Raw genomic sequence first — 57,671 nt, 5'->3', positions numbered from 1 at the left:
ACGTGAGAATCCAATCGGGGTTATCGTACAATTCGGTGGTCAGACAGCGATCAACCTCGCGGCTCCGCTTGCCAAAGCAGGCGTGAAGATCCTGGGTACCGATCTGGAAAACATCGATGCGGCGGAAGACCGCAAGAAGTTCGAAGCGCTGCTGCGCGGCTTGAACATCGCACAGCCTCCAGGCGGCACCGTAACATCGGTTGACCAAGCTGTAGGTATGGCTTCCAAATTCGGATATCCGGTGCTTGTTCGTCCATCCTACGTATTGGGCGGCCGCGCGATGGAAATCGTATATTCCGACCAGGATCTCCTGAACTACATGGAATATGCTGTGAAAATCAATCCGGAGCATCCGGTGTTGATCGACCGTTATATGCTGGGTAAAGAGGTTGAGGTTGACGCGATCTGCGATAAAGAAACCGTCTTGATCCCTGGTATTATGGAACACGTTGAGAGAGCAGGCGTTCACTCCGGTGACTCCATCGCAGTGTATCCGCCGCAATCGATCTCGGAAGAAATCAAGCAGCAAATTATCGATATTACAACGAAAATTGCAAGAGGCTTGCAAGTCGTCGGTCTGGTTAACATTCAGTTCGTCATCTATCAAGACCAAGCCTACGTTATCGAAGTGAATCCGCGTTCTTCCAGAACGGTTCCATTCTTGAGCAAGGTAACGAAGATTCCGATGGCCAACCTGGCAACCCGCGTCATTATGGGCGAAAAGCTTGCCGATCTAGGCTACCAAACCGGCTTGTGGCCTGAAGATGAGTATGTATCTGTAAAAGTTCCGGTATTCTCCTTCGCTAAGCTGCGCCGGGTAGATACAACCCTCGGACCTGAGATGAAGTCTACAGGGGAAGTTATGGGACGCGATCATACTTTCGCGAAAGCTCTTTATAAAGGCTTGATTGGCTCCGGAATGAAAATCCCGCCAACCGGCGCTATCATTGCAACCGTAGCGGACAAAGATAAAGAAGAAGCCATTGAGATTTTGACCGGCTTCTACAAGCTGGGTTACAAAATCGTGGCTACAGGCGGCACCGCCAAAGCGCTTGAAGAAGCGGGTCTGCATGTAACGCGTGTGAACAAGCTGAGCGAAGGCTCTCCGAACATTCTGGATTTGATCCGCAATGGCGAAGCACACTTTGTCGTCAACACGTTGACGAAAGGCAAAACGCCTGAACGCGACGGGTTCCGTATCCGCCGTGAAGCGGTTGAGAACGGGATAGTCTGCATGACCTCTCTCGATACGGTAAGAGCGCTGTGGCATATGCTCGAAGCGATCAACTTCCAATCCAGACCGATGCCTGCGCATCACGCATAAATATAATGAAATGATTAGCACAGTGCTCCAGTCACCATGAGGGATGCTGTGCTAATCCCTTGATTAGGCGTCTATAGGCGTCAAAACCAATCGGGAGGCAATTGACGTGCAAGTACAAACGAATGTAGCGGAGAGAATAATGGTTGCGCTGGATTATCCAGGCGCGGCGGAGGCCCGGCAATTGATCGAGGCTTTGAAAGGAATCCCGTGCTATATGAAAGTAGGAATGCAGCTGTTTTATAGCGCTGGACCTGAATTCGTAGCCAGCTTGAAGGAGCAGGGCTATAAGGTGTTTCTCGATGTGAAAATGCACGACATTCCCAATACGGTCAAAGGCGGCTCTGAGAGTGTGACAAGGCTGGGAGTCGACATGTTCAACGTCCATGCAGCCGGAGGCAAGCAAATGATGGAGGCGGCTCTTGAAGGCGTAGACAAGGCATTAGGTTCAGGCCATACAACCAAGCCTATCGTGATTGGAGTCACCCAGCTGACCAGCACCAGCCTCGCGGTCATGAATGAAGAAATCGGCATTTCAGGCAGTGTGGAGGAGGCTGTGCTTCGATATGCACGGCTGGCTCAAAGCGCAGGGCTTCATGGAGTCGTTGCTTCTCCTTTAGAGGTGATTAGGATTAAAGAAGCATGCGGCAGCGGCTTTATAACCGTAACGCCGGGAATACGTCCTGCCGGCGCAGATATGGGCGACCAGACGCGTGTAATGACCCCGCCAGAGGCCTTTCAGCAAGGAACTGACTACGTTGTAATCGGTAGACCTATAACGGCTGCAAAAGACCCTAGAGCTGCATTGGAAGCAATCATTCAATCTGTCAGCCAATAAGAATGAATCCATGAATAACCGTCAAAAAGGAGACCTATCTCAATGAGCGCAAATACTATCAAAACGAATACATTACTGGCAGAGCAAATCGCCGATGCTCTTCTCCGCATTCAAGCGGTAACGCTTCGTCCGAATCAGCCGTTCACCTGGGCATCGGGTATGAAATCCCCGATTTATTGCGACAACCGTTTAACGATTTCCTATCCGGAGATTCGCGAGCTGATCGCCGAAGGCTTCATTGCCTTAATCCGTGACAACTTCCCGGATGTCGAAGTGATTGCCGGGGCAGCTACCGGAGGGATTCCGCATGCGGCATGGGTTGCGCAAAAGCTGAACCTGCCTATGGTCTACGTAAGGGATAAAGCCAAAGGCCACGGCAAAGAAAACCTGATCGAAGGCGTGATTCGTCCAGGTCAAAAGACGGTCGTTATCGAGGATCTGATTTCTACCGGCGGCAGCTCGCTGAAGGTTGCCCTTGCTGTTAACGAAGCGGGAGCACACACGCAAGGCGTACTGGGGATCTTCTCCTATCAGTTCGAGAAAGCGAAAGAAGCGTTTGAAGGCGCCGGAATTCCTTTCGAAACGTTGAGCAACTATACGACTTTGGTGGATGTGGCTTTAAGACAAGGCAGCATTCAACAGCAGGATCTTGAGCTCTTGAAGGCATGGCGCTTAAATCCGAGCGAGTATGGGAAACAGGCGTAAAATCCATACATTAAGAAAAACCAAACCTGCAATCTGCTGCCCTAAATGGCAGCGGGTTGAAGGTTTTTTTTGTCGTGTCTGGAAAATGATGAGGAGATGCAAAAAAGCGGCTCATCTCCCAAAAGGGCGAAGCCGCTTATTTTGATAGCATATTATTTTTTCAAAAGTTCCCAACGGTACACGTATTCGAATAAAAATTCGAAGGCTTCCAGGTTCCGCTTCGCCTCGAAAGCATTGGCTCCCCATGCATAAATCCCATGCTTCCGCAGCATGATGCCCGGAACACGGGGGACGATAGCATCTTGAACCAGCTCGGCGATTTTAGGAATATCGGCATAGTTAGGAAGGATCGGCACTTCGATCTTCGCGTCTTCCTCCCAGATGTTAAACGCTTTGATGAGCTCTACGCCTTCCACGGGAATGGATTTACGCTCCCAGAACAGCTCGGACACCAGGTTATTAAATACGGTATGAACGTGAAAAATAGCTCCGCAGCCGGTCGCTTTATAAATCTCGCAGTGGATCAGCGTCTCTGCGGACGGCTTAAGTCCCGTTGCATCGGTTGGCTGTCCTTTTTCATTTACAAGCAAAAAGTCCGACGGGGTATTAACAGATTTATCTTTACCGCTCGCGGTAATGGCGAAAGTAAAGTTTTCCGGAGCAAAATCGCCTACACGGATAGACAGGTTACCGCTCGTAGCCGGAAACCACCCTTTTGCCGCCAAAATTGTTTTGACTTCCTTCAGCTCGGCGAACGCCTGCTGCTTTTCTTCCAATTTCAAGATACCGCTCACTTTCCTTTCAACTCCTCAAGCTGCTTGATAATATCATGAAAATCTTGAAATGCATAATAATTCAGTCCTAAATCCCGGCATAAGTCAATGAGGATCGAGCGGGCAAATACCGTATCGACCAGCTTGGCTCCTTCAAAGTCAGTGACACTGTCCCCGATCAGAATACGGTGGTATTCGTCATGTGAATATTTGCGGATAATCGCTGTTTTGCACATTCCGCAATCATTGTGGCACTGGTCGTCGCAGGCATGAGGCCATAAAATTTCAATATGGCTTCCGCTAAAGTCGCTGCCGTTGCAGTAGATATGATCCGTAGGGATCGAGAAGGAGGACAGAACCGGATAGACGAAAAAATCAATGCCCCCGCTGGTAACATAAAACTCGATGTCCTGCTGCTTGCAGTAGTCAAGCAGCTCTTTAAATCCGGGACGAATGATGACGTTGTTGATGGCATAATCGACAACCTCCTGTTTGCGGGAGGTCGGCAGCAAGGCGAACATTTTACCGACACCTACGCGAATCGAGATCGATTTGGAGAGAACCTGCTCTACCAGCTGATCCCAGCCTGGCGGCTGAAAATGCTTCATGATGGCGACGATATTGTCGTTAACGGTGATGGTGCCGTCAAAATCGCAAAAGATGATCGTTTTCTTGCTCATTCTTTAATCCCCCAGGCGTCGATGGCGGCTTGAAGCTCAGGATGGTTCTCCGCATATTGTCTAAGCGGAATTCCGGCTTGGCAGGCGGCTATTGCTTGACGGAAGGCTCGTCCTCCGGCGATAGTTCCCATAGGATGGCCATGAATGCCTCCTCCAGCGTTCACAATCACTTGCTCGCCGAAATCTCTGAGAATGAGCGGCACCAGACCGGGATGGATTCCGGCAGAAGGGACAGGGAAGCTGGTCTTCAAGCTTAATGCACCATTCGAAGAAGAAGCTTCAGAGCTGTATACATAGTCGGATGCTTGCTGAGTGAGCAGAACTTCCTTGATAGCCATATTCTCCTCACGAGGCATGACAACCGATCCGTATGGAGAAGGGAACAGCACAAGGTCGGCTCCTGCCAAACGCATTAGCTTGCCTAAGAGCACGTTTGCAGCAATGCCATAGTGCGGTGACGGATAAAAAGCCCCTGCCATAGCGGGATGAGCCATAATCGGTACTTTAATGTCCGGATGGCGGCTCAGCTCGCTTAACACATCGAAGCCGTAAGAGAGCACATTGAACAGCAGTGCATTAGCCCCTGCGTCAATAGCTTTCCGCGCTTGATACAGCAGGCTGAACGTAGGTCCGGTCAGGTTCGTTGCGTAGAGCAGCTTTTGACCGGTTTCGCTTTCCGCTTGTTTGGCAGCTTGAATGCAGGCTTCCACACGCTTTTCAATTGGCGTTAGCGGGTTTTCGAACAAAATTTCGTCATCCTTCACCAGATCGACGCCGCTTGCCGCCTGCAAATAAAATTGCTCGCGAAGGGTAGATAAATCGTGACCGATTACGGATTTGAAAATGCTCATTAATAAAGGCCGATCATGGACACCGAGGAGATCACGAACACCCTGCAGGCCGAATTTAGGACCCGGAAAAGCGGACAGGAAAGCTTCGGAGAAGGACAGGTCGATCAGCTTGATACGGCCGTCCATCGAAAGCTTGCCGAACACGGTTACGAGCAGGGCAGGGATGTCCCGGCTGAAATTGGCATCCGGATAAGCAATGGAGATGTCCGCATAGCGCTCCGATAACGGAGCGTTCGCCCCGGGCTCATGGACCTGGACGTCGACGACTTTTCCAAGATGACGCTCCATTTCGGCTTTTTTGGCTTCGGGCAGGTCCGTCCAGCTGCCGACGGTAAGGCCGACAGCAATCCCTTGCGCTTTTTTTGCGAAATCCGCTTTTTCATCATAGCAGCGGTATGTTGCAACACAGTAAGAATTGGACATGAGGCACACCTACTTTTATTTAGATTGAACGGCTGCAGCCTGAGAGGTTATAGCTTCTCCCAGCTCACCTGCACGCTCAGCGGCGCGCAGCACGGCCTTGGCCACTCCTGCAGAAAAATCGTACTGATCGAGCATCTCAATCGCAGCTTGTGTCGTACCATTAGGGGAAGTGACCTTGCGGCGCAAATCGGCAGGCTCTTCACCGGTGAGCTTAACCATATTGGCTGCGCCCAAGACTGTTTGAACCGTAAGCTCTCTTGCCGCTTCTGGGGATAGACCTCCCCGGATGCCTCCTTCGATCATGGCTTCCATCATATAGTAAATATAAGCAGGCCCGCTTCCGGATACTCCCGTTACGATATCGAGCTTAGACTCCTCGACGACGGAGACGATACCTGTCGATGCGAACATATCGATCGCCAGCTGCTGCTGCTCTTTCGACACCTGGGAAGAGAAGCTGATTCCTGTAGCGCCCAGCCCGATCGAGCTGGAGGTATTGGGCATGGTGCGGGCAATAGGTTGACCGGCAGAGCCCAAAATGGCTTCTATCGTTGCAATGGAAAGACCCGCAATGACAGAGACAAGCAGTTGGGAGCGGTTGAGCAGAGGAGCCAGCGCCTTCAGGCCTTCAATGGCATCCTTAGGCTTGAAAGCGACCACGACAACGTCCGCTTCCGAAGTTACTCGGTCTTTGTCTGTAAGTTCAGTAACATAGCTGACTCCGTAGCTTTCGTGAAGTTTCTGAAGGCGCTCCGTATCCTGCCGGTTTAACATGGTGATGCGGGAAGCATCGGCGTCCTTCTGGGAGGTGAGACCGCGAACAATGGCTTCCGCCATAGAGCCTGCACCTACAAAGGTAATTTTAGCGTTGGATAAAGACATAGGGAAAGTCTCCTTTTATTAAGGAAGTTAGTAATGGTTAGCCGCGAATTTGTCCGCTGCCCTGGATGCAGTATTTGCTGGAGGTCAGCTCAGGAAGCCCCATAGGACCGCGTGCATGAAGCTTTTGGGTGCTGATGCCGATCTCCGCTCCGAAGCCGAACTCGAATCCGTCGGTGAATCGGGTTGAAGCATTATGGTAGACAGCGGCGGCGTCTACCTCCTGGAGGAAGCGGGACGCGTGCTCCGCGTTCTCCGTCACAATACATTCGGAATGCTTCGTTCCGTGCAATTGAATATGCTCCAGCGCTTCATCGAGATTACGAACGACACGAACATTGAGAATATAGTCGTTGTATTCGGTATCCCAATCCTCATCCGAAGCCGCCTTCATACCGGAAACGATCCGCCGTGCGGAATCGCTGCCCCGAAGCTCTACCTTGCTGTTGGCGAATTGCTCCGCAATGGAGGCCAGGTGCTTTTCCGCAAAGCTCTCATGGACAAGCAAGGTTTCCATGGAGTTGCACACGGAAGGGCGCTGTACTTTGGCATTTAGGGCAATATTTAACGCCATATCATATTGTGCGGTTTCGTCTATATAAGTATGACAAATGCCGGCTCCGGTTTCAATGACGGGCACTGTCGCGTTCTTGACGACGTTTTGAATGAGGGAAGCGCCGCCGCGAGGGATCAGTACATCAAGCAGGCCGTTCAGCTTAAGCATTTCGTCAACCGAGGAACGGTTCGGATCGAGAATGAGCTGAATAGCGTCCGCTGGGACATCCGAGCGTTGAAGCGCTTCGTGCATGATCTCAACAATCCGCTTATTGGAATGCAAAGCTGCAGAGCCGCCGCGCAGTACGACGGCATTGCCAGTCTTAAGGCAGAGGCCTGCGGCATCTACGGTAACGTTCGGGCGGGCTTCATAGATGATGCCGATGACGCCGAGAGGAACGCGGATTTTACGAATATGCAGACCATTAGGACGGGTGAATTCATCCAAGACGCTGCCGATAGGATCGTCCAGCTCGACGACCTCGCGCAAGCCTTGTGCAATCCCTTCAATTCGCTGCACGTTGAGAGCGATGCGGTCAAGCAGCGACTCGCTGGTTCCGTTAGCTCTGCCTTCACGCAAATCCACCGCATTGGCTTCGATAATGGATGGGGCTTCGGCTACAAGCGCGTCCGCCATTAAAAGCAAGGCGCGGTTTTTCTGCTCTGTCGTTAATATGCTTAGCTTTGGTGCGGCTTGTTTGGCCAGAGTCGCTTTCTGAACGACTTCACTTGTAGTTGCGGATTGAGTTGACATAGTGTTTCCTCCTTATTTATAAAAGTTCATTTTAGGGAAAGTCAGATTTGTTTATGGACGGTCAGCGTGATCCATTCGTCGCGGTGGATTACTTCCATCCGATGAACCTCGATCCGTTTTTGTACTTCATCGGTGCTAAGACCGGCTACAGCCTGCAGCTGCCAGCTGGCATAGTTGACGACTCCCCGGCCGATCGTTTGCTGCTCGAGATTCACCACCTCCACGACGTCACCCGGGTGAAAGTCCCCGGATACTTCCTTCACACCGGCGGGAAGCAAGCTTTTGCCTCCGATGACAAGCGCGGTCTCTGCTCCCTCATCCACCGTTATGCGTCCCTGCGGCATGGAATGAAACCCGAGCCACTGCTTCTTCATCGGCAGATTATGCTCGCTGGTGACGAAGTACGTTCCCTTGCCTTCCTCTTGGATGGCAGCCGCCAGATCGCCTTCCTCCGTGACGCGCCCGATAAATACCGGTACGCCACCTCGCATGGCGATTCGTGCCGCTTCGATTTTGGAGCGCATGCCGCCTGTACCGACGGAGGAGCCGGAGCCGCCGGCAATCCGATAGATGTCCTCGCCGATTTCGGTAACGCGATCGAATCTTCTGGCATTCGGGTTGCTGCGGGGATTATCGCTGTACAGACCGTCAATGTCTGTAATGATGACCAGCTGGCGGGCACGGACCAGATTCGCTACCAGGGCGGAGAGCATATCGTTGTCCCCGAATTTCAGCTCGTCGACAACTACGGTATCGTTCTCGTTAATGATAGGAATGATGCGATGACGAAGCAGTTCTTCAATGGTCATTGAAGCATTATGGATCCGCTGGCGATTGGAGAAATCAGACCGCGTGAGCAAAATTTGCGCGACTCCGATGCCGTGCGCTGCGAACGCCTCATGATAGGCTTGCATCAGCAGCGCTTGGCCTACCGACGCAGACGCCTGCTTCTCGTGCAGCACCTTCGGCCGGCTTATGTATCCCATCTCGCGAAACCCTGCGGCGACAGCGCCTGAGGTAACGAGCAGTACCTGATAGCCTTGAGCATGAAGCCGCGCCAACTCGGCGGAGAAAAATACGATTTTACTGCGGTTCAGACCTCCTTCGTCGGACGTTAGAGAGCTGCTCCCGATTTTAATGACGATGGTTTGCTGCATGGAATGAATCACTTCTTTCTACCTGAATAAATAATCAAGTGATCAACAACGCTGGAAAAGATAAGAACACAAAAAGCTCCCGTCCTCTAAGGACGGAAGCTTGTCACTTCCGCGGTACCACCTTAATTGATGATAAACATCCAGCTCTGATAGCCTTCTTAACGGCAAGGACAACAGCCGTCCAACTCATCGTTGGCCGTTCCGGGGCGGGTTCGGATAGTGTTCGCGGTAAATTCTCTCAGCCGGTGGAATTTACTCTCTGAGCGCGAAGGGACCTCTTACTATTCCCATCATCACGTTTTTTACTATTCCTTATAGCATAGCATGCTGCAGACCGATTTGTAAAGGTTCGTCCGCTTCCGCTCAGCCGAACAGATTCAGCCTCGCAATACGCTCTACCGCTTCCTGCAGCCGAGCCTCCGGAGTCAGCAAGCCCAGCCGCACGTAGCCTTCGCCGCTTTCGCCGAATCCGATTCCGGGGGCGACGACAATTTTGGCTTCCTCCAGCAGCAGATCGGCAAGAGAAGCGGACGTATGACCCTTCGGTACAGGGAGCCAGGTGAAAAAAGAGCCTTGCGAGCGAGGGGCTTTCCAGCCAATGGCATCCAGTGCCGTATAAAGAGCGTCTCTGCGTCCTTGGTACATGGCAAGAAGATCGCTGACGCAGTCCTGCGGACCCGTCAAAGCGGCAGCAGCGGCTTCTTGAATGCCGCCGAACAGGCTGCAGTAATAGTGGTCCTGAATCAGGTTGATCAGGCGGACAATTTCTTTATTTCCCAGTGCGAAGCCGACCCGCCAGCCTGCCATATTATAGGTTTTGGAGAGCGTGTAGAACTCGACTCCGACTTCTTTGGCCCCTGGCAGCTGCAGGAAGCTTACCGGCTTCTGCCCGTCGAATCCTAGCGCGCCGTAGGCGAAGTCGCTTGCTACGACGATTCCGTGTTTGGCCGCAAAGCGGATCGTTTCCTCGTAAAAGGAAGCCGGTGCGTTCACGGCCGTCGGATTATTAGGATAATTGATGAACATCAGCTTGGCCTTGTTCAAATCATCGGCCGGGATGGAGCTGTAATCTGGTAGGAAGGCATTGGATTCGCGAAGCGGCATGAAGGACATGCGCGCTCCGGAGAGAGCGACGCCCGACCAGTAATCGGGGTAGCCCGGGTCAGGCACCAGGCATACATCGCCTGGGTTCAGCAAGCATTGGCTGATTTCGACGAGTCCGGTTTTCCCGCCAAACAGAATCGCTACTTCCGTTTCCGGATCAAGCTCCACACCGTAATCCTCTTTGTACCGTTGAGCGACGGCCTGCTTTAAAAACAAGAAGCCGTTAAAAGGAGGATAGCGGTGATACAGCGGATTTTCCGCGGCTTCCTGCAGCTTTTTTACTATATGGGGCGGAGTAGGCTGATCGGGATTGCCTTGTCCGAGATTGATGACATCATGTCCTGCGGCTATTTGCAAATTAGCTTTTCCAACCAGCTTGGCGAAAAATTGTGTAGGCAGCTCCTGCATACGTAGAGCGGGCTGAATGGTAAAGCCGGAAATGTTGGATGAAGAAGCACTCATCTATGGTCACACTCCATGTATTTTTCTGTAGTATAGTCGTTCCACCGAACTAGCATTAATGTATCACGAATCCAAATGCATGTATACAACTCCGATCGGTTCCCTTTCATATTAAGGGGAACCATGGTAGAATAAGGATGACGGTTTCATTATATAGTATAAAGTTTCGTCTGACGGAATAACGGAGGAGGAATAGTGTATGCCGATGAATTTTCACGATCCAGAGCAACGTTCCATGTACACAGGGCGAAAGGCTGACATCAGCTGGGAACAGCTAATGAATGAAGAAGTCAATGTAAAGGGCGTTCAAGCCGCGGATATCGGATGCGGTGGAGGCATTTATTCCCAAGCCCTTGTAAGATTGGGTGCCGCATCGGTGATCGGCGTCGATTTTTCTATGGCTATGCTGGAAGCGGCAGCTGTTCAATGCGCAGCACATCCCGAAATTCGATTCCAGCAGGGGAAGGCGTGGGAGACTGGGCTTGGGGATGAATCGGTAGAACTGATATTGGAGCGGGCACTGATCCATCATTTATCCCCCGAGGAGCTGTCGGGTGCCTTTCAAGAAGCGTACCGAATCTTGAAGGAGGATGGTACGCTGGTGGTTCAGGACCGAACGCCCGACGATTGCTTGCTTGAAGGCAGCAGACATCATTTGCGCGGTTATTGGTTCGAGCGGTTTCCCAGGTTATCAGATAAGGAGGTTAGCCGAAGATACCGTTCGGAACAGGTTGGGCGAGCCTTGGCATCGGCGGGCTTCACGGAAATCAGGGAGCTTAAGCTATGGGAGTTAAGACGAGCCTATCTACATTTCTCCGATTATTGTGACGATATAAGGAGGCGCACGGGGCGCTCCATCCTGCATGAATTGACGGACGAGGAACTGGTAACTCTCACGCGGTATATGCAGGACATGACCGGGTATCAAGACGGCGAGCCCGTTGAAGAACGGGACCGCTGGACGGTATGGATAGCCGGGAAGCATTGAAGTTCAACCCTTCTTCGACTATGATAGAGGGTAAGAGATATGATAAAGGGTGAAGGATGCTATGACACAAAAACGCTGGAATGTTGCACTTCTGCAAATGGATGTCGCTATTGGCGAACCGGAGAAAAATTTCGCCAAGCTGGAAACGATGCTTAGTGAAGCTGTAGAAGGCGGGCCTAAGCCGGATGTAATTATTTTTCCTGAAATGTGGAATACCGGCTACGCATTGGAGCAAATTCATGAGCTTGCGGACCCTAATGGAGAGCGGACGGCAGCATTGCTGTCGGAATTCAGCCGCAAGCACAGTGTAAATATTATTGGGGGATCTATTGCCGAGAAAAAGGGCGATGACATCTTTAATACCATCTATGCCTTTGACCGCGAAGGGAAACCGGTTGCGGACTATTCCAAAATTCACTTGTTCCGTTTGATGGACGAGGAAAAATATTTGAAGGAAGGCGGACGTATCGGGCAGCTTCAGTTGGATGGGGTACCTGCCGGCATGATGATCTGCTATGATATTCGTTTTCCGGAGCTGAGCCGCAAGCTGGCGCTTGGAGGAGCACAAATCTTGTTCGTGCCTGCAGAATGGCCTAACCCGCGCCTGCATCACTGGCGTACGTTGTTAACCGCGAGAGCGATCGAGAATCAAATGTTCGTCGTTTCGTGCAATCGTGTCGGAATTAGCGGGACAACCGAATTTTTTGGCCACTCGATGGTCATAGATCCATGGGGCGAGATTCTGGTCGAAGGCGGCGAATCGGAGGCGGTTCTGCGCGCAGAAATCGATCTGGAGCTTGTCAGCCAGGTCCGCAATAAAATTCCGGTGTTCGAGGACCGTCGTCCAGCCCTATATTAATACCTTGTCATTAAGCAGCTGCAAGGCTGCTTTTTCTATTATAGTTAAAGTATCCCGTGGATTTCATTCCATCTTGCTGTAATGTAGATATGAAATGATTCTACTTGGGGTGAGGATACAATGCTGAACTTACAGCTGCTGCCTGTTTCTTATGAAGAGAAATCCGTTTTGCGGCATATTATGGAGCTCTATCAATATGATATGAGCGAATTTGAAGATAACGTGGATGTGAATTCGCATGGGCTGTACGATTACAAATACATCGATAACTACTGGACAGAGGAAGGACGCTTCGCCTTTTTCGTTAAGGTTGATGGCAAAATGGCTGGCTTTGCGCTGATTCGCGAGCACGAGCCGCTAGCGGACGGGACGCCGTGCTACTCTATGGCTGAATTCTTCATTATGCGTGCTTATCGGAAAAAGGGGATCGGATTCCGGGCCGCGCAGCAGATCTTCGCCCATTTTCAAGGAAAATGGAGCCTGTCGTATTTGCCGAGAAATACAGTGTCAGAGAAATTTTGGAGAAAAGTGATTGGCAGCTGCTCCCAGGGGGAACGGACGGAGACGATCTTCAGAGGACTTCCGACATTCGAGTTTTTCACCGGAGATTTCAGGAGGTGTCATCCGTGAGGAAAACGGTAATTCAAGAGTGGACTCCGGAATGGGCAGTACTATATTCCCAAATGGCGGAGATTCTACAGAGAATGTTTGCCGAAGAACTGGTTCGTATTCATCACATTGGCAGCACCTCCATTCCGCCTATCGGCTATGCGAAGCCGATCATTGATATTCTGATTGAAGTCAGGAATCTAGAGAACGTAAGTTTGTTGAATGAAGCTATGCTGGCTGCAGGTTTTGATCCGAAAGGGGAGAACGGGATACCCGGGCGGAGGTATTATGCAAAAGGCGGGGAGCAAAGAACGCATCACGTTCATGTGTTTGAAGCTGGTCACGCTGCCATCGCGGCCCATTTGGAGTTTAAGGCTTATATGATGAACCACCCCCAAGAGGCAGCGGAATATGGACAGCTGAAGCTGAAGCTCATGAAGCAATTTCCAGAGAGCGTTCATCTATATCAGGACGGCAAGCAAGCCATGCTGAACAGCCTTGTTCAGAAAGCCTCCATTTGGGCGGCAGAGCAGCGTAAAAACGTTAATCTCTAATCATATTCAATGGGCGGCCTATATTTTATTGCTGGTTGACAACTTCCTTGAATGTGTCCATGAAAGCTTCTACGGCTTTGGACATGTAACGGCCTTTACGGTAAGCAATAACCAGCGTTCGTGTCGGATGGTGGGACAAGGACAAATAAGCCGGTGCCATGTCGCTCCATGCGCTCCGCGTAATCATGTGAGGGACGAAGGCAATGCCCATGCCCGCGCCGACCAGCGACTGTACGGTTTCGATATTGCTGCTTTCAAACACAATGTTCGGGGTGAAGCCGGCATTAAGGCATAATTCTATGGCGATTTGCCGGAAGCCCTGCCCTTTTTTTAACGCGATAAAAGGTTCGTTTGCCAGCTCTTCGATCTGAACGGTTGGATGGGCGCCTTGGGTTGCCTGGGCAAGCCGATGATGCCGGGGCAGCGCTAGCATGATCTCCTCTTCAATCAGCGGCTCATAGGCCAGGGATTCGTCCATTAACGGGAGAGAGAGCAGGCTGATGTCGATTTGACCGCTGGCAGTGAGATGCTCCAGATTGGCAGTCGTTTCCTCGACCAGCATAATTTCGATTTCCGGGTATCGTGCCTGGAACACGGGAAGAACGAGGGGCAGGACATGAGCGCCCGTTATCGGAAGGCTGCCGACGACCAGCTTGCCCTTGCGCATCTGCGAGATATCCTCCATCTCCCGTTTCAGCTGCTCGACCATGTCGAGGATGGCTTGAGCCTTTTCAACGAATAAGGATCCGGCATAGGTTACCTCGACGGAGTTCGTGGTCCGCTGAAACAACAGGACACCTATTTCTTTTTCCAGTTTCGATAGCTGCTGGCTCAGGGATGGCTGGGCGATATGCAGTTTTTCTGCGGCGCGGGAGAAGTTTTTGTCTATAGCGATCTGCAGCGCATATTGAAGCTGTCTTAATTCCATAGGGAAATACTCCTTTGTGTAATTGATAGTTAATACCTATCAAACATAATCATATTATAGTTGAATACTTCCGCTGATTCAAAGTGATCTTGAGGGTTGTAAATAGATGGGAATCTAGAACTCTTTTAAACAAGCTGCATAAGATATTAGCATCCCATATGATTCACTCCTCAACCTCCCTTTTCGGAGGTCTTTTTTTGGGGCAAAGAAGGGCTGCCTATTAAAAATGGGGGTTCCGCGGATGGTAGAAAAAGAGTCCGGCACCTACTTTAGCTCTATGCTTCCTATCTCAATTAATCCATGAAAGGAGCAATCCTAGCTTGTCGAGGTTTCTAGTCGCATTGGAGGATTTATTTATAAGTTTATCCTATCAAGCTTATAGATATTATATCTTGGAACAATGAATAAAGAAATGCTAAACTAAGTGGCATAGATGAATTGATTCGCATTCATGACAATGAGGTGAAACTGATGGCAAAAACAATGTTCGAGAAAATTTGGGACAATCACGTAATTCATCAGGAAGCAGGCAAACCTAGCATCATTTATATCGACCTGCAGCTGGTGCACGAAGTAACGTCTCCGCAAGCTTTTGAAGGGCTTCGCTTGTCCGGCCGCAAAGTGCGCCGTCCGGATTTGACATTCGCAACGATGGACCACAACGTTCCTACCAAAGACCGTTACAATATTACGGATCCTATCTCCAAGCAGCAAATCGACACTTTGTCGCAGAACTGTAAGGATTTCGGCGTAACGCTGTTTGACCTGGACAGCATCGATCAAGGCGTTGTTCACGTTATGGGTCCTGAGCTTGGCTTGACTCATCCTGGTAAGACCATCGTGTGCGGCGACAGCCACACTTCCACTCACGGTGCTTTCGGTGCCTTGGCATTCGGTATCGGTACCAGTGAAGTGGAGCACGTTCTGGCTACTCAATGCTTGCAGCAATCGAAAGCCAAAACACTGGAAGTTCGCATCAACGGCAAGCTGAACCCTGGTATTACCGCTAAAGACTTGATCTTGGGCGTTATTGCCAAATACGGTACGGACTTCGCTACCGGCTATGTTATCGAGTATACAGGCGAAGCGATCCGCAATCTGTCGATGGAAGAGCGCATGACCGTATGTAACATGTCCATCGAAGCAGGTGCAAGAGCAGGCTTGATCGCCCCAGACGAAACTACTTTCAATTATCTGCGCGGACGTGAATACGTTCCTCAAGGCGCTGCTTTCGACGCAGCAGTAGAACAGTGGAAGCAGCTGACTACCGATGAAGGCGCCGTATACGATCGTGTGGTAGAATTCGACGCGGACAGCCTGATTCCGCAAGTAACCTGGGGAACTAGCCCTGGTATGGGTACGGATATTACAGCACTTGTACCGGATCCTCAAAGCTTCGCAACAGAGAACGAACGTAAAGCCGCTGAAAAAGCGATCGAATATATGGGCATCACTCCAGGTACTCCGATGACGGACTTGGCTGTTGATTATGTATTTATCGGTTCCTGTACGAACGGCCGCATCGAGGACCTTCGCGCTGCTGCCAAAGTAGCTCAAGGACATAAAGTATCCCCGAATGTGACTGCAATCGTAGTTCCGGGCTCCGGACGCGTTAAAATTCAAGCGGAAAAAGAAGGCTTGGATAAAATCTTCACCGAAGCTGGATTCGAGTGGCGCGATGCGGGCTGCAGCATGTGCTTGGCGATGAACCCGGACGTATTGAAACCAGGTCAACGCTGCGCATCGACATCCAACCGTAACTTTGAAGGCCGCCAAGGCCGCGACGGACGTACGCACCTGGTATCCCCGGCTATGGCCGCTGCCGCAGCGATCAAAGGACATTTCTATGATGTTCGCAAGTGGGATTTCAAAGTGAAGCAAGAAGCTTAATTCAATTTATTTGAGTGAGGAGATAACGACAATGGAAGCTTTTAGCAAGCATACAGGCCTCGTAGGTCCGGTTGACCGCGTAAACGTAGATACAGATGCGATTATTCCTAAGCAATTTTTGAAACGGATTGAACGTTCCGGGTTCGGACAATTCCTATTCTTTGAATGGCGTTTTGACAAGCAAGGTGACGTTATTAAGGAATTCTCCTTGAACCAGCCTCGTTATCAAGGTGCTTCCGTATTGATCTCCCGTGCCAACTTCGGCTGCGGATCTTCCCGTGAGCACGCTCCTTGGGCAATCCAGGATTACGGATTCAAAGTTATCATTGCTCCGTCTTATGCGGACATTTTCTACAACAACTGCTTCAAAAACGGCATCCTGCCGATCAAGCTGAGCGAGGAGCAAGTGGAAGAGCTGTTCCAACGCACGGCTAAGACTGAAGGCTACAAGCTGACAGTGGATCTGGAAAACAAAAAAATTACGGACGACCAAGGTCTGAGCATTGATTTTGACCTGGATGAGCACCGTCGTCAATTCCTGCTGCAAGGCTTGGATGACATCGGCTTGACTCTTCAACACGCAGATGCAATCGCTGCTTATGAAGAAGCTCATAAAGCACGTCTTGCATATAAATAAGAACGAAATCCTTTATAACGGTTTTTGCTCCCATGGGGCAAAAACCGTTTTTTTATTAAAGAGCTCCCGCAAAGCATTTCCAACCAGCTTCGAAGGCAAGGTCCTACTTTATAGGGGCAAGTGGTTGCAGGAGAAGTCGAGTTTCCTATTGTTGATTCCAGGATCATATGATAACATGGATAAAATTTACTTTTATTCGAGGGGGTTAGAGAGGCGATGAATGTGTACCATTATGACCGTGCTTCCCGTTTCCTTGAGAAGGTGGAGCCTGTTTTGGAAAAGCATGAAGCCGTGAACAACCTTCTTCTGGGCCTGTTTCATATGGAAGCTAAGGGGGAGACTGAAGGAAGAGCTGCCCTGGATTCTTACAAGATGGTTGTAGAGGACGGTGATGAACGAATCCGGCTCATTGTACTCATAAATTCCAATAATGCCATCCTGTACGGAGCAGAGCCGTTTAGTCTTGAAGCTGTAAAAGCGGTGGTGGCCGATCTTAGGGCAAGGGGAGCACAGGTACCCGGCGTGATAGGTCCTAACGAGATAGCGAGAAGCTTTGCAGAGGAATGGGCGGAGAGCAATCGTCTGGTGCCGGTCCTTAAGATGAATCAACGAATTTACCAGCTGGATCGGGTGCTTCCCTTCAGCGGAAGCAAAGGACGGTTGAGGCTGGCTACCGTACTTGATCAGGAGCTCATAGCAGCCTGGATCAAGCAATTCGCCGATTCCATTCATGAGCGGATCACGGCGGAGGAAGCGTCCAACAAGACGGTCGGCTTCATTAGACAAGCAGCCGTCTATCTTTGGGATGATGATGGGGCGGTCAGCATGGCCAAAACAACCCGGCCGACGAAGCACGGCATCGTCTTGAGCAATGTCTATACACCCCCGGAGCACCGGAACAAAGGCTATGCCTCCTCCTGTGTTGCGGCGCTTAGCCAGCGCATGCTGGACGAAGGCTATTCCTTTTGCAGCCTGTACACAGACTTGGCGAATCCGACCTCTAACCATATTTATTCTCAAATTGGCTACCATCCTGTCAGGGATTCTGTCATGTACCGTTTCGCCGGAGAGCCTGGCGGCAAACAGGAGTAATAAGGGGGAGCCGCAGCAATGGACACGATGGACACACGAAAAGAAGAAGCACAAATGCTATTAAGCCGATATGGACAGGAGCATCTGCTTCGGTACTACGACGAGCTGGACGATGCGTCCAGACGGAAGCTGATTAGCGGGATCATACAGCTGGACTTGCAGGCTGTCGAGCAGGCATGGCAGCGCTGGAAGGATTCACCGGCGCAAGCATTGGCGGGCATGGAATTGGCACCCATGCAGGCCTCAAGTTTGGACGAGTATACTGAGGAGGAGCGTGAGAGGTATGCCTCTGCAGGCTGGAGCCTGCTAGAGCAGGGGAAAGTCGGCGCCATCGTTGTAGCAGGAGGCCAGGGAAGCCGTCTGGGCTATGAGGGACCGAAGGGTGCATATGATATCGGGCTTCCGTCTGGCAAATCGCTGTTCCAGCTCCAGGCCGAGCGCTTGATCCATCTGTCGGAAAAAGCGGGGAAGCCTATTGCATGGTATATCATGACAAGTCCGGAAAACCACGAACAGACCGTCCGTTTTTTCGAACAGCATTACTATTTTGGCTACCCTAGGGAACACTGTACGTTTTTCGTACAGGGGGCTATGCCTGCGATAGATGAGCATGGCAAAATCCTGATGTCGGCCAAAGACGAAATATGCCTTGCGCCAAGCGGGAACGGCGATTGCTTCGCAGCTCTTAAGAGAACGGGAGCCATGCTCGACATGAAGCGGCGAGGTCTGGAATGGTTGTTTTACTATAATGTAGATAATGCGCTGGTGAGGGTCGCTGATCCTTTGTTCATTGGGGCGGCTGCAAGCCATCCCTTTCCGGTAGCTGCAAAATCGGTGGATAAGCTGTATCCCGAGGAGCCGGTAGGCATCTTTTGCTATCGTAATGGACTGCCGTCGGTCGTCGAGTACACGGTTATCCCGGAGGAAGTAATGTATGCGAAGGACGATCAGGGCCGTCTTCTGTACCGTCAGGGTCATATCTCGATTCAGCTGTTTCGCCTTGATTTCATCGAGAAAGCAGCCGACCTGAATCTGCCTTATGAACTGGCCCACAAAAAAATCCGGCATTTTGATACATCAGGGGCTCTAATCAATCCGGCGGCGCCGAACGCTTACAAGATGGAACGTTTTATCTTCGACTTTTACCCGGCAGCGGGCGATATGACGGTTTGGAAGGTTCGGCGTGAGGAGGAATTTGCGCCTGTGAAAAATAGGGAAGGTGAGGACAGTCCGGATTCCGCCAGACTTCTCTTGCTTGAGCTTCACCGTAAATGGCTGCTGGAAGCAGGTGTAACGACAGAAAGATTAGGCGATCGACAGGTAGAAATTTCCCCTTTGGTCTCGTATGCGGGAGAAGGTTTGACACAGGATCTGTTACGGAGCCTCGGGATATGAAAAAAGGCTGATATCAGCCTGATGGGATAGGACGTTATCCTCCTCCATCTGCCGATATGCAGCCTTACTTTCTTGCTACCTGCCCCGGTGCTTGAGCTTCGCTTTCTGCACCTTCAGAGCAAATTTTCTTTCCTTTAATTCCTCTTGCCGGCGCTTGGAATCGCTCTTTCGTTCTAATTTCCGGTGTTCATACTCCATACTCATGACCTGTTGGGCATAGGTGGATGCTCCCCGCTGGCGTATCTCCTGCGCAGCAAGTCGCGACATCCTCTTCGGATTGATCCGCCGTTCCTCGCGAGGCGAGGTTTGTACGGTTTGGGTTGTTGCATCCAGCAGCCGCTGCAACTCAAGATGGATAAAATCGAGAATCTCAGCTTCCTTCGGCTCTTTGCCGAAGATATGCCTGACGGCCCTCAGACGTTGTTCGTCCTCGGATTCCACGACACCTACCCAGAATTGGAGCTGTTCATCGAAAAAAACGGTTAGCTTCATCTAAGCTTCCCCCTCTATGTGTAGTGCGGAGTGAGGGACATCCCGAGGGGGGAAGGTTACTGACACGAGGCAAAAGCCCAGTGCGCCCGGACTACCGACCGGACCGTGTTTTTACACTCCTATGTGCAGTATATAGCAGCAGATCTCCGATCTTCAAGCAGGAAAATCCCTATCTCGGATCATCCGTGGGCAAGCAGTCATAATGACGAAGTATGCGGATTCGCATCCGGTGAGGAAGGATTCTTCTCTCCCGCAGCCTGCTGCATCCGGAATGCCTTGGGTGAAATTCCGTACTTCTCCCGAAAGACGCGGTGGAAATACGAGTAGCTTCCGAAGCCGGATGTTTCGGCGATTTGTTCCAGCGTCATGTCGGTATAGTTCATCCGCTCGATGGAGGTGGATAAACGAATCTCCAGCGTATATTGAATCATGGTTTTGCCGAAACATTCCTTGAACAAATGCACGGCCCTCGAAACGCTGAGCCCGACATGTTGGGCGACATCCTCCACCTTGAACGGCAGTATCGCATGCTCCTCGATAAAGCTTTTCATGCGCGAAGCCAGGAACGAGCTCCCGTGCAGGGTCCGCGTTTCCGTGACGGCACGGTCGATGTATAGACAGAGCGCTTTCAGCAAGTAATCGGACAGCTCTTTATTCTCGTCTTCGATCCGGCGCTTCTCCAATATAATTTGCCGCCACAGGGAAAGCAGCCTTTCGGCAGCTGCGATTCTGACCTTCTGCGGTTTTTTGCTTTTTCTCCACCAGGCCTCGAGCCATTCCCCCTTACACATGATGTAATAATCTCCGCTGGAGATCAGCGTTTGCCCGAGCTTATTCGTGTGCTCGTCAATTTTCAGGTCATACACATCACCGGGCTGGTAGAGCAGCAAATCGCCCGTTTCCACTCCCGACATGGTTCCGTTGACCCATGCTTGGCAGAACCCTTCTGTTTGCAGGCGAAACAAGTAATGCTTCATTTTTTCCCTATGTCCGGTCTGGAATTTTTGTGAATGATAGGAGTAGCCGCAAGATAGAATTTGAGACTGCATAGCGGGACACCTTCTTTTTAAAAGTATAGAATTTCTCAAAATTTCGAGGCTCCACGCAAAGTATTTAAACCCGCTCTGAAGCCAAGGTCCCACTTTGAATGTAAGTGATTATAGCAAAATAGTTCATGTAACAAGCACATCGTTCATAGTCATTATAGGGCATTTAGGATTAAAATAATATCAAATAGATCAATTTTCCTGGAGGATGAGCAAATGAGAAGAATGGGTATTGGCGTACAGCTGTATACGGTTCGCGACGATTTGTCGAAGGATTTCAAAGGAACGCTGCGGCAAGTAGCCGAGCTGGGATATGAAGGGGTCGAATTTGCCGGTTACGGTGGGCTTCCAGCCCAAGAATTGAAGCAGCTGCTGGATGAATTGAACTTGAAGCCTATCGGAGCTCATGTCAGCTTGAATCAAATGCGTGAGGATCTGGATAAAGAAATCGATTACTTGCTTGCAATCGGAGCCGAGTATTTAATTTGTCCTTATGTAGCGGCCGAGGAACGGGAGAATGCGGAAGCGTGGAAAAGCTTGTTTGTTTTCCTGGGTGAAGCGGCCCGCAAGGCTAAAGCTAAAGGATTGAAGTTCGCTTACCACAACCATGCTTTCGAATTTGAGACGAAAATCGAAGGCCAGTATGTATTCGATGCTCTGTATGCTTCCGCGCCGGAGGAAATCCTGGTGGAAATGGATGCCGGTTGGGTGCAATTTGCCGGTTTGGATACGCTGCAATACATGGCAGACTATACAGGAAGACTGCCGCTGCTTCATCTGAAGGATTTTAAAGACATGATTAATAACCAGATTAATACGGTAGAGCTTGGCCAAGGGGAAATCGACTTGCCGGCTGTGATTGAAGCGGCTTCCGAAGCAGGAGTGGAGTGGCTGATCGTCGAGCAGGACCGCTGTCAGAATCCGCCTTTGGAAAGCATCGGCACCAGCTTGAAGTGGCTTCAACAAAACTATTTGAACCAATTCTAATAATGAACCATTTCTCCCATTCTAAATTCGAAGGAGCAAGATCGATCATGAGTAAATTAAGAGTTGCCGTAGTTGGCTGCGGTGCGATTTCCGAGCGTAGACATATTCCGGAATATGAGGCGAATCCGAATGTTGAGCTGGTTGCCTTTGTTGATATTATCAAGGAGCGGGCGGACAAATTTGCTGAGAAGCATGGTGCTAAAGCCTATACCGATTACAATGAAATGCTTAATGAAATCAAGCCGGATGCGGTCAGCGTATGTACACCGAATGCACTCCATGCTCCTGTCTCTATAGCAGCGGCGAAAGCTGGAGCCCATGTCCTGGTAGAAAAGCCGATGGCCGTCTCGGAAGAGGAAGGCTTGGCCATGATCGAAGCGGCGCGGAATAACGGGGTTTACCTGATGGTAGGCCATAATCAACGCCTGATGCCGCCACATATGAAGGCTAAAGAAATTTTGCAGTCAGGCAAGCTGGGCAAGGTGCTCACATTCCGCACCGCCTTCGGTCATCCGGGGCCTGAAGGCTGGAGCGTGGATGGCAAGGAGAGCTGGTTTTTCCGCAAGGAAGAGGCGATCATGGGGGCTATGGGCGACCTGGGCGTTCATAAATCCGATCTGATCCGTTGGCTGCTGGAGGATGAAGTGGCGGAAGTGGCTGCTTTCGTCAGCACTCTTCATAAGGAAGATACCGATGTGGACGATAATGCGACCTGCGTGCTTCGGATGAAAAGCGGCACGATAGGAACACTGGTGGCCAGCTGGACTTATTACAAGGGCGGAGATAACAGCACGACATTGTGGTGCGAGAACGGGGTTATGAAAATCGGCACTCATGCGGATGATCAGGTCATCGTCGAGCTGCGCAACGGCTCTGTCGAGAAATACAAGGTAGGCGCCATGGCAACTAATGAGAAGCAGACGGCAAGCGGCGTTATCGATGAGTTCGTTCGCTGCATTACGACAAATACGCCTCCAAGCATCTCCGGAGAGGAAGGCCTGAAGTCGCTGAATGTGATTTTGGCTGCTTTTGCCTCGCAAGATACAAAGAAAGTAATTAGCCTTTAAATAATCAAAGGGAATGTTCAAGTCCTGTGCTGCAGCCGCGGCGCAGGGCTTATTTGTTGTGTGCCCCAAGGGGGCTGTACGGTATGCCAGCACTTCACAACAATGCCACAAGAAGTTTTTTCATTTGGGCTTTCAGGGGTGTATAATAAGCTCAAGCAGGTTAAGCGGCCTGTCTTAATTAACCACCGGTTTATAATGAAATATTGCGAATGAAAGCGGTTAAGGGGGGAACGGCATGCATTGCAGCAAAGTCGGAGTTATCGGTGCCGGTACAATGGGCCAAGGCATCGCTGAGATGCTGGCAGCACAAGGAATGGATGTACTATTAATTGACCGTACATACGAGAAGCTGGAGCAGGCTTTGGAGCAGATTGAACTGAGCCTTGATAGACAACTGGAGAAATGGGCTATCACCACAGCAGAAAAAAAGCTTGTTTTATCCAGAATTCATAAAGATACCGTCATGTACAGTCTTGCGGATTGCGACCTGGTTATCGAATCGATCAGTGAGGATTTGGAGCAAAAGAAAGAGCTGTTCCAGCGCTTGGACGACATATGTCCATCATCGACTATATTGGCGAGCAACACGTCCACACTAAGCTTAACGGAAATCGCCGCCGCCACGAAGCGGCCGGATCGAGTCATTGGCATCCATTTTTTACACCCTGTATCAAAAATTCGTTTGGTGGAAATTATTAGAGGATTGAAAACGTCGGAAGAAACGTTTTCGTTTACGAAGCAATTTGTTGAAAATACGATTCAAAGAACGGGGATTCAGGTTTATGAATCGCCGGGTTTTGTCACGACCAGGCTGATTTGCGTTTTGATTAATGAAGCCATGCATACGCTGTCGGAGCGGGTAGCGAGTGCAGAGGATATTGATACGGCGATGCGAATGGGTTACGATTTCCATTACGGGCCGCTCGAAACAGCGGATCGAATGGGCTTGGACGCTCTGCTGGTAGCCATGGAACGGATGTTCCGGGAATTCGGTGATGTTAAATACCGTCCTGCCGTGATTCTAAAGCAAATGGTACGGGCAGGCCAGCTTGGAGTAAAGACAGGACAAGGCTTCTTCCGTTATGATAAGGATGGTGACCGTCTATGAAGATCCTCGTAATCAATGCAGGCAGCTCCTCGCTTAAATTCCAGCTGTATAATATGGAGAATGAAGAGGTTCTTGCCAAGGGCAAAGTAGAACGCATAGGAATGGATTCCGCTATCGTGTGCTACGAGCCCGCAGGCAGCTCGGAGGTACGCGAAGTATCGGAAATCTTGGAGCATACGACTGCCATCCGCAAGGTGCTTGAGATGATTGCGCATCCCAAGTATGGCGTTCTGGAATCCATTCAAGAGATTCAGGCCGTCGGGCACAGGGTTGTCCATGGCGGAGAATCGTTCACGGGCTCGGTGATTGTCGACGAGAATGTGAAACGAGAAATTCGCAATCTGTTCGATCTGGCACCGCTGCATAATCCGGCGCATATGCTCGGCATCAATGCGGTGGAAGCGAATATGCCGGAGGTGACCCAAGTGGTCGCTTTCGATACGGCGTTTCATCAGACGATGCCGCGGGGATCTTATTTGTATCCAATCCCTATGGTGCTGTATAAAAAGCATAAAATCCGCAGATACGGCTTCCATGGCATCTCCCACGCTTATGTAAGTGAAAGAGCCGCCGAGCTGGTGCAAAAGCCGCTTGAGCAGCTGAAGCTGATCTCCTGCCATATCGGTAACGGGGCCAGCTGCACCGCTGTATTGAACGGAAGATCCTTCGATACGAGCATGGGCCTGACACCTCTGGAAGGATTGATGATGGGAACACGCAGTGGTGATATTGATCCGGCGATCGTTCCTTTTGCAATGGGAAAAGAGGACTTGACCCTGAGCGAAGTCAATTCAATGCTGAACAAACATAGCGGACTTATGGCGATCTCGGGTATCAGCAGCGATATGCGGGAAATACTGGATGCTATGAAGGAAGGCGACCGCAACGCTTCGCTGGCCTTCGATATGTATGAGTACCGGTTAAGAAAATACATCGGTTCATACGCAGCGGCTATGAACGGAGTGGATGTATTGGTATTCACGGCCGGAGTCGGCGAAAATTCGGCTGCACTGCGTCAGGCTGTATGCCGCAATTTGACGTTCCTCGGACTGGAACTGGATGAGATGGCTAATGAGCAGCGATCCAATGAAGAACGCATCATCTCTACCGAGCAATCCAGGGTACAGGTTCTTGTGATTCCGACGAACGAAGAGCTGGTTATTGCCCGCGATACGCACCAGCTCCTATTAAATAGCAGAAATGTAGTATAATGAAATAACGATTCTGAATGTAGGAAGGATGATCCATTGGATGAGCCGAAATTTGTCCATGATTCGTGATGTCGATCAGCATAAAGATGGTACAGTGACGATCGGCTGCTGGCTGCATAATAAGCGTTCAAGCGGTAAAATCCAGTTTTTGCAGCTGCGTGACGGCTCGGGGTTTATACAGGCGGTAGTCGTTAAGAGCGAAGTGCCTGAGGAGGTCTGGGAAGCGGCTGGCAAGCTGACGCAGGAAAGCTCGCTGTATGTGACCGGGACGGTACGGGAGGATACCCGCAGCAAGAGCGGCTACGAGCTGACGGTGACCGGGATTGAAATTATCCAGGTGCCCACTGATTATCCGATAACTCCTAAAGAGCATGGTGTCGATTACTTAATGGATCACCGTCATTTGTGGATTCGTTCGCCGCGGCAGCGGGCGATTCTCGTCATACGCGCGCAAATTATTCGCGCAATCCAGCAATTTTTTGACGAACGGGGCTTTCATCTGGTCGATCCTCCTATCTTGACGCCATCGTCATGCGAAGGAACGACGAACCTGTTTCATACGAAATATTTTGATGAGGATGCTTTCCTGACGCAGAGCGGCCAGCTCTACATGGAAGCGGCTGCCATGGCGCTAGGGCGCGTCTATTCCTTCGGTCCTACCTTCCGGGCTGAGAAATCGAAGACAAGACGCCATCTGATCGAGTTCTGGATGATTGAGCCCGAGATGGCTTTTGTTACGCATGAAGAAAATCTGGAGGTCCAGGAGCAATTCGTATCGCATATCGTTCAGTCCGTATTGGAGAATTGCGGCAAGGAACTGGAAGTCCTGGAGCGGGATACGTCGAAGCTCCGGAACATTCAAGCGCCGTTTCCTCGGATTACCTATGACGAGGCCATCCAATTCCTCAAAGCCAACGGACATGAAATTGAGTGGGGAGAAGATTTCGGCGCTCCGCATGAAACAGCCATCGCAGAGAAGTATGATAAGCCGGTCTTTATCACCCACTATCCTACGGAGATTAAGGCGTTCTATATGAAGCCGGATCCAAACCGTCCGGAGGTCGTGCTCTGCGCCGATATGATCGCTCCGGAGGGTTATGGCGAAATTATCGGGGGCAGTCAGCGTATCGACGATCCCGATCTGATGGAAGAGCGGTTCACGGAGCATCAGCTGTCCAAGGAAGCCTATCAATGGTATCTGGATTTGCGAAAGTACGGATCAGTGCCGCATTCGGGATTCGGGCTGGGACTGGAGCGGACCGTTGCCTGGATTTGCGGATTGGATCACGTGCGTGAGACGATTCCTTTTCCAAGGCTGTTGTACCGTTTGTACCCATAATGCAGAAGTCTTGAGTTAGAATCGGATATAGGATCAAGTATGGGAGAGTGAGGCGGTTCCGATGCGGGACGCTTCACTTTCTCGCTTTCCTTCCGGTACAATAGTTGAAGAACGGATACGTGTTTTTGGCAAGGAGAGGTGATCGGATGAAACAGCAAAGTAAGGAAAACACGGAACTGCTGGCGGCATTTGCAGCCGGCTGGCGGGAAGGCAGCGTAGGAATTCCGTATCTTCTGTTAAAATATTACCATGAGTGGAAGCTGACTGAGGTTGAGGTCATGCTTATGATTCATGTAATGGCATTTATGGAAAGGGAGCGCAAGGATTTCCCAACGCTTGAAGAGCTCCAGGCCCGGATGACGGTTCCCGGCGAGAAAGTCATTGCGGCATTGCAAAAGCTGCTGAAGGAAGGACTCCTTTCCATCGACGATAGCGTGGATCCTGTCAGCGGCGTTCAATATGAAAAGTACAATTTCAGTCCGCTGCTGGAGCGTCTAGCGATCTGCTGGTATGAAGAGATGCAGAAGAATAAGAAGCAGGCGGAACCGGAAGCCCGCAAAGATATATTTTCCATATTCGAGAAAGAATTCGGCCGTCCTTTGACGCCTATGGAGCTGGAGTCGATTACAGGGTGGATTGATAAAGACAGTTACCCGGAGGAATTGATTCTGGCGGGCTTGAAGGAAGCTGTATTTGCAGGGAAAGTGCATTTCAGATACATTGACCGGATTTTACTGGAATGGAGCCGCAATCGCATTACAACCGTAGAGCAGGCACGGGAGCACTCCCAGAGGTTTCGTTCCATGCGTTAGTTGAAAGGCATATTGGAATATACAAAACCTTCCCAGGGCAGGGAAGGTTTTTTGTTACGTTTATAGGATTGAGGTTCACCCCAATATCAGGCTCACAACTCATGCCTCGTATTATAGAGGTTCTCCTATTATTTTAGCCCGATGGTCAGCGTATCCGCTTCGGTTGAGACCTCGGCTTTAAGAATTCGATCGAAGAAGGAAACGGGAACATATAAGGACCCTTCCTCATTGATAAAAGGCGCGGCGCCCAGTGATATGGGGGCCATTTTGTTATAGGTATAAGCGTCTTTACCGACGGTAACCGCTGTCCATTGTGCGCCCTTATTTATTTCAGCCTGCATTTTCTCCGCATTCCATTGCAGCTTGAAGCCCAGGTCTCCAGCGACTGCGCGCAGAGGGGCGAAGGCTGTACCGTTCTCGTCCGTCAGCAACGGGAGCTCCTGACCGTTCACCATGAGCTTGGTCGGTATGGCTTCTTCCTTGCCGGATGAATCCTTTGGAATGGCGATTCGGAACTCCGGTGATCCGGAAGAATAAGGAGCGATTTCATACTGGCTGAACACAATGACGGCATCCCCTTGTTCGATGTAGAAGGATTGCGAATCCGAGATTCCTTTAAAACCATCCTCGAAATATTTTTCCGGCTGCTTGGCGATTTCCGCTTCAATCTGCTTATTAATCGTTTCTTTAAAATGCTCTCCGAACAGGGAGCTGAGCTCCAACTTTTCCGCCGGATCGCTGTTGATGACATTATAGTTATCGATTCGCGTCCCTCCATGCGCGCCGCCGGTGTAGGTGTAGGTAATCATTTGAATAGACAGGCGATGATCGCTACCGCTGCTTCCATCCGATTTGACCTCGTACTTAATCAGCAGTTCGTAGGGGCGAGGGTCAAAACCAGCCTTTTTAGCTTCCTCGGCATCCTTTTGGGCCTGCTCCTTCATGCTCTCCAAATCCTTAGCGGCATGACTTGCAATCTGTTCATTAAGCTCGGCCTGGTATTTCGTATCCTTCATTCCACTAATAACAGGGACATCCATGTCCACTTTTAATTGATCGAACTGTTGATGAACTGGGGTGGATGTCACTTGAACCGCCTCTTGATTAGACTTTACATCAGGAATAGAAACGGCAAACTCCGGACTTCCTGCCGCGTAAGGAGCAATTTCATATTCACTGAACACGATATAGGCCTTTCCGTCCTTTAAGTAAAAGATTTGATCGTCACTAATGCTTTGGAATGCATCGGGGAAATATTGTTCTGGATTTTTGGTAATTTCTTCTTTAATATGTTTATTAATTACATCTTTGTAACTGGAACCAAACAGGTCGCTTAATGAAATGGCGGCAGCTTGATCGCGGTCCGCTACGTTATAGGTGTCAATACGAGACATGCCGTGCGCTCCCCCTGTATAGAAGTAGCTGGTTACTTTGATCGATAGGGTGTGATTGGCGTTAGTCATGACCTCGTAGCTCACATCCAGGGAATAGGGTCTGAATTCGTAGCCGTTCTGTTTCGCCTGTTCAGCCCCTTCCTTAGCCTGCGTTCTTATTGCTTCCAGGTCTTTGGCAGCCGTTTCGGCGATCTTGCTGTTCAGCTTGGTTTGATAGGTTGTATCCTTTAAACCGCTAATTACCGGCAAGTTCAAGCTTGCTGTGATTTCATCCGATTGTTCTTTTTCCGCTTGAGTGTTGACTTGAATTTGTGAATCGGAAATGAGTGCGGCAACAGGGACTGAGGTGATGGCGCCGGCGGCCGGAAGAGCTGCGGCAAGTGTGTGACTTGTGTATGAACCGAGCAAGCAGCAACCTGCGATGCCTAAGGATAATAGTTTAAAAGGGGTTTTCATAGCAAGTACCTCCTGGATGATTATGGATTGATGTAAATCCTATAGTTATTATAGCGGACCTGATTTTTCCATTGGTTACGGAGAGGTTACAATTCTAGCAAATATAGCATGCGGCTACCATTCCTTTTGAATAGAAAAGATAGAATGCCGGAGGAAGATATCGTTGATCTGGCTTCAAGTTTTCCCCAGCACAAACCACAGGAAGCCTTGCTATGACTGGATCCGGATTCCGGAATTGGATAAAATGAGAACTTTTTTGAAGACAATTTGTAACTTTTTCGCTGTATCCCTCGTCTATAATTTGGAAGTACTGGTTTTGCTAGATACATAGAATGATTGTCCAGAACAGCTAGGAGGGTCGAAATGCTTGGTTGGCTTCGCCAAAAGAACAAAAATCATCCTGTAAAGGCGGAAGGGGAAGCGGGAGCCGAAGTGCCTTCCACTATGCCGCAGCAGGGATCTGACATCCTGGTTAGTTCGTCAGCAGCGGATGAACCGGTCGATCATACAAGTCCGTTGTTGACCGTTCAAGGGGTAGAAAGGTCCTTTCCTGTCGGAGGCCAGGAGCTGCATGTGCTTAAGGGAATTCATATGTCGTTGTATCAAAGGCAACTCGTCATGCTCAAAGGGCGTTCCGGCTCCGGTAAAACGACGCTGTTGAATTTGATCGGAGGCCTGGATCAGCCGAACAAGGGAGAGATCATCTTTAAAGAATATCCGTTTCACTTGTGCAGCGACGACAAGCGGACCCAAATAAGGCGTAAGGAAATAGGATTTATTTTCCAGTCGTTTGCACTGATGCCTCTTCTCTCTGCTTGGGAGAATGTAGAGCTGGGACTTCGAATGGCGGATGTTCCGCGTTCGGAATGGAAGCAGCGTGTGGCTCACTGTCTGGAGCTGGTCGGGTTAAGCAAACGGATGCACCATAGGCCCTTTGAGCTTTCCGGCGGTGAACAGCAGCGTGTGGCCATAGCCAAAGCTATCGCCCACAGGCCCAGCCTGCTGCTTGCCGACGAGCCGACGGCGGAGCTTGATTCGCAAATGGGGGCTCAGGTCATGGCGGTATTTCGGGAGATTATCCAAACCGAGAAAGTGACCATATGTATGACAACTCATGATCCAACAATTATGGAGGTTGCCGACCGTGTATTTGAGATGGTGGATGGAAAATTTATTAACACGTAATAGAAAGGCCAAACCTCTTCTTGCATTGTGCATGGTGGCCGTATTGACCGTCAGCTCCGGCTGCTCACTGCTTCCCAAGGAGGCGGAGGAGGAAACGCTGCCTACCGTCACTCCGCCGAAGCTTTCCAAGAAGCCGGAGTATGTCGTGAAGACCGAAACGCTGGAGACGAAGGTTCGAGGCTCCGGCAAGCTGATGGGAACGAAGGAAGAGGATCTTTATTTCACCGATGAAGAAAGCCGCAGAATTAAAGCCGTTTATGTTAAAAGCGGTGACAAAGTGGAGCAGGGACAGGTCATTGCCGAGCTCGATGTGACGGAGCAGGAAAGCCAGCTAAAGCAAAAGCGGCTTCAGACCCGCAGGGATGAGCTCACGATGATCGAGACCTTGCGAAAAGCGGATGAAATGAGCGCAGAGGATCTCGAGAAGGCTAAAATTGATTTTGAGTTAAAGCGTGAAGATTTAACCAAGCTGGAAAACACTATAGCGAAAGCGAAGCTAACGGCGCCTTACTCGGGAACGATCGTTTCCGTGTATGTTCAAAAAGGCGATACGGCCAAAGCCTACGATGCCATAGCCACCATAGCGGATTTGACGCAGCTGGCCGTTGTGGCAAGCCTGAATAACGAAGACTTGAAGAAGGTCGCCGTCGGCATGGAGGCGATCGTCGATATCAACTCCGCTGGTCAGCATAAGGGAAAAGTCATCCAGCTGCCTAATCCGAGCGCGGACACGAATAATAATAACAACAACGGTTTCTACGGCGGGCAGAATGGAAACAACCAGCAGAAAAAGCCGGATTCCATAGACAATTATATGGTAGTGCAGCTGGATCCGTTTCCTGAGGGCTTGAATCGGGGAACGTTCCTGAGCGTATCCGTCATTACATCGCGCAAGGAAAATGCCGTAACGATCCCGCTTGCTACACTTCGCTCCTACTCCGGACGCAATTACGTGCAGGTTATTGATGAGCAAGGGAACAAGAAGGAAGTGGATGTCGAGATCGGCCAGCAAACCCCAACGGATGTAGAGATCCTGAAAGGATTAACGCCGGGGCAGAAAGTAGTGGGTCGCTAATGTCGATGCCTATGCTGCGGTTTTTGTACCGCAAGATGTGGAACACTCGCTGGCTGACGCTAAGCTCTCTGGTCGGGCTGATCATGGCAGTCGCTTTTACTACGAGCATTCCGATGTATTCCGACGGGTCGTTAAAGCGGGTCGTCAGCAAATCGCTGGAAGAAAAAAGCGGAGGTTTGCCCGCAGGCTCCGTATTAATCCGCTATCAGGCTGCGGGATCGGAACGTGCGGAGCTGGACGCCTTGAAGGATGCAGACCAATACATAACTAACGATATTCCCAAAGATATTCAGTTTCCATATCAAGCGTATGTCAGAAGCTATTCGATCCGTGCTTCCCAGCTGGCGCCTGAAGACCCATCGAAGGTCGATCCGAGTAAAAAACGGCAGATGACCCTTTTGGCACAGAATGCCTTGAAGGATCAGGTGGAGCTTAAGCAGGGGCAATGGTTTAGCGAACAGGTCCAGAACGGCGTCGTAGAAGCCGTCATATTGGAAGAAGCGATGTACCGCAACGATATCCATGTAGGAGATGTGTTCAATTATCCGATCAGCGGCGGCTTGGGCATTGCTCCGGTTAAAGTCAAGGTGATCGGAACCATCGTACCGAAGAATGACCAGGATCCCTATTGGTTTCAAGGAATGGAGGGAGTCATCAACTCCTTCTTTATGAGTGAAGCGGGGTTTGAGGAATATATTCTGAAAAACAAAAAGATACCGCTGAACCTGGCCAACTGGTATTACGCCTTTGACTTGAAGGAGATTCAAACGAGCCAGTTATCTCCCTTGGAATCCAAGCTGGAGCGGCTGGATATCATTTTGTACCAGAAACTGAAAAATACGCGGGTGGATTTGTCGTTTATTCCTATTCTGCAGGAATTTAAGACGCAGAGCCTTCAGCTGCAAATCCTTCTGTTTACCTTGGCGGCTCCCATGATTGCCATGGTGTTCTATTACATCGTGATGAACTCGAGGCAGTCTCTGGAGAGGCAGCGCAGCGTCATCGCTGTTCTGCGAAGCCGGGGCGGAAGCACAAAGCAAATTATCGGCATCTACTTGCTGGAGGGGCTGCTGCTTGGGTTGGCGGCCATGATTGTGGGCCCTGTGCTCGGATGGTTTATGGCTAAAAGTATCGGTTCGTCCAGCGGTTTTCTCGCTTTTGTAGACCGTAAGGCCGTTCCGGTCGGAGTGTCACGCGAAGCGCTTCTCTATGGTGCGGCAGCCGTGCTTATTGCACTGCTAGCCAGTGTCATACCGGCGATCGTCTATGCAAGGGCATCCATTGTAAGCTACAAGCAGAAGCTCGCACGCGCGGATCGCGCACCGTTCTGGCAAAAATGGTTTCTCGATGTTCTTCTCATCGGTCTTGTAGGTTACGGCTATTATTTGTTTGATCAAAGGCAGGTGCTATCCGTCCAGACCGGTCTGACTACGGATCAGCTGCAGGTGCATCCGCTGCTGTTCTTCGTCCCGGCCTTATCGATCATCGCTCTCGGATTGTTTTTCTTGCGTATATTTCCTTGGCTGCTGCGATTGTGGAACTGGCTTGGCAAGAGATTCCTGCCGGTACCAGTCTATCTGACGCTTACCCAGCTGTCCCGCTCTGCGCAATCCTATTATCCGTTGATGCTGCTATTGATCCTGACATTGGGCTTGGGTGTATATAACTCCTCGGCTGCCAGAACGATAGATCTGAACTCGACGGACCGCATTCTGTACAATTATGGCACGGATGTTGTCATACAAGCTGCATGGGATGGGGTCTCGGACGAAATGCCGCAGGAGCAATCCAACGGGCAAAACAATGGGAATAATGGAAACGGGTCATCAGGCGGCAATCAAGGAAACGGTAATAACGGTGGCGGAGGGGGCAACCCCGGTCCCGGCGGAGGTGCAGGCGGCAACGGTATGGAGGAGCCTCCTCCCAAGCTTCGCTTTGTAGAACCGCCATTCATCATCTTTCAGCAGCTGGAAGGTGTAGAGCATGCGGCTCGTGTCCTGAGAACCAAAGGCAATGTCGTCATGTCAGGCAAAACCCTTGGTCAGGGCATGGTGATGGGGATCGATAATGTGGACTTCTCCAAGGTGTCCTGGTATAGGAAGGATTTGTTCAAGGTCCATCCGAATGCGTACTTAAACCTGCTTGGGACTTATGAGCAAGCGGTAATTATTCCGACCTCCTTTGCCGAAAAGCATCATATCAAGGAAGGCGATATTATCAGTATCTCGATCCAGCAGCAGCAGGTCGAATTTGTTGTCGTAGCCACCGTACCTTATTGGCCGAGTCAATATCCGGATCAGATGCCTTTCTTCATTGCGAACCTGGACTACATATATGATCAGGCGCCTGTCACCCCCTATGAGGTATGGCTGAAGATGAAGGATGGAGCGAAGGTTGCGCCAATCATGGAGGAGCTGGCGAAAAAACAGATTCAGATTGCCAGCGTAAAGGATGTCCGAAACGAATTAATTACACAGAAGAAGCACCCGGCTCGCGGTGGTGTATTCGGGATATTAAGTCTCGGCTTCCTGGTTTCCGTATTCATCTCACTGATCGGCTATATTTTATACTGGTTCTTTAATCTATCCAGCCGGGTCGTGCAGTTTGGCGTGCTGCGGGCGATGGGGCTGTCACGGAGGCAGCTCACGGGAATGCTCCTGCTCGAGCAAGGCTTTACAGCCGGACTGTCCATTGCACTTGGAATCGGCATCGGGAAGCTGACCAGCTACTTGTTCCTTCCCTTCCTTCAGACGGCAGAAAATGTAAAGATGCAGGTCCCGCCGTTCCAGGTTGTCTTCAATGCCCGTGACACTGATCAGCTGTATGTGGTCGTTGCATTCATGATGCTGACCGGAGCCGGACTGTTGTTCCTGCATATCCGCAGGTTGAGGGTTCATCAAGCCGTCAAGCTCGGAGAGGAGAAATAACAATGATTACATGCGAAGAGCTCGTCAAAATATACAAAACCGACGATATCGAGGTCGTCGCCCTCAAAGGCTTGAACATTTCCGTCGCAGCCGGAGAAATGATGGCCATCATCGGCAACAGCGGCAGCGGCAAGTCCACCTTTTTGAACATCCTGGGAGGCCTTGACAGGCCTTCCGCAGGAACGGTTCAGGTTGGAGAATGGAATTTGCTTAAAATTACCGATGAAGAGCTGGTCAAGTATAAGCGCAAAACGGTCGGCTTCATTTGGCAAAACAACGCGCGAAATCTGGTTCCGTACTTAACGGCGCTGGAAAATGTGGAAACACCGATGATGCTGAGCGGAGAATATGACAGAGCCTATGCCAAGCAGCTGCTGGAATGGGTCGGTCTGAAGGAACGGATGGGCAACAAGCTTCAGCAATTATCGGGCGGCGAGCAGCAGCGTGTGGCTATCGCCATTTCGCTTGCTAACAGGCCTTCGCTGTTGTTAGCGGATGAGCCGACCGGTTCGGTAGACACGAAGACATCGGATATGATCATGGATATTTTTCGCAGGCTCAATCGCGAGCTTGGCGTGACTATCGTCATAGTTACTCACGATATGGCGCTTGCCAGCAAGGTGGATCGCGTCGTCGCCATTCGCGACGGGATGACCAGCACGGAATTTATCAAGCGAAATCCGAATCTGGAGCAGGGGCAGACGGAAGCTGCTGCAGGGTTGCAGGCAGCGAATAGCGTCCATGAAGAGTACGTAGTTCTGGATAAGGCAGGGAGACTGCAGATTCCGAAAGCTTATCTGCAGGCCTTACAGATAGAAACAAAGGCCTCTATGGAATTCGACGGGGAAAAAATTATTATTAGGCCGCCTAAATCTTTAGATTAGGCCGGAATAAAATCAGTTGTATATGTTTCGATGGCACGATTACATTGTTGGAGGGATTAACCTATGAAACCGTGGATGAAGAAATCATTGCTGTTATCCATCAGCGCCGGCCTTATGGTGCCTACGCTGGCAGCTTGTACTAAGACGAAAGGAGCGGATTCCAATACGGAGAGAGTATTGAGGGTCGCTACCAGCTTCGGTTTCGGCGATGACGAATATTTCCGTCAGCAGTTCACCGAAATTTTTGAATTTGCCAATCCGAATATCAAGATTGAAATTATTCCGACGATGGATGACAGCTACCGCTACGGAGGCAGAATGGATCCGAATAAGAAACCGGTTGATCCGATGGAAAAGCTGAAGGAAGTGATGCAGGGGGATAATCCGCCTGACGTCGTGATGGTCGGTTACGAGCAGCTTAACGACTTAATATCGAACAATTTGCTTACGCAGCTGGATCCGATGATAACGAAGGATAAATTCGATATAACCGACATGGTCCCTGCCGTTATTGATGGTCTCAAGAAGACCGGAGACGGGAAGCTGTATGCGTTGGCGCCTACCTTCAGCTCTTCAGCGTTGATTTACAATAAACGTATGTTTGACGAGGCGGGAGTACCGTATCCGAAGGATAAAATGACTTGGGATGAGGTCTTTGACCTGGGCAAACGGTTAATTAAAGGCGAAGGAGAAAACCGCAAGGCCGGATTCTCTTTCAGCACGCAATCCATGGGCGACCTGTTCTACTCGATGCAGATGTATACAGCGCCTCTACAGCTGAGAATGTTCGATGAGAAGGGCGAGAAGATGACGGTGGACTCCGATCAGTGGGAGAAGGTATGGAAATCGATGCTGAAGCTGAAGCAGGACAAAGTACTGCCGGAGCAGCAGGACCCTTCCAAGATGAAAGGACAAATGATGAGCGGAGAAAACTTCAATCCGTTTCAATATGATGATTTTCTGTCTAATCGTGTAGCGATGTCCATCATTAATTACAGTCAATTGAATCAAATTACGAATGCCAATAAAAATGCCGCCAACTTCCCTGGTTACACCCCAATTGACTGGGATGTCGTGACCGTGCCGGTTCATCCGGAGGCTCCGGACGTGGGTGGCTATATCGGAATGAACGGCATCATGGGGATTAATGCCAAGGCTCAAAATGTTGAGGATGCATGGAAATTCATCAAATTCATTAACAGTGAGGATTGGGCCCGGCTGAAATCCAACAGCTCCTACAATCTCGTAGCCCGTAAAAAATTCATTAAACCGAAGGATGGTATACAGTTCCATATCGAAGCATTTACTACCCTGACACCGGCCCCTACCCAGGACTATAAAATTTATCAGGAGAAGCCGAATATCTATCAAGTGCAGGATCTCGGACGCCAGCTGTTTAACGATGTGGTCGAAGGAAAACTTCAAGTTCGGGATGCGTTGAAAAAATGGCAGACCGACGGAGACGCCATGCTGCAGCAAATCAAGGAAAATCCTAACGTCCCTATCAATAATCCTGCTACGATGAGAGTAGGCTAACCGCCTAGCTAATTTCCAAACTAATCTCAATTCTTAATTCTTCAGGGAGGCTAACAGACATCATGAAAATAAATAAGAAAACGACCCAGATTTTGCTCCTCAGCGCTGCCTTAACCTTAAGTACTGCTGTCCCGGCCTTTGCCGACGACAGCAGTACCCCGCCGGCCAGCTCAGCCAATGTTTTGTCCACCGGCTCAGCTCCGGCATTGGGGCAAGTAAAGGTGACGGCCGACAGCTATTTTGAATTGAAGAATGTTACTATCCTGCCGGAAAAGGGCAGCAAGACGGTTACTTTTACGGTGAGCGTCCACAACGAGGGAAGCAGCGACCTGCTGTTTATCGACTACTGGCCTCACCTGAAGACAAAATCCGGCAACCAAATATCCGTCCGCATTCTGCCGCAGGATAAAGATAAGAACCGAATAACGCCCAAATCCGTTCAGGATATCAGCTTCTATGCCTCTGTGAACGAGAATACGGACCTGACCGACCTGATCTTTGAATTTATCAAATGGGATTTCAGTCAGCCGAATTTTGAACGCAGCATAGGTGAGATTGCCGTACCGGACAACTATTCCGTAGTTACGCCGGTCAATGATTCTCACAACATTAATATGGCGGGCACGGAGGTCAAAACCTCGATTAAAAAAATATTTATGACGAAGAACGAGAAGAATGTGACTCCAACCGTCGTACTGAATATGGAGAACGTCGGAAACCGTTCTGCGGCCGTGCCTGCTTATCAATTTTTAATTCGAACCAAGGAAGGCTACATGTACCCGCTCGATGCCAAGAACATAAAGGACTTGGTTATTAATCCGCAGGTAAACAAAGAGATCGAAATGACAGGCTCGATTCCAGTCGAGGTCAGTAAGGAAGGATGGCAGCTGGTCATCATTCAGAACGCTTCGGATTTAAAGCTGAATCTGCCTATAGCTTATTTCGAGCTGCCACAGGTATCGGAGCCTGATAGCGTTGATACCGGGATCGAGTACAAATTTACGAACAAGGAAGGAACCTATACCACCAAGCTGAATTCCCTTCAGCGTCTGCCGTTGGAGGATCAGGACATCTTATCCGCGAATATTACGCTAATGAACCAGGGCGAGAATTCACTGCCCATTCCGGAATTGACCGGCCATTTTCTCCTTGATGATAAGGTGAAGGTAGAGGCCAAGCTGATTCAGACCGACAAGGTAATAGGGCTTCCAGTTGGCGGCTCCAGCACGTTCCAATTTATTGGCAAGATGCCGTACACCTACCAATTCTCTACGGTCAAGCTTGTGCTTCAGGAGAAAACCGGAGAGAAGGAAACTGAGGATCTGCTGGAATTTGCTCACCGTTCCGAGCTGATGAACATGGCATACTACAATGTCGGAGAGACCTACAAAAACATCAATATCGGACGAAATGCCAGCTACCAGGTTCGCAATGTAAAAACCTATGCCGGAGATACAGCCGATATTTTCACAGTTCAGATGGAAGCCGTCAACCTGGAGAAGCGCTACACCGATGTAACGAAGCTGGTGGCGCAATTTAAGACAGCGGATGGCTCCGTCTATCCCGCTACGGTTTCGGAGATCAAGAATAAGATTACGCCGGGAGGAAAAGCGCTGCTTATTTTGTCCAGCACGCTGCCCAAAGGCTTCCCGACCTCGAATATGAATGTAATGATCGGCGAGGCTGTGACCGATAATAAATTCTCGACAAGTAAGGATGCACCGGATGCCTATGTGAATGCCGTCGGCTTCTGGCTTCCTTTGGAGAACTTCGAGGTCAAGGATAATTTATTGGATATCGACCTGCTGCCTTATACGCTTTCTATTAGTAAAATTAACACATGGCTCGACCGGGAGAAATTAAAGGTTACCTTCAATTACGAGCTGACCAAGAACTTATTGATGGAAACCAACACGGAAAGCCGCAAGCTGATCATCGGTCTCGAGGATGAGAATGGCAACAAATCGTTCACGCGGGAATTTGATTTCAAGGATTTTGACATGGTTGATGCTTCCGCGAATACGGAGACAAATAAGGATACCAAAATCAGGCTCGGCAAGCGGGATAAATTTGTTATTGAAGAGCAGGACCAGGACCTTATTTTCCATTTAGAAACATTAAAGACGTACAAGCTTAGCGTTTACGATTCCTATCAAGGACAAAAGAAATTGCTCGCTTCCCAAAAAATCGATTGGTTCTCTACAACGGACTAATCCTGAAGTTGAAAACCGCCAAGTCCATGCGTATAAGCATAGCAAGGCGGTTTTTTCTTGTGCCAATAAAGGGGCTAGGTTGCCATTTTGAAGCGATTGATAAGAGGGAGTTAGACCCATTTATAAATGAATGGTTAAATTTGTCTTGGAAGTATTGACACATTTTTCAAAACGAATTATGTTATTATCGTTAACAACATTCTTAACGATAATAAACAACAGTGAGGAAGAGTGATATGAAACCACCGCATCCGTCTTTTGCTGCCTTGAAGCAAAGCATTAGCAACCATATGTCTCTCTCTTTTGAGGCGGAAGGCTTCAGCCCGTTGGTTGGTAAAATTTTTGCTTTCCTATTGTCTGCGCCTAGGCCTGTAAGCTTGCAGGAAATGGCCGATGAGCTGGGAGTGACTAAAGCGGCAATCAGTGTACAGGTGCGAACGCTTGAAAAACATCTGATGTGCCATAAAATTCCGACAAGCAACGATCGCAAGGATTACTATTTTATCTCCGACGATATCTGCATGACGGCCCTGCAAGCGAACATACAGAAGATGAAGAGAATTCAACAACAAGTAGAACATACGCTACATATTTTCGAGCAGCTGGAAGAGATCGGAGAGGATGAGCGGGCATCCCATGATGCATGCAAAAAACGCTTTATTGAAATGCAGGCCATGTACGAAATGTTCTTGAATCGGCTTGACGGGCTGGAGGAGGAATGGAGTCAACGAAGGCGGCAAATATTCACTCAATTAGAATAGGGTCTTCGGTATGAAAAAAGACCAAAATTTATGAAAAAAAATGAAGGGGTAATGAAAAGCGCCTCGTCTAAAGGTTCAGTTAATGTAATGGAGGAGTAGAGATGAATAAATTAACCCAGTTTTCAATGAAAAACATTACGGCCGTCATCATCATCGTCCTTCTGCTGTTTGGAGGAGGCATTTATGCCGCCACCAGCCTGAAGGTTGAAAGCATGCCGGATATTTCGTTCCCGGTCGTATTGGTTAACACTCAATACACAGCTCCCCCCAAGGACGTTCTGGAGGACGTAACGAAGCCGCTGGAGAAGGCGGTTGCCGGCTTGGAAGGGATGAAGAATCTGACGTCGACATCAAGCGATAACTTCTCATCCATCGTCATCGAGCTTGAACAGGATAAGAAGCCGGAAGACGTCAAGAAGGACGTGGAGAGTCTTATCGCCAACGTCAAGCTTCCGCAAGGCTCGGAGAAGCCGAAGGTACAGACATTTGGTTTTGCGTCGCAGCCGGTATACTATTTATCCGCTTATGCATCAAACGGAATGAATCAGGAAGAGCTTGATAAAGTCTACAAGGACGTGATTCTTCCGGGATTTAACTCCTTGAAAGGCATCGATCACGTTGATTCTATCGGCAATCAGGAATCAGTGCTTACGATGAAGCTTGACATCAATGCCATCAACAACTATGGTTTGACCCCATCCGGAGTTTCCTCCAGTATTAAAGCCGCATTGCTCACAAGCCCGGCTGGATCCGTTGATTTCAACGGCAACACGCAAATGGTCCGGGTAAAGAGCGATCTGAACTCCATTTATAATCTGGAAAACATGAAAATCACGACGCCGAACGGCGATACCCTGCTGCTTAAGCAAGTAGCTAAAGTCGAGGCGATTACCGAATCGACTTTCTTATCGAGGCTGAACGGACAGCCGGCCATCGGCATTAACTTGTACAAAACGAAAAATGCCAACGCCGTAGAATTCGCAGCCGATGCCGACAAGCTGATGGCGCAGTGGAAAAAGGACTTCCCCAACATTACGTTTCACACCATCTACAATAGTGCTACCGACATTAAAGAATCGGTCAACGGTATGGTTCGCGAAGGCGGATTAGGAGCGATTCTTGCGTCCATTATGATTTTGCTCTTTTTAAGAAACGTACGGATGACCGTTATCGTACTCGTATCAATTCCGCTGTCGATTCTGGTGACCCTGCTCGTTATGGCTCCGCTAGACATTTCTCTTAATATTATGACGCTGGGCGGTATGGCCATTGCTGTCGGGCGTGTCGTGGACGATAGTATCGTTGTTATAGAGAATATATACAGCCAGCTGCAAAAAGCTCAGGAGCGTAACGAGTCCGTTATTAAGCTGGCAACCTCTCAGGTGGCATCAGCCATTACATCATCGACCATTACAACTGTAGGCGTATTTGGGCCTATTGCCTTCGTCGGCGGGGTGCTCGGGGAAATCTTCCGACCTTTTGCGATAACACTTGTTGTTGCTTTGCTCTCTTCCTTGCTCGTAGCCTTGACTGTCATTCCTATGCTTGCGAAGCTGCTGGTGCTTAGGAGCAAGCAATTCAAGCATCATGACGAGCATCAGATGGGAAAATTTTCGCTTGGCTACAAAAGAATCTTGCTATGGTCTCTCGGTAACAGGAAAAAAACGATTTTCCTTGCCATCCTGCTGTTCTTTGTCACCATCGCCGGTACCGTACCTTTCTTGGCAGTCTCGTTCATGCCGGAGAGCTCTACGGATAAGCTGATGCAAATTACGATCAAGATGCCCCGTGAAACGACCATCGAAAGCATGGATATGAAAGTAAAGGAAATCGAAGCGAAGCTGCTGGCCTCCAAGGACCCGGCAGGTCAACCTACGTTCGTCTACTTCGACGCATTGATCGGTTATGATCAGGGCGAGGATCGGATTCCGTACCGCAGCTCCATGTTTGCGGAAGCGTCTCCGGCCACGGATGCCAAACAGCTTGTTAAGGATTTGAAGGAAGAGATCTTGTATATGCTGCCTAAAGGCTCCGAGGCGGAGGTTCAGCTTTTGAGCTCAGGCGGGCCGCCATCCGGGGGAGCGGATTTCTCCTATATGCTGAAGGGCGATGATTTGCTCATGCTTTCCAAAGGTGCGGAGCTGGTTAAGGAGAAGATGAAGGAGTTCCCGGCCCTTATTGATATTAAAGATTCCTTGAGCGAATCGAAAACGGAAGTGGAAATCAGCGTTGACCAAAATAAAGCGCGCATTTACGGCTTATCCTCGGCTCAAGTTAACGAATCCGTTCACAGCTGGCTGGCCGAAGAGAAGATTGGCGACCTGAAGTTTGATAACACTACATTTAAAACGAAAATTATGCTGGATCCGAACTTCAAAAATTCCATCGACAAAATCGGGCGTTTCCAGGTTAAAACGCCAACCGGGGTAACGATCAATTTGAATGAAATAGCCAAGGTTCGGCAAATTGATGCGCCTGTAGCCATAACCAGGGAAATGCAAGAGCAGTATGTGAAGGTTACAGCCAAAATCGATAATGTCGATAAGGCCGGTATCAGCAAGCAAGTAGCCGAAGCACTGAAAACCGTTGACCTGCCTTCCGGTGTAAGAACGGAGGTCAAAGGGGTTTCCGACGACATTCAAGAGAGCTTCAGCCAAATGTTTGTCGCTATGGGAGCATCCATCTTTATTGTCTATTTGGTCATGGTATTGGCCTTTGGCAACGGCAGCGCGCCATTTGCCATTCTATTCTCCTTGCCGCTTGCCGCCATCGGCGGTTTACTAGGGCTATTGATTACTCACGAATCGGTTAACATCACCTCCTTGATCGGTTTTCTGATGCTGATTGGAGTCGTGGTCACCAATGCGATTGTTTTAGTCGATAGAGTGCAGCAGCTTCGTGAAGATGGCTATGAAGTGAAGGAAGCGCTGATTGAAGCGGGGTTGACGCGTCTTCGTCCGATTATTATGACGGCGGGAGCAACGATTATTGCTTTGCTGCCTCTCGGCTTGGGATTGTCCAAAGGAACTTTGATATCGAAAGGCCTCGCCGTAGTTGTTATCGGCGGTTTAACAACGTCTACCTTGCTAACTTTGATTGTCGTGCCTGTCGTTTATATCATGATCGATAATATCAAAAAAAGGTTTGGAAAGATGTTCAGAAAAAATAAAGCCACGTTGGAAGCGAACGCTGCTTCCGGAGCTAATTAATCGGGAACTCGGAAAAGGAGAAGAAGCTAATGAATCCGACATTTGCAAAAACGCTAAAACAAAGCACCAAAGTCATGGGGGCCGTAGTCATCAGCTCGGCACTGATCGCGGGGTGTACTTCCAAGCCTGCGGCTCAGCCCGAGGCAAGTGCAGCTGAAACGAAAATCAAGACCGTTAAAACAGCCAAGATTGAAAAGAAAAAAATCGGAGATCCACTCGAGCAGGTAGCCGACGTGGCCTCTTCCATTCAAGTGGATGTCGTGAACAAGGTTGGCGGCGACATTCTGGAAATATTGAAAAAACGGGGAGACTCGGTAGAAAAGGGCGAGGTTATTTTCCGGATCGATCCTACCGACGTGCAGCTGCAAAAGGAAAGAGCTCAAATCTCGTTAACCGGCAGCCAGCAGCAGTTGGTGAAATCCAAGGAGGATTTGGTCAACTCCCGGCAAGAGCTACAGAACGGGATCACCAAGCTTGAAACCTCAATTAAGGATACCGAGAAAAACTACAGCAAAATGCGCAACGACTACGATATGGGGCTAGTCACCAAGTTCCAGCTGGAGCAAATGGAAAGTCAGCTTAACAATCTTAAGCTTGACCTGGAAAACTCCAAAGCAAAGCTGAAAACATTGGATACGACCAATTCTTTATCCCAGGTGGAGCAGTCGCTGCAATCTTCTGAGCTATCCATCCGGGAAGCGGACCGGACGTTATCCAATATGGAAGTAAAGGCGCCGGTAAGCGGTGTGTTGACGGATCTCCCTATCGAAACAGGAATGACGCTGCAAGCGGGCTTCCGAGCGGCACAGGTTCAGCAGCTTGATCCGATCAAGATAAAAGCGGAGCTGACGGAGGATGCGGCGAACATGATCCGCGGGAAGCAGGAGCTTACCTTCTACGTACCGGGCACGACCGATAAGCAAACAGCCAAGGTGAGCTATTTGGCCGATGTGATGAGCGCTCAGTCCAAATCGTATTCCCTCGAGCTTGAAGTGCCGAATGCGGACCGCAAGCTGAAGCCTGGCATGAAGGCTCAGGTGCTGCTGTCCGAGGAGAAGGACCAAGTGGTTGTTACGGTACCGACCTTGAGCGTTGTACGTGAGGGTGGAGATACCTTCGTATTCGTCTTGGCCGGCGACTCGGTAGAGAAGCGTAAGGTTCAGCTTGGCCGTCTGAACGAGGCGGAGCAGGAAGTGATCTCGGGAGTGAAAGAGGGGGAACAGCTCGTCATCTCCGGGCAGAATCAGTTAAAAGATAAGGAAAAGGTAGAGCTTGCGAAATAATCGCATGAACTGGAGGAGAACCAAGTGAAAATGAACTGGAAAAAGACCGTAACATCCGTCGTCATTACGACCTCGCTAATGACAACAGGCTATACCGCGCTGGCTGCGGAACCTACAGAAACAGCTAATCTGGCGGCTCCGGCTGCTTCTTATACCCTAACCGATGCTTTGAGCGTGGATATCAAGAGTGTATTGAACGAGCATGTACTCGAGGGCACGAGAATCGGCGTTGTCGTTCGCATGAAAAACAACAGCGGAGCCATTACCCGGGTTCCTGAATACGAGCTTCGCGTCAAAACCGCTGACGGAGTCGAGTACACGCTGCAGCCCAGCGCCTCGAACCCTAAGTCTATCCAACCAAGAGCCAACACGGAATTGAGCTACATGTCTGTAATTGACAGGACGGACAACGTGACGCTGTCCGAAGTGAATTGGACCGATGTCGATTATTATGTATATCCGAAGACGGAAACTCTGATTGTAGCAGCTCCGATCGCCGGCCAGTCCTGGAAGGGCAGCGATATGGCGATCACCGATCCGATGGCCGTCAAAAAATGGGGAGAGACCTTCAAAATCGCATCCTTCGAGTCTCCCCTGGTATACACTCCCGTTAATATCGAGAAGGAAATGACAGATAAAGGAACGGTACAAGTTGTTCAGCTGTTAGTGAAGAATCCGTCGGAGGGAAGGGAGACGCTGCCGGACTTCACATTGGATGGCAAGTCAGACACGCAAGTGTATGCAGGCAAGAGAGTCGAGCAAGGAGACATCGTGCTGGAAGCCAAGGAACAAAAATATATTCATTACGCTATTTCTACCGATAATGACACGGTGCTTTCAAGCATCAACTTGCTGACACCGGAGAAGTTTGCCCAATCCGGAAACGGCGGACAGCCCACTTTGGTCAATTATAACGTCGGAAGGCTGAACATCTTACTTCAGTCCACTGGGGCAGGTACGGCTTATCCGGTTTATCAGATGGGCAGCGCCATGAAATTCGACAGCTTGAGCGATTTGATTCATCCGAACATGCAGGTATCCCTGGTAGAGTTTCATATGGATGCTAATGAAGAAGAGGGCTCAAAGAATGTGACCGCCAAGTTTAAGTTAACTAATAACAGTGATATGCCGATTGCGGTTCCGGAATTCCAGACGGATCTGGTCAGTGCTGACGGCTATACGTATAGCGGCAACCGCCAACTCATTTCAACCAAAAGCGTACTGCCGAACTCCAGCCTGGTTGTCTCTTATTCTTATACACTACCGAATTCAGAGCAGGGTAACGGGCTTGCATTAAAAGTACAGGATACCCAGAAGGCAGCTCCGTACAAAACAACGATTGCGGCTTATAGCGTTGTCCTTCAGCCGGATGAGCCGGAGAATGAATTTAAAGTATACCCATTTGGGGCAAAAGTAACCTACTGGACGATCACGCCTATTTTCAACCGGCTAGGCAATTCGCTAACCTATTCTTACAAAGCTAGATTTGATCTGGAGCTGACCCGCGATGAATCGGTTCAGGTTGATCCAAGCTTTTCCAAGCTGCAGTTTGAGATCTATGATCCTATCGGCCGGTTGATAGGTACGACGACTGGCAAGTTTATCGGTGCGGGAAGACTAGTAACCGGGGAAAATAACATTATTTTTGAATCCACGACCGAGCAGTTCGAACGACCTCTGACGATTCGCGTCTATGAGCTGTTTACAACACAAGCCGGTGAATCCAAACGTTTGCTGGGTGTATTTAAGCAATAATCCCTATGTCTTCAAGGAGGCTGCCTTCGGGCAGCTTCTTTTTTTCGCATAATATAATTATGAAATATCGGAAAGTTTGCAAAATGCCTGAATCAGTCCAAAAGATATCGCCCATAATATGGGTTTATTTCGCAAATATGGAGAAAGAAAAGAGGCGGGATGGAAAATAAGGCAATTGATTTTTGGATATGCTATATAGTAACACACTGAAATATGAATTAATCGGAGTGAACGAACATGAATTGGGTATATTGGGCTAAGCTGTACGAAAGCAAATTTCAGGCTGGCTGTCTTGCCAAGAGAATGGAAGAGGATTGGTGGATTTACGGCTACGAGTGCCCTCAAGAGGTTGAAGTGTACCGCTCCAAAAAAGGCCGTTTTGGGGTCCGTTACATCGTATAAAATTTTTTGTTATTTTTTTCTTGACAACTCTTCTATCTATATTGTATTATTGAGTTCGTCGCTAAGACAACTAGCCAACTAACGCGGGGTGGAGCAGCCCGGTAGCTCGTCGGGCTCATAACCCGAAGGCCGCAGGTTCAAATCCTGCCCCCGCAACCAAACCCATCTTGTGGGCCCTTAGCTCAGTTGGTTAGAGCGGTCGGCTCATAACCGATTGGTCGGGGGTTCGAGTCCCTCAGGGCCCACCACCATTGCAATTTGATCGTGGTCATCATCATGCTTTACATGTTTGCCGGAGTGGCGGAATGGCAGACGCACAGGACTTAAAATCCTGCGGGGGCGACCTCGTACCGGTTCGAGTCCGGTCTTCGGCACCACAATCATTCCATAGCGTACATAATAATCCCGTATGATTCATGCAGCAGCGTGAACCTTACGGGATTTTTTAATGGAGCAGGCCTTGAATTCGTTCCCCTACAAGGGCTTCCTGGGAAGCCCCCTTGTTTACGCAGAGAACAGCGGATGATCAAATTTTCTCGTTATTGTATTCCATTCTGGTATCTACCTGGATAGTCCACCGGCGTGAATCCAAGTCATAATCAATTTGAGGCTTATCTTTATCATAATACCAATATTTCCGAATAGGCTTACCTGGCTCTTCAATAAAATAAAACAAATTAAGATTCCATTTGTTATTCTCCACCAACGCAGCCGCCTCTGGCTCCACATCCTCGACTGTAAAGATCCACTCGCCTTCTTTTCCATCGAGAGAGAATGATTTCTGCTCCCCGCTGACATCGAACAGCATACGGCTGCCGATAGCATGCTTAATATAAAAATGAATTTTGGACATCCTCTTGTTCACTCCCCGCTTGATGACCTTTTTATGGTAAATCGATGAGCAGCAGCGTCGCACCTTGCTCTGTATTCAACGACAGATCGGTTTCATGAGTGATTCTAGCCGCATCCCGGCGGTTCAGATGATTCGACTTGTTAATAGATAAAGAGCCCTCTATCACGAAGATATACGTTCTGCGGTCCGGCTTTTGCTGGAATGTGATCGATTGTCCAGGATCCAGCTCAGATAAATACATCGTTAGATTTTGATGAATGTGTGCGATATGAGGTCCTGATGCGTCCGAAACGATAGGAAGCAGCCGATTTTTCATTAGAGCAGGATCATAGCTCGTCGTTTCGTAAGAAGGCTCTAACTGCCGCTGATTCGGTGTGAACCATATCTGCAGCAGCTCTACTTCCTCATCTCCGGGATTGACTTCCGAATGGATAATGCCGGTCCCCGCCGTCATTCGCTGGATGCCACCGAAGCCGGTGACTGCCTTGTGCCCCGTGCTGTCTTCGTGCTGCAGCTGGCCTCTCAATACAATGGAGACAATCTCCATCTCACGGTGGGGATGAGCGCCGAAGCCTCGATGTCCTGCAACCACATCGTCATTAAAGACGCAGAGAGGGCCGAACTCGGTATTATCCGGATCGTAGTAATCTCCGAAGGAGAAGCTGAAATTGCTTTGAAGCCAGCCGTGATCGGAAGAATAACGGGAATCGGCAGGATGGATTTGTATCATAAGATTTCACTCCTTTAGAAAATATAGTTGCTTATCTTTAGTATATAGAAAGGATAGAACAATTTCAATGATTGTCTTTCGGTTCTTTTTTCGATAATATGGACCATGATTGATAAAGAATTCCATTGGAAGAGAATGAGGAGGATATGAATATGGCAAGAACCAAACTGGAGCATGTCGGGGTTATGGTAACCAATTTAGAGCGTTCTATTACCTTTTATCAAAATATAGTAGGATTAACCTTGAAGGATACGCTGATTCATTCCAATGGTGTGATGAGGCTTGCTTTTCTTGGGTTTGGCCAAGCAGGAGAGACGGAGCTGGAGCTGATTGAGGGGTACAATGACCGGCTGCCCGTTGAAGGGAAGGTACATCATATTGCCTTCACTACAGACGATATTGAAGAGGAGTTCACGCGGATCCAGTCGCTTGATCTGAAGCTTATCGATTCGGAGATCACTACACTGCCTAACGGCTCGCGATACTTCTTCTTTCATGGACCTGACGGGGAATGGATCGAATTTTTTCAATCGACGAGATAAAAAAGCTTCGGATTACTAAGCAGGCTGGTTTTTCACAAACCGCAAGCAACCAGGAGGAGTGAAAGACCTTTGTCCAAGCAGGCAAGAGTTGAGGAAATTCAATATTTACGCGGCTTTGCTTTCCTGGCCGTCGTGCTTCAGCACGCGATTGGCCATTACGCTTATTTGCCCGAAACGGGGCTTGATAACGGCGCTGTACTCGGACTGCTGCTTATAGCAGCGAAGTTTGCCGTTCCGATCTTTATTTTTATTACCGGATTTGTCTTGTTCTACAATTATAAAGACAGGGTTCCCTTTGTTCCATTTATTCGTAAAAGGTTTAAAGATATCGTGCTGCCTTATTTGATCTGGTCTTCCTTGTACGCGATCTTTTTTGGAGATTTGGGTGCTGAATGGCGGGATATAGGCAAGCGGATTCTGCTTGACTGGGTGACGGGTAAAGCTTCATACCATCTTTGGTACGTTGTCATGAGCATTCAATTGTATCTGTTGTTCCCGCTCCTTCAAAGAGGTGTGCTGTGGATTTGGGAGAGAAACAAGCCTTGGATGCTTAGGGGTGGCTTTATTCTGTTGTGCCTAGCCTATATCGGCTTAACTATGAAAATAGGCGACATAAGTACCTCTGCCGAAGGCTGGCATATTCCGATTGTTACGCCCTTGTTCACCGAATATGCGGATCGTAATGCATTGTACTTCTTGCTTTATTTTATCATGGGCGCCGCGGCGGGTCTCAATATCCAGTTCTGGAAACCGTGGATGATGAAAACGAGAATGGTCTGGCTCTCGCTGTACCTTCTATGCAGTCTGGTATTATTCTACAAGATTGTTCATAGCTTTCCGACCGGGAACGGCTACGTGATTCAGTACAATGCGACATTGCTGCTTCAGCCATTTATGGTCGTATTTCTTCTGCTTTCCGTCATTGCCATGTGCATCATGGCGGTTTGGCTGCAAGAAGGGACTAGCGATGCCCTTCGCAGGTTATTCCATTATTTGGGCAAACATTCCTATGGAGCTTATTTGGCTCATGCATTAATGCTTACCTTCGCAACCGGCGCAGCGGATTATATGCTCCCAGGGGGAAATATTTCGATAAGGACCGCAGCGGCCTTCCTTCTATGCGCATTCTTATCGGTGCTGACAGCGGTGGTGTTGAGTAAGCTGCCTATCGGCCGATGGCTGGTTGGGGCCCCCGCACCCCGTAAGAAGATAGCTTAAGCTGCCGCTTTCCCAGTAACATACACAAAAGCCGGAGTCTTCGTCGGAAGCTTTCGGCTTTTGTTATATGCTTTCTGATTTGTGCAGCTTGCTGACAGTTGGGATCTACAGCATCCATGCAGCATTTACCATTGCATAAGCCAAGCCCTCTCAGGATATAATGGAACATACGTTCTGTATGGAGGGATGTCAGGTTGTTTAAGGAGCTTAAAAGGTATGCAGGCCGACAAGTCCACATCATCTATTGGGATCGGAAGGGAGCTATGACCCAGCGCCGGATTAGGATTCAAACGGTTGACGACATGCTGCTGCGTGCGTATTGCTGTGAGCGGAAAGCACCAAGGGTATTTGCCGTGAATCGTGTTTTGGCGGTTTTTCCCGCTAATGAAGAAGCTGTTTCATCTAGAAAATAATAAGCTTCACCGTGCTTTAAAGCGGGTACAATCCGGCTTCCGCCTACATAGTATACATCAACCCTAGTGTTGAGGTGATCGCTATGAGTGGCAAAAAAGTCAAAAAGAAAAACACTCCCGTTTCAAGCATTGATAAAAACAAGTTCAATATGAAAATCGTTACCTCTGATGTGTGCAGCCGATGCAGAAAATGCGAACGCGGACTCCGTTACCTGGAAAAAATGTCTCAGCCAGGCGCAATCGGAAAAGGAGTCCCCTGTATTTTAACGAAAGGTAAGGCATATGTCTGAACGATACAGGTGAGGGGGTCCGTAAACTGCGGACCTTTTTTTGGCTTTTAGCGAAATAGGAAGTACGTATAGCACACTAGCAGCTTATTTGGTAGAATCCAAACTCACTTTGGCAGGATCGAAGTCTATTTTTTTTACTTACATATATTGACTGCGAACAAATGTTTGGTATAATAGAAATAGAACAAGCGTTCCTATTAATGAGAGGGGTGTATGCTATGAATTCGAAAAAAGTTAGATTTATTGAACGTGACTATTACAGAACGTTGATGGTTAACAACAGCAGCTATTTAAGCGATAGTCAGATCGAAAAAATCCTTGATGCAGCCGGCACGCAATGGGCAGATCTCACTTTTAAATTTTTCGATGACGGTTCCTTAACCATCATTGATAATGATACGGATCAGCATGTCCCTCTCAAAGAGTTGAAGGGAGCCGCTTACGATTTTTATGTAAGGCAAAGAATATCCATGATACGTACGAATTTGGAGAACAAAATTTTACAGTCTGCTTGATGGCTAGGTTTACCGGCAGGATTTTGCCTCATCATATAAGTCCCTTTCCATTGTCCTTTTAAATACGTTATAGTTATGGGAAACGATGTAATCAGGGAGAAGGGTTTCAGAATGACGACAGAGTTCAGCATCAAATTGAAGCAGCTGAGGATGCAGCAAGACATCTCATTACGTAAGCTGGGGGAGAAAGCGGGTGTAAGCTACTCTATTATCAATTCGATTGAGAACGGGAGATTTCAGCCGACTCGGGAGACGGTAATCGCATTAGCTAAGGCTTTACGCTATGAATCGGTCTCAGACCTCCTGGTTCTTGCGGGTTATAAAGACGAACAATAAGTAGGTCATTGTGACTACGAAATTCGACAAAAACTTCCAAACTCCAGTATAATAGTAACAGATAGAGAGAGGAGAGACTTCCTATGTTACTAATTTGGAATGTTATAGGCTTGATTTTATTGAGTGCACTTCTTTACTTATCCCTTAAAACACTTCTGCAAAAGGTGGATTAGACGAACAAGATGCAGCAAGATCAACATAGGCCATTAGGTAAAACGGAAGATCAGGAAATCTTAAGACTTAACAGATTGATGCGCGATATCAAAAAAATAATAAATCATAAACAAGAACAGAGCATCTTAAAGAGGTATCTCCGTTACAGGAGGAAGCCGAAGACGAAGCCACAGGGATGGTCGTAGCCACTGGTTATATGCTCAAAATAGATTATTCATGGGAATGTATGAGTACAAATGAATGCGGTGAAAGGTTCACTAGCATTCTTTTTTTATATCGTATTTGCTAATAGATACTTTTTGAAATGGAAAAATAATGATAATATTGTAAGAATATAGAGAAAAGGTGTATAAGCGGATAAGGGACCTTTCCGAGTGGTAGATGAGAGCATTCCAATTCCTGCATGGTCAGAGAGGTGTAGTAGATTGAGAATGGCGTTTACTGTGGATGTTGAGGATTGGTTTTGCAGCCCGGAGTTATCTCTAAATGAATGGGAACGCTACGAAATCAGGTTGGAACGGCCGCTTCATCACATATTAGACCTGATGGAAGAGCGGAGTGCCCACGGCACTTTTTTTGTATTGGGCTGGATAGCCGAGAAAAGGCCGGATCTGGTGAAGGAAATCGCTCGAAGAGGCCATGAGATCGCATCGCACGGGTACTCCCACCGTCTGGTATACCATCAATCGGCCGATGAGTTCCGAGAGGATATCCGGAAGTCCAAGCACATATTGGAGCATATCACTGGCGAGCAGGTCCTTGGGTATCGGGCACCTTGCTTCTCTATAACGGAAGCGGCTTTGGATATATTATCGGAGGAGGGCTTTGTCTACGACTCCAGTATCATTCCGAATACACTGAACACCTCTTATTCCAAATTTAATTTAGCCCCATCCTTGCTGACTCCTTTCCGGATAAAACGGAATCTATGGGAAGTTCCGATGCCTGTTTTACCTGTTGGCAGGCTTAACATCCCGTGGGGCGGCGGAGGCTATTTTCGAATCTACCCCTATTGTCTCTTCTATAGCGGGGCCCGATCGATTATCAAAACAAACGGTTCGTTTATTTATTACACGCATCCGTATGATCTCGATGAGGGTCAACCGCAAATTTTCAATTCATCCTGGATTAACAGCCTCAGGAGATATTACGGTTTAAAAAATACGGCAAACAAAATAAGGCGCCTGCTATCTCATTTCACGTGTACCTCGATCCGCGAATATCATCCTGTCATTTTCGAGAGGAAGTAAACCGTTGTGGATATGAAAGCGCAAATTCTGCTGAACAATGGACTGCTGCGTAGTGTAGCCTTTATTTATGCCTGGGAGGAAGGATTACAGCTTACCGGAACCTCCGGTTTGCTTGAAGAAAACAAGCAAGTTCTCTTGGCTCATCGGATTGTATCGGAAGATTTGAAGCTATTGGACAAGCGATTCGGCTACACTTGTTATGAGCATTACCGTCAGAACCTCGAGCCGGAATATTTTGATACCTTGTTAATGAAGGAATCGATACATCGTGAATCCATATTAGATCTTTGCTGTGGAGGAGGCGCGACCATTCGGGCGCTGCTAAATCATGAGCCGCGGATTATCTATGGAGTAGATTCCGATGCGGAACAGCTGCAGCTGGTTCAAACGTTCTACAGCTCCATAAGGGGGACGAATACCCGGCTTGTCACCAAAGTGTCTGATGCACATAGCATTCCACTCGATAATGAGTGCGTTGATATGGCAGTCTGCCGGGTAGCCTTGCATTATTTGAATGAAAATCTTGTACTGACCGACATTTACCGCATCCTTCGCCCGCATGGAAAGCTGTTTTTGCTTGTTCATGGAATCGGCTATATCTATCATTACTTGTTTACTAGAAAAAGGATTTTTAGCAAACAGATGATTCACTTTCTCTATAATCATGGGGTACGACGCAACCCTATATTACACTCCCTAAATCAACGTTCGAGCGCAAAGGTGCTCACGATTCGTCAGGTAAGACGGCTCCTTGCCGATTCGGGATTTGTGAATGTGCAGGCTTACACGCACAGCAGCATGATGATATTAGGGAAACTTCCCGTATATTTCGCTGTTGTTGCTGAGAAGTAAAGGACGAATGACACGAGATCTTGAGACTAAGGAGAGATATTCTGTGGCAGAGCGTGTTGAATTAGTGAAACCGACGGCAGATTGGCAAAACGAATACATGGAGTTTTATCTCGAATGGAAGCGGAGCGGGGAACAGATGGTTCCGTGGGTTATAAGTAAGGATCCTTCCGATTTTCAGGGGATGCTGCGATCTCTTCAAGATAATGAGAAAGGCGATAACTTGCCCGAACACTGGGTTCCGGATTCTACCTATTGGCTGGTTACCGAATCCCAAAAAATCGTAGGAGCAGTGAACATCAGGCATCGCTTGACGGATAAGCTTCTTCAATCCGGCGGCCATATCGGTTATGGCATTCGTCCATCCGAACGGCGTAAGGGATATGCAACAAAGCTGTTGTCGTTAGCGCTGAATAAAGCAAAGGATTTAGGGATTCAGAAGATTCTAGTTGTCTGCGATGCTTGGAATATAGGGTCTGAGAAAACGATTCTACATAACGGCGGGATCGAGGATTCGAGCTATACAGAGGAAGACGGCAATATAATCAAGCGATTTTGGATTGAAGTATGAGCAGAGCGGGTTACTTGTCGTTCTAAATGGTTTGTGTTATAGCCATTTCTACATTCAGATGGGGTTAAATGCTTTTGAAGTGTCCTATCCTTTCCTGGAGGGTGGGCACTCTTTTTCTTTTAATTAAATGATTCCCAATATTTTTTTTTAGGAACTCTTCAGGCTTTACCTTGCATTACAAGACTAATGAAGTTATACTAACTACATCATTATCATGTAATGCAAGATATTTTATATCCATATACCTTGTATTGCAAGCTACCGGAGAAGGGGGGGAGTGATTTGTCATCAACAACACAAATGCTAAAGGGTATTATTGATGGATGTATACTGGCGATTATTGGAAAAAAAGAGGTGTATGGATATGAATTGGCAGAGGAATTGGGCAATTGTGGGTTTGAGTCCTTTAGTGAAGGGACCATTTATCCATTGTTGATGCGGATGCAAAGGGAAGAATTAGTTACATCAACACTAAAAAATTCAACAGCCGGACCAAAAAGAAAATATTACTCACTAACAACTAAAGGTGAGCAGGAATTGAAAAATTTCGTGGAACGTTGGACCGCGCTGCAGAACAATGTTAACAGAGTATTAGATTATGGGTCAGATACAAAGTTTGCAAAAGGAGATGAGATGGTTGAAGAATGAATTACAGCTTTCTAAAAAGAGCCGAGATTTCTTAGAAAACTTACGGTTATACTTATTTTCGAGTGGAAAAAATTCCGATGAAATCGAAGATATTGTAACAGAGTTAGAAATCCATTTATCAGAAGCCGAAAAAAATGGTAAACCCATCGAAAAAATTATTGGTAAATCACCGAAAGAGTATATGAAGATGGTTTCTAATGAAATGATCATAGACTATCGAGCATGGTTCAAATACATTTGCATCATCGTTTTCGGGTCGTTTTCATTTACGGTTTTCCCTGATTTATTAGAAGGAAACCTTTCCTATTCCGTCTTGGAAATTTTCGGGCATATTGTAATTGGCATTATATTTATTGCTTCTATTTTCACTGGATTTAAATATATTGCTTCAGTTCATCTATCTATCAAAAAGCAGGGAATGATCATATTCGGTATAGGGATACTGCCAATCGTTCTGTTTATTGGTTTAATCTACCTAAATAGAGCCATCGACACTCCCGTCATTCATTTTGGCCATACGGGGAGCTTGACTATCGGCGTAATCACAGCACTGTTGATAGTAGGCGTATCCATTTGGGCAAAATCATGGACTCTAATCATTATCATGGCATTGTTAACATTGCCAGATTATTTACTTAATCTAACGCCACTTCAAAATGAAACTCAACTCATCGTAAGTACGATTATAACCTTTGGTGGAATTGCCATTTACCTTTGGATATTATCTAAATCGGAAAAAGGTAGATGAGGATTGAAATCTGTAACTACAGACTCGTGGAAACTTAAATGAAAACCCTTATTTTCATTATAGTTTCCACGAGTGTTTTTTCGATAGCTATTATCATTTATATTTTGATGAACGTATTATAGAAATTAAACATAGTAAAATAACTATTGGGGAAATGATGTAGATTGTTGTCTGGGTAACGTTTGTATCATTTGGACTAACGGTAATCAAAATAATGACACTTGTTATTATGGTTAAAAAACTGGTTATATTGTCACTTTTCATTTAATCAACACCTTTCTTTTAAAGGGGAGATGCCATTGTTGGATAAAGAATTACTATTCAGTCTTGATAAAGTTCCAGAAGATCAAAAAGTCATCTTGAAAAATCAATACATTGAAAAATTCTTCTCAACAAACTGCGAGTATTACAAAAATTATGTAAATATCGGTGATGGATATTACCTTTGGTGCTGTTTTAAACGGCAAGGTCAGATCTATACTTTCTCCGTCGAAGAGTTTGGAATTGAAATGGATCGTACGGCCGCAAAAGATGTGTTCCTGTTCTGGGATCACCACATATTACCGGATCTTATGGATTTGGGGCGGAAGGAGTTGTTCACTTGTTCGAGTCAATTTTTGATTGATAATGTAAAAGCTTTTCCGCATGATTTTTACGTATTTGATAATACTTTAGAGTGGACAATCATTATGACTCACGAGTATCAGAATGAAACAGCGGATGGAGACAATGGATTCGTCATTAAATTGGAATAAAGTGTGGGGCTGCTTAACGAAAAAAAATAGTATGCAGAAATATCAACTTTTTCTGGGGAGCGGCAAATCCATTTAAGCCGAAATTACACTCAAATCCATAAATTCACATGGAATGTATCTTAATACGGTGTTTATATCTGCAGCATAAAAAGACACTCTCCTAACGAGGGTGTCTTTGCTTATATTCGGTTACTCTTCACTTATAACCTTCATTGGCCGAACTTTAAGGAATACGTCACATCCTCCGCATGCGTTGACATCAGGCGTTAAGGCGAAGGTTAGAGTCGCATGCTGCCTGCGTCAGGTAGTAGAGGGAGAATGAGGGAGGATTAGCCCTCCGATCAAATGCAGCTGTTGGAGGAATATGAAAGAAAGGGTCTGTAACTGGCTCTTGGAAAGCATACGGGCTACTTTCGCGATATAAATGTGTTGGAATATAGGTAACAAGTCAAACGAAATTACTAATTATATCAAATATTACTATATTAAAATAGTATTTACAAATTATTCTATATGTTATATTATTTATTTGTTCTTACCAAATATTAGGAGGATATTATAATGAAAAAATTTCTTCTATCAGCTGTAGCAGGAGTCGCACTATTAACCGGAGCAATTCAAGGCGCTAGTGCTAGCGAGGCAACTTCGGTTCAAGCACAATCTGTGATAAATCATCCTGCCATGTATATTTCTGTAGGGAGCACAACTTATCTGAAGTACATAGCCCAATCCTCCGCGTACAGCTTTCAACTGATTCCATATGGGGGAACATGGAGTATTGGTAAATACGATGGAATTGTTAAAAATCTTTCAGCCGGGTCATGCGCTGTTTATGCTTATGACATTAATGGAAACTTGACTGATACTTTTTACCTTGAAACTTGATTTCTACTTATAAATACTTTCTGAATTAGTCGAACAGTAATAAATTAGAAGGCCCAATTCACTGTTTTCTTTCTTGCTATTAGTAATGTAGCAAAAAGAATCCGGGGATGGGGTCTTCTTCTTCATCTTAGGATGTATCTTGAAATGCTTCAGTAATCCGATAAAGTGAAGCCTGGCAACGAAAAAAATAGGACCCACTAGCCCAATATCATTAAGTTAAGGCTGAGGGCCAAGAATCAAAAAAAGAGCAGGTTATCGAAAAGATAGCCCGCTCTTTTTTTGCACGAAATAGAGAAAA

The 57,671-nt window shown here is 48.4% G+C and carries 53 protein-coding genes and 3 tRNA genes (1 of these 56 running past the window's edge); 43 read left to right on the top strand and 13 right to left on the bottom strand.

What is annotated here, in order from left to right; genetic code table 11:
• The 3 genes from carB to pyrE form a co-directional block, all read left to right on the top strand.
• Positions 1–1,324, top strand: partial view of a carbamoyl-phosphate synthase large subunit gene (gene carB / locus GGC63_RS12750; RefSeq protein ID WP_192702674.1) — the end only. 1,892 nt of this gene lie to the left of the window's left edge; the window shows 1,324 of its 3,216 coding nt (coding positions 1,893–3,216); its start codon lies off the left edge, out of view; its stop codon occupies positions 1,322–1,324.
• Between the two features lie 139 nt (positions 1,325–1,463).
• Entirely contained in the window at positions 1,464–2,159 is a 696-nt protein-coding gene (gene pyrF, locus GGC63_RS12745) for an orotidine-5'-phosphate decarboxylase (RefSeq protein WP_192702899.1), read from the top strand.
• Between the two features lie 42 nt (positions 2,160–2,201).
• Positions 2,202–2,864, top strand: coding sequence for an orotate phosphoribosyltransferase (gene pyrE / locus GGC63_RS12740; RefSeq protein ID WP_079910457.1), 663 nt, complete (start codon positions 2,202–2,204; stop codon positions 2,862–2,864).
• Positions 2,865–3,016: 152 nt separating this feature from the next.
• On the opposite strand, the gene mtnB is transcribed toward pyrE, so the two are convergent.
• The 7 genes from mtnB to GGC63_RS12705 form a co-directional block, all read right to left on the bottom strand.
• Positions 3,017–3,658: a methylthioribulose 1-phosphate dehydratase gene (mtnB, locus tag GGC63_RS12735; protein WP_192702673.1), complete on the bottom strand. Its 642-nt coding sequence runs from the start codon at positions 3,656–3,658 to the stop codon at positions 3,017–3,019.
• Positions 3,655–4,317, bottom strand: a complete 663-nt coding sequence (locus tag GGC63_RS12730; protein ID WP_192702672.1) for a 2-hydroxy-3-keto-5-methylthiopentenyl-1-phosphate phosphatase — start codon at positions 4,315–4,317, stop codon at positions 3,655–3,657. Before GGC63_RS12730 ends, mtnB begins: the two co-directional genes overlap by 4 nt.
• A complete protein-coding gene (locus GGC63_RS12725) occupies positions 4,314–5,591 on the bottom strand; it encodes a 2,3-diketo-5-methylthiopentyl-1-phosphate enolase (RefSeq protein WP_192702671.1) in 1,278 nt (425 codons plus the stop codon). The genes GGC63_RS12730 and GGC63_RS12725 overlap by 4 nt, the downstream gene beginning before the upstream one ends.
• A 15-nt stretch (positions 5,592–5,606) precedes the next feature.
• A complete protein-coding gene (gene proC / locus GGC63_RS12720) occupies positions 5,607–6,473 on the bottom strand; it encodes a pyrroline-5-carboxylate reductase (RefSeq protein WP_192702670.1) in 867 nt (288 codons plus the stop codon).
• Positions 6,474–6,510: 37 nt separating this feature from the next.
• Positions 6,511–7,779 carry a glutamate-5-semialdehyde dehydrogenase gene (locus GGC63_RS12715; protein ID WP_192702669.1) on the bottom strand — a complete coding sequence of 423 codons (1,269 nt, stop codon included), beginning with the start codon at positions 7,777–7,779 and terminating at the stop codon, positions 6,511–6,513.
• Positions 7,780–7,820: 41 nt separating this feature from the next.
• Positions 7,821–8,936, bottom strand: a complete 1,116-nt coding sequence (proB, locus tag GGC63_RS12710) for a glutamate 5-kinase (RefSeq protein ID WP_192702898.1) — start codon at positions 8,934–8,936, stop codon at positions 7,821–7,823.
• Positions 8,937–9,299: 363 nt separating this feature from the next.
• Positions 9,300–10,502, bottom strand: coding sequence for a pyridoxal phosphate-dependent aminotransferase (locus GGC63_RS12705; protein ID WP_192702668.1), 1,203 nt, complete (start codon positions 10,500–10,502; stop codon positions 9,300–9,302).
• Positions 10,503–10,701: 199 nt separating this feature from the next.
• On the opposite strand from GGC63_RS12705, the gene GGC63_RS12700 reads away from it, so the two are divergent.
• The 4 genes from GGC63_RS12700 to GGC63_RS12685 all read left to right on the top strand — a co-directional run bounded on the left by GGC63_RS12700 (position 10,702) and on the right by GGC63_RS12685 (position 13,512).
• On the top strand, positions 10,702–11,490 hold the full coding sequence (locus tag GGC63_RS12700) for a class I SAM-dependent methyltransferase (RefSeq protein WP_192702667.1): 789 nt from the start codon (positions 10,702–10,704) through the stop codon (positions 11,488–11,490).
• Between the two features lie 61 nt (positions 11,491–11,551).
• Positions 11,552–12,349 carry a carbon-nitrogen family hydrolase gene (locus GGC63_RS12695; RefSeq protein ID WP_192702666.1) on the top strand — a complete coding sequence of 266 codons (798 nt, stop codon included), beginning with the start codon at positions 11,552–11,554 and terminating at the stop codon, positions 12,347–12,349.
• 120 nt (positions 12,350–12,469) lie between these two features.
• A complete protein-coding gene (locus GGC63_RS12690; protein WP_192702665.1) occupies positions 12,470–12,979 on the top strand; it encodes a GNAT family N-acetyltransferase in 510 nt (169 codons plus the stop codon).
• Positions 12,976–13,512 (top strand): GrpB family protein, encoded by a 537-nt coding sequence (locus GGC63_RS12685; RefSeq protein ID WP_192702664.1) that lies wholly within the window; start codon positions 12,976–12,978, stop codon positions 13,510–13,512. Before GGC63_RS12690 ends, GGC63_RS12685 begins: the two co-directional genes overlap by 4 nt.
• A 25-nt stretch (positions 13,513–13,537) precedes the next feature.
• Here the strand turns inward: GGC63_RS12685 and GGC63_RS12680 are convergent, their stop codons facing one another.
• A complete protein-coding gene (locus tag GGC63_RS12680; RefSeq protein ID WP_079910447.1) occupies positions 13,538–14,440 on the bottom strand; it encodes a LysR family transcriptional regulator in 903 nt (300 codons plus the stop codon).
• Between the two features lie 471 nt (positions 14,441–14,911).
• On the opposite strand from GGC63_RS12680, the gene leuC reads away from it, so the two are divergent.
• The 4 genes from leuC to GGC63_RS12660 all read left to right on the top strand — a co-directional run bounded on the left by leuC (position 14,912) and on the right by GGC63_RS12660 (position 19,454).
• A complete protein-coding gene (leuC, locus tag GGC63_RS12675; protein WP_079910638.1) occupies positions 14,912–16,330 on the top strand; it encodes a 3-isopropylmalate dehydratase large subunit in 1,419 nt (472 codons plus the stop codon).
• Between the two features lie 31 nt (positions 16,331–16,361).
• Entirely contained in the window at positions 16,362–16,967 is a 606-nt protein-coding gene (gene leuD / locus GGC63_RS12670; protein ID WP_192702663.1) for a 3-isopropylmalate dehydratase small subunit, read from the top strand.
• Positions 16,968–17,183: 216 nt separating this feature from the next.
• Complete coding sequence (locus GGC63_RS12665; protein ID WP_192702662.1) at positions 17,184–18,059, top strand: GNAT family N-acetyltransferase; 876 nt, start codon at positions 17,184–17,186, stop codon at positions 18,057–18,059.
• A gap of 18 nt (positions 18,060–18,077) precedes the next feature.
• Positions 18,078–19,454 carry a UDPGP type 1 family protein gene (locus GGC63_RS12660; RefSeq protein ID WP_225948172.1) on the top strand — a complete coding sequence of 459 codons (1,377 nt, stop codon included), beginning with the start codon at positions 18,078–18,080 and terminating at the stop codon, positions 19,452–19,454.
• Positions 19,455–19,529: 75 nt separating this feature from the next.
• Here GGC63_RS12660 and GGC63_RS12655 read toward each other — a convergent pair whose 3' ends face one another.
• Both GGC63_RS12655 and GGC63_RS12650 read right to left on the bottom strand, forming a co-directional pair.
• Positions 19,530–19,946, bottom strand: coding sequence for a YjdF family protein (locus tag GGC63_RS12655; protein ID WP_192702661.1), 417 nt, complete (start codon positions 19,944–19,946; stop codon positions 19,530–19,532).
• A 197-nt stretch (positions 19,947–20,143) separates the two neighbouring features.
• Entirely contained in the window at positions 20,144–20,995 is an 852-nt protein-coding gene (locus GGC63_RS12650; RefSeq protein ID WP_192702660.1) for an AraC family transcriptional regulator, read from the bottom strand.
• Between the two features lie 213 nt (positions 20,996–21,208).
• Here GGC63_RS12650 and GGC63_RS12645 point away from each other — a divergent pair, with 213 nt between their 5' ends.
• From GGC63_RS12645 to GGC63_RS12620, 6 genes are all read left to right on the top strand, one after another.
• Entirely contained in the window at positions 21,209–21,979 is a 771-nt protein-coding gene (locus GGC63_RS12645) for a sugar phosphate isomerase/epimerase family protein (RefSeq protein WP_192702659.1), read from the top strand.
• A 47-nt stretch (positions 21,980–22,026) separates the two neighbouring features.
• Complete coding sequence (locus tag GGC63_RS12640; RefSeq protein ID WP_079910441.1) at positions 22,027–23,046, top strand: Gfo/Idh/MocA family protein; 1,020 nt, start codon at positions 22,027–22,029, stop codon at positions 23,044–23,046.
• 235 nt (positions 23,047–23,281) lie between these two features.
• Positions 23,282–24,154 carry a 3-hydroxyacyl-CoA dehydrogenase family protein gene (locus GGC63_RS12635; protein ID WP_079910440.1) on the top strand — a complete coding sequence of 291 codons (873 nt, stop codon included), beginning with the start codon at positions 23,282–23,284 and terminating at the stop codon, positions 24,152–24,154.
• Positions 24,151–25,365: an acetate/propionate family kinase gene (locus GGC63_RS12630; RefSeq protein ID WP_192702658.1), complete on the top strand. Its 1,215-nt coding sequence runs from the start codon at positions 24,151–24,153 to the stop codon at positions 25,363–25,365. Before GGC63_RS12635 ends, GGC63_RS12630 begins: the two co-directional genes overlap by 4 nt.
• A gap of 40 nt (positions 25,366–25,405) precedes the next feature.
• Positions 25,406–26,704, top strand: coding sequence for an asparagine--tRNA ligase (gene asnS, locus GGC63_RS12625; RefSeq protein WP_192702657.1), 1,299 nt, complete (start codon positions 25,406–25,408; stop codon positions 26,702–26,704).
• A 146-nt stretch (positions 26,705–26,850) separates the two neighbouring features.
• On the top strand, positions 26,851–27,516 hold the full coding sequence (locus tag GGC63_RS12620) for a DnaD domain-containing protein (protein WP_192702656.1): 666 nt from the start codon (positions 26,851–26,853) through the stop codon (positions 27,514–27,516).
• Between the two features lie 128 nt (positions 27,517–27,644).
• Here the strand turns inward: GGC63_RS12620 and GGC63_RS12615 are convergent, their stop codons facing one another.
• Entirely contained in the window at positions 27,645–29,366 is a 1,722-nt protein-coding gene (locus GGC63_RS12615; protein ID WP_192702655.1) for a PdaC/SigV domain-containing protein, read from the bottom strand.
• A 444-nt stretch (positions 29,367–29,810) separates the two neighbouring features.
• Between GGC63_RS12615 and GGC63_RS12610 the strand changes: the two genes are divergently transcribed.
• The 14 genes from GGC63_RS12610 (at position 29,811) to GGC63_RS12545 (ending at position 46,973) form a co-directional block, all read left to right on the top strand.
• A complete protein-coding gene (locus GGC63_RS12610) occupies positions 29,811–30,551 on the top strand; it encodes an ABC transporter ATP-binding protein (RefSeq protein WP_412973866.1) in 741 nt (246 codons plus the stop codon).
• Complete coding sequence (locus GGC63_RS12605) at positions 30,511–31,626, top strand: efflux RND transporter periplasmic adaptor subunit (protein WP_412973862.1); 1,116 nt, start codon at positions 30,511–30,513, stop codon at positions 31,624–31,626. The genes GGC63_RS12610 and GGC63_RS12605 overlap by 41 nt, the downstream gene beginning before the upstream one ends.
• A 5-nt stretch (positions 31,627–31,631) precedes the next feature.
• On the top strand, positions 31,632–34,553 hold the full coding sequence (locus tag GGC63_RS12600) for an ABC transporter permease (RefSeq protein WP_192702895.1): 2,922 nt from the start codon (positions 31,632–31,634) through the stop codon (positions 34,551–34,553).
• Positions 34,554–34,555: 2 nt separating this feature from the next.
• A complete protein-coding gene (locus tag GGC63_RS12595) occupies positions 34,556–35,437 on the top strand; it encodes an ABC transporter ATP-binding protein (RefSeq protein WP_192702653.1) in 882 nt (293 codons plus the stop codon).
• Between the two features lie 63 nt (positions 35,438–35,500).
• Positions 35,501–36,973 carry an ABC transporter substrate-binding protein gene (locus GGC63_RS12590; RefSeq protein ID WP_192702652.1) on the top strand — a complete coding sequence of 491 codons (1,473 nt, stop codon included), beginning with the start codon at positions 35,501–35,503 and terminating at the stop codon, positions 36,971–36,973.
• Between the two features lie 62 nt (positions 36,974–37,035).
• Positions 37,036–39,186, top strand: coding sequence for a hypothetical protein (locus tag GGC63_RS12585; protein ID WP_192702651.1), 2,151 nt, complete (start codon positions 37,036–37,038; stop codon positions 39,184–39,186).
• Positions 39,187–39,422: 236 nt separating this feature from the next.
• Positions 39,423–39,947, top strand: coding sequence for a GbsR/MarR family transcriptional regulator (locus GGC63_RS12580; protein WP_192702650.1), 525 nt, complete (start codon positions 39,423–39,425; stop codon positions 39,945–39,947).
• Positions 39,948–40,048: 101 nt separating this feature from the next.
• A complete protein-coding gene (locus tag GGC63_RS12575; RefSeq protein ID WP_192702649.1) occupies positions 40,049–43,156 on the top strand; it encodes an efflux RND transporter permease subunit in 3,108 nt (1,035 codons plus the stop codon).
• 29 nt (positions 43,157–43,185) lie between these two features.
• A complete protein-coding gene (locus GGC63_RS12570; RefSeq protein ID WP_079910429.1) occupies positions 43,186–44,439 on the top strand; it encodes an efflux RND transporter periplasmic adaptor subunit in 1,254 nt (417 codons plus the stop codon).
• Positions 44,440–44,469: 30 nt separating this feature from the next.
• Positions 44,470–46,194, top strand: a complete 1,725-nt coding sequence (locus GGC63_RS12565; protein WP_192702648.1) for a hypothetical protein — start codon at positions 44,470–44,472, stop codon at positions 46,192–46,194.
• A 237-nt stretch (positions 46,195–46,431) separates the two neighbouring features.
• A complete protein-coding gene (locus tag GGC63_RS12560; protein WP_179135985.1) occupies positions 46,432–46,596 on the top strand; it encodes a hypothetical protein in 165 nt (54 codons plus the stop codon).
• Between the two features lie 82 nt (positions 46,597–46,678).
• A tRNA-Met gene (locus tag GGC63_RS12555) sits at positions 46,679–46,755 on the top strand.
• A gap of 12 nt (positions 46,756–46,767) precedes the next feature.
• Positions 46,768–46,844: transfer RNA gene (locus GGC63_RS12550), tRNA-Ile, on the top strand.
• Positions 46,845–46,887: 43 nt separating this feature from the next.
• Positions 46,888–46,973 (top strand) — tRNA-Leu (locus tag GGC63_RS12545).
• A gap of 149 nt (positions 46,974–47,122) precedes the next feature.
• On the opposite strand, the gene GGC63_RS12540 is transcribed toward GGC63_RS12545, so the two are convergent.
• A complete protein-coding gene (locus GGC63_RS12540) occupies positions 47,123–47,449 on the bottom strand; it encodes a hypothetical protein (protein WP_192702647.1) in 327 nt (108 codons plus the stop codon).
• Between the two features lie 31 nt (positions 47,450–47,480).
• Complete coding sequence (locus GGC63_RS12535; RefSeq protein ID WP_192702646.1) at positions 47,481–48,179, bottom strand: pirin family protein; 699 nt, start codon at positions 48,177–48,179, stop codon at positions 47,481–47,483.
• Between the two features lie 152 nt (positions 48,180–48,331).
• Here GGC63_RS12535 and GGC63_RS12530 point away from each other — a divergent pair, with 152 nt between their 5' ends.
• The 12 genes from GGC63_RS12530 (at position 48,332) to GGC63_RS12480 (ending at position 57,373) form a co-directional block, all read left to right on the top strand.
• Entirely contained in the window at positions 48,332–48,721 is a 390-nt protein-coding gene (locus tag GGC63_RS12530) for a VOC family protein (protein WP_192702645.1), read from the top strand.
• 69 nt (positions 48,722–48,790) lie between these two features.
• Positions 48,791–49,939: an acyltransferase gene (locus GGC63_RS12525; RefSeq protein WP_192702644.1), complete on the top strand. Its 1,149-nt coding sequence runs from the start codon at positions 48,791–48,793 to the stop codon at positions 49,937–49,939.
• 496 nt (positions 49,940–50,435) lie between these two features.
• Positions 50,436–50,642 carry a hypothetical protein gene (locus tag GGC63_RS34455; protein WP_079910422.1) on the top strand — a complete coding sequence of 69 codons (207 nt, stop codon included), beginning with the start codon at positions 50,436–50,438 and terminating at the stop codon, positions 50,640–50,642.
• A gap of 218 nt (positions 50,643–50,860) precedes the next feature.
• Positions 50,861–51,157 carry a hypothetical protein gene (locus GGC63_RS12520; protein ID WP_225948171.1) on the top strand — a complete coding sequence of 99 codons (297 nt, stop codon included), beginning with the start codon at positions 50,861–50,863 and terminating at the stop codon, positions 51,155–51,157.
• Positions 51,158–51,268: 111 nt separating this feature from the next.
• Entirely contained in the window at positions 51,269–51,493 is a 225-nt protein-coding gene (locus GGC63_RS12515; RefSeq protein ID WP_192702643.1) for a helix-turn-helix transcriptional regulator, read from the top strand.
• Between the two features lie 605 nt (positions 51,494–52,098).
• Positions 52,099–52,917: a polysaccharide deacetylase family protein gene (locus GGC63_RS12510; protein ID WP_225948192.1), complete on the top strand. Its 819-nt coding sequence runs from the start codon at positions 52,099–52,101 to the stop codon at positions 52,915–52,917.
• 12 nt (positions 52,918–52,929) lie between these two features.
• Complete coding sequence (locus GGC63_RS12505; RefSeq protein WP_225948191.1) at positions 52,930–53,769, top strand: class I SAM-dependent methyltransferase; 840 nt, start codon at positions 52,930–52,932, stop codon at positions 53,767–53,769.
• Between the two features lie 43 nt (positions 53,770–53,812).
• Entirely contained in the window at positions 53,813–54,337 is a 525-nt protein-coding gene (locus tag GGC63_RS12500; RefSeq protein ID WP_318781043.1) for a GNAT family N-acetyltransferase, read from the top strand.
• Between the two features lie 282 nt (positions 54,338–54,619).
• On the top strand, positions 54,620–54,985 hold the full coding sequence (locus tag GGC63_RS12495) for a PadR family transcriptional regulator (protein ID WP_192702639.1): 366 nt from the start codon (positions 54,620–54,622) through the stop codon (positions 54,983–54,985).
• Complete coding sequence (locus tag GGC63_RS12490; protein ID WP_192702638.1) at positions 54,975–55,733, top strand: HAAS domain-containing protein; 759 nt, start codon at positions 54,975–54,977, stop codon at positions 55,731–55,733. The genes GGC63_RS12495 and GGC63_RS12490 overlap by 11 nt, the downstream gene beginning before the upstream one ends.
• A 302-nt stretch (positions 55,734–56,035) precedes the next feature.
• Positions 56,036–56,488: a hypothetical protein gene (locus tag GGC63_RS12485; protein ID WP_192702637.1), complete on the top strand. Its 453-nt coding sequence runs from the start codon at positions 56,036–56,038 to the stop codon at positions 56,486–56,488.
• Positions 56,489–57,049: 561 nt separating this feature from the next.
• Positions 57,050–57,373 (top strand): hypothetical protein, encoded by a 324-nt coding sequence (locus GGC63_RS12480; protein ID WP_192702636.1) that lies wholly within the window; start codon positions 57,050–57,052, stop codon positions 57,371–57,373.
• Positions 57,374–57,671: the final 298 nt, after the last annotated feature.

Source organism: Paenibacillus sp. OAS669 (genome assembly GCF_014873645.1).
In the GTDB taxonomy this organism is placed as follows: Bacteria; Bacillota; Bacilli; order Paenibacillales; family NBRC-103111; genus Paenibacillus_S; species Paenibacillus_S vulneris.
Note: the sequence above shows the minus strand (reverse complement) of the source record. Positions and strands in the feature narration are given on the sequence as shown.

What these genes read in the sequence shown, in the direction of transcription:
- pyrF (WP_192702899.1), top strand. Translation starts at nt 1,464, where the DNA reads ATGGTTGCGCTGGATTATCCAGGCGCGGCGGAGGCCCGGCAATTGATC.
- pyrE (WP_079910457.1), top strand. Translation starts at nt 2,202, where the DNA reads ATGAGCGCAAATACTATCAAAACGAATACATTACTGGCAGAGCAAATC.
- GGC63_RS12730 (WP_192702672.1), bottom strand. Translation starts at nt 4,317, where the DNA reads ATGAGCAAGAAAACGATCATCTTTTGCGATTTTGACGGCACCATCACC.
- GGC63_RS12725 (WP_192702671.1), bottom strand. Translation starts at nt 5,591, where the DNA reads ATGTCCAATTCTTACTGTGTTGCAACATACCGCTGCTATGATGAAAAA.
- proC (WP_192702670.1), bottom strand. Translation starts at nt 6,473, where the DNA reads ATGTCTTTATCCAACGCTAAAATTACCTTTGTAGGTGCAGGCTCTATG.
- GGC63_RS12715 (WP_192702669.1), bottom strand. Translation starts at nt 7,779, where the DNA reads ATGTCAACTCAATCCGCAACTACAAGTGAAGTCGTTCAGAAAGCGACT.
- proB (WP_192702898.1), bottom strand. Translation starts at nt 8,936, where the DNA reads ATGCAGCAAACCATCGTCATTAAAATCGGGAGCAGCTCTCTAACGTCC.
- GGC63_RS12705 (WP_192702668.1), bottom strand. Translation starts at nt 10,502, where the DNA reads ATGAGTGCTTCTTCATCCAACATTTCCGGCTTTACCATTCAGCCCGCT.
- GGC63_RS12700 (WP_192702667.1), top strand. Translation starts at nt 10,702, where the DNA reads ATGCCGATGAATTTTCACGATCCAGAGCAACGTTCCATGTACACAGGG.
- GGC63_RS12695 (WP_192702666.1), top strand. Translation starts at nt 11,552, where the DNA reads ATGACACAAAAACGCTGGAATGTTGCACTTCTGCAAATGGATGTCGCT.
- GGC63_RS12690 (WP_192702665.1), top strand. Translation starts at nt 12,470, where the DNA reads ATGCTGAACTTACAGCTGCTGCCTGTTTCTTATGAAGAGAAATCCGTT.
- GGC63_RS12680 (WP_079910447.1), bottom strand. Translation starts at nt 14,440, where the DNA reads ATGGAATTAAGACAGCTTCAATATGCGCTGCAGATCGCTATAGACAAA.
- leuC (WP_079910638.1), top strand. Translation starts at nt 14,912, where the DNA reads ATGGCAAAAACAATGTTCGAGAAAATTTGGGACAATCACGTAATTCAT.
- leuD (WP_192702663.1), top strand. Translation starts at nt 16,362, where the DNA reads ATGGAAGCTTTTAGCAAGCATACAGGCCTCGTAGGTCCGGTTGACCGC.
- GGC63_RS12665 (WP_192702662.1), top strand. Translation starts at nt 17,184, where the DNA reads ATGAATGTGTACCATTATGACCGTGCTTCCCGTTTCCTTGAGAAGGTG.
- GGC63_RS12660 (WP_225948172.1), top strand. Translation starts at nt 18,078, where the DNA reads ATGGACACGATGGACACACGAAAAGAAGAAGCACAAATGCTATTAAGC.
- GGC63_RS12655 (WP_192702661.1), bottom strand. Translation starts at nt 19,946, where the DNA reads ATGAAGCTAACCGTTTTTTTCGATGAACAGCTCCAATTCTGGGTAGGT.
- GGC63_RS12650 (WP_192702660.1), bottom strand. Translation starts at nt 20,995, where the DNA reads ATGCAGTCTCAAATTCTATCTTGCGGCTACTCCTATCATTCACAAAAA.
- GGC63_RS12645 (WP_192702659.1), top strand. Translation starts at nt 21,209, where the DNA reads ATGAGAAGAATGGGTATTGGCGTACAGCTGTATACGGTTCGCGACGAT.
- GGC63_RS12640 (WP_079910441.1), top strand. Translation starts at nt 22,027, where the DNA reads ATGAGTAAATTAAGAGTTGCCGTAGTTGGCTGCGGTGCGATTTCCGAG.
- GGC63_RS12635 (WP_079910440.1), top strand. Translation starts at nt 23,282, where the DNA reads ATGCATTGCAGCAAAGTCGGAGTTATCGGTGCCGGTACAATGGGCCAA.
- GGC63_RS12630 (WP_192702658.1), top strand. Translation starts at nt 24,151, where the DNA reads ATGAAGATCCTCGTAATCAATGCAGGCAGCTCCTCGCTTAAATTCCAG.
- asnS (WP_192702657.1), top strand. Translation starts at nt 25,406, where the DNA reads ATGAGCCGAAATTTGTCCATGATTCGTGATGTCGATCAGCATAAAGAT.
- GGC63_RS12620 (WP_192702656.1), top strand. Translation starts at nt 26,851, where the DNA reads ATGAAACAGCAAAGTAAGGAAAACACGGAACTGCTGGCGGCATTTGCA.
- GGC63_RS12615 (WP_192702655.1), bottom strand. Translation starts at nt 29,366, where the DNA reads ATGAAAACCCCTTTTAAACTATTATCCTTAGGCATCGCAGGTTGCTGC.
- GGC63_RS12610 (WP_412973866.1), top strand. Translation starts at nt 29,811, where the DNA reads ATGCCGCAGCAGGGATCTGACATCCTGGTTAGTTCGTCAGCAGCGGAT.
- GGC63_RS12600 (WP_192702895.1), top strand. Translation starts at nt 31,632, where the DNA reads ATGCCTATGCTGCGGTTTTTGTACCGCAAGATGTGGAACACTCGCTGG.
- GGC63_RS12595 (WP_192702653.1), top strand. Translation starts at nt 34,556, where the DNA reads ATGATTACATGCGAAGAGCTCGTCAAAATATACAAAACCGACGATATC.
- GGC63_RS12590 (WP_192702652.1), top strand. Translation starts at nt 35,501, where the DNA reads ATGAAACCGTGGATGAAGAAATCATTGCTGTTATCCATCAGCGCCGGC.
- GGC63_RS12585 (WP_192702651.1), top strand. Translation starts at nt 37,036, where the DNA reads ATGAAAATAAATAAGAAAACGACCCAGATTTTGCTCCTCAGCGCTGCC.
- GGC63_RS12580 (WP_192702650.1), top strand. Translation starts at nt 39,423, where the DNA reads ATGAAACCACCGCATCCGTCTTTTGCTGCCTTGAAGCAAAGCATTAGC.
- GGC63_RS12575 (WP_192702649.1), top strand. Translation starts at nt 40,049, where the DNA reads ATGAATAAATTAACCCAGTTTTCAATGAAAAACATTACGGCCGTCATC.
- GGC63_RS12570 (WP_079910429.1), top strand. Translation starts at nt 43,186, where the DNA reads ATGAATCCGACATTTGCAAAAACGCTAAAACAAAGCACCAAAGTCATG.
- GGC63_RS12565 (WP_192702648.1), top strand. Translation starts at nt 44,470, where the DNA reads ATGAACTGGAAAAAGACCGTAACATCCGTCGTCATTACGACCTCGCTA.
- GGC63_RS12560 (WP_179135985.1), top strand. Translation starts at nt 46,432, where the DNA reads ATGAATTGGGTATATTGGGCTAAGCTGTACGAAAGCAAATTTCAGGCT.
- GGC63_RS12540 (WP_192702647.1), bottom strand. Translation starts at nt 47,449, where the DNA reads ATGTCCAAAATTCATTTTTATATTAAGCATGCTATCGGCAGCCGTATG.
- GGC63_RS12535 (WP_192702646.1), bottom strand. Translation starts at nt 48,179, where the DNA reads ATGATACAAATCCATCCTGCCGATTCCCGTTATTCTTCCGATCACGGC.
- GGC63_RS12530 (WP_192702645.1), top strand. Translation starts at nt 48,332, where the DNA reads ATGGCAAGAACCAAACTGGAGCATGTCGGGGTTATGGTAACCAATTTA.
- GGC63_RS34455 (WP_079910422.1), top strand. Translation starts at nt 50,436, where the DNA reads ATGAGTGGCAAAAAAGTCAAAAAGAAAAACACTCCCGTTTCAAGCATT.
- GGC63_RS12520 (WP_225948171.1), top strand. Translation starts at nt 50,861, where the DNA reads ATGAATTCGAAAAAAGTTAGATTTATTGAACGTGACTATTACAGAACG.
- GGC63_RS12515 (WP_192702643.1), top strand. Translation starts at nt 51,269, where the DNA reads ATGACGACAGAGTTCAGCATCAAATTGAAGCAGCTGAGGATGCAGCAA.
- GGC63_RS12510 (WP_225948192.1), top strand. Translation starts at nt 52,099, where the DNA reads ATGGCGTTTACTGTGGATGTTGAGGATTGGTTTTGCAGCCCGGAGTTA.
- GGC63_RS12505 (WP_225948191.1), top strand. Translation starts at nt 52,930, where the DNA reads ATGAAAGCGCAAATTCTGCTGAACAATGGACTGCTGCGTAGTGTAGCC.
- GGC63_RS12480 (WP_192702636.1), top strand. Translation starts at nt 57,050, where the DNA reads ATGAAAAAATTTCTTCTATCAGCTGTAGCAGGAGTCGCACTATTAACC.